This window comes from Mesorhizobium sp. M1A.F.Ca.IN.020.04.1.1, assembly GCF_003997315.1.
GTDB lineage: Bacteria > Pseudomonadota > Alphaproteobacteria > Rhizobiales > Rhizobiaceae > Mesorhizobium.
Map to the genome: position 1 here is coordinate 15,652 of NZ_RZSN01000010.1, position 48,638 is coordinate 64,289.

Below are 48,638 nucleotides of genomic sequence, written 5' to 3' on the forward strand. Positions count from 1 at the left end.
CGCTATGCTTAAAGTCAGCAATTTACCAACAAATCGCGTGACATATTGCTTAGCGACTTCGCGCCGTTCTCAGTCACTCGGACAGTCTCACTGAAGACGTAGCCGTCATCCTTCTCAAAAATACCGATGAGAACGTGGAAGGTCATGTTAGGTTCAATCACGGTGTCGTCGTCCACCTGGAAGCTGATTCCGCCGTCGACCCAACCGTGGCCGATGGAGTAGCCGCTTCTGGATTCCTTCCGCACGCCGTATGGTTTAAAGGCGCGCTGGAACGCTTGCGAAACTTCAGAGCACGCAACTCCAGGCCGTATCGTTTCGACCTGCGCGAGAAAGCCGTCCAAAGCGGCTGGATGGAGGTGCCGCGCGCGAGCGGTTGGCTCGCCCAAAAATAGCGTCCGGGACAAGGCGCAGGCATAGCGGTGTCGGAAGGCGCCAATCTCGAAGTTAGTCTGACAGCCCATCTTATAGCTCGCGTCAGACCACGAAAGATGCGGCGCATTGGCGGGAGCGCCAACCGGCATAGTTGGAAAGGCGCAAACACCGCCCGGGATTTCCGGAGTGCCCTTGACCAAAGCATTAACTATGGCGGCGCCCACGTCGCATTCGCGTGCGCCAGGAGCGATCTCGAGCCGGCCCACCTGCATGGCCCTGTCCACAATCTTTCCGGCCTGCTCCATGTAGGCAAGCTCAGCTGGTGATTTTACCGTCTTTAGTTTACCAAGCATTCCATCGGCATCGATGAACTTCGATGAATCCAAGCTGTTACCGAGGGCGGCATGGTCCTTCACTCCAAACGTCTTGGCCGTCAGTTCGACCCCGATTCGGCTAGACTTGGTGCGCTCGCGGATTAGATCGCCAATCGGCTCCCATGCCGTTAGCTGGCTCGAACCAATGTATTTCTCGGGATAACTGAGAATGCGTGATTCCGGCAGGTAGGAGGTGGGTGTTGCACACAAAGTGTCCATTTCGCGCAAAATCAGCCACGGGTCTTCATCGTCTTGACACACGAGAGCGAGCTGCGGAACGTACTCCGAGTATCCATCATAGCCGGTGAGGTAGTTCATATTATTCTCGTTCATGACAAGCAGCGCATCCATTCCGCGCGCCGCCATTTGCTTTCGCAGCCGAGCAGTGCGCTCGCGGTATTCCTGCTGACTAAATGCAGGTACGCGTTCCTGTTGCCTAGAGGTGGGCATGAGCAGCTTTCTCCTATCTTGGTAAATGTCAATTGCAATCAAGTGCAGGCCAGCAAGAACAATCTCATCAGTTCATCTAGATTATCCCGCTTACATTATTTGCGTGCGACAACCAGGAGGCGCGAGCTCTCGGATGTAAACGGTTCACCTTCCTCCCCATAAGCTTCCACAGAAACGAATCCCGCGCTTCGCAACATGCGAACATATTCAGAAAACCCATACTGCCTGTAAGAAAGGTGAGTTCGTCTAACGCGTCCATCGCGGACGACAATTCTTTCGAGGTGCTCGCGATCACTTAGCACATCGTTGTTAAATATATCGATTCGTACATCGTCGTTGCGCTGTGCAACGTCACACATAGAATACTTATGACGCAGAGACTCGATTCGATTGGGGTTATCGATTAACAGACGCCCGCCCTTTCGAAGGGACGAAGCGGCTTCACGAAGAACTCTCTCATTATCCGTGTCATCGAAATAGCCAAAGGTCGTGTACCAAAGAAAAACTGCGTCGAATCGATCTCGCCAGGGAAGTGAGCGCATGTCGCCCACAGCATACTCCACATTTACTCCGAGTTCAGCTGCATCCGCTTGGGCCTTTTTTAGCAAGATCGGTGAGATATCAAGCCCGGCTACATGCGCTCCTTTTTCCGCTAATCGGTTGGCAATTCGCCCATAGCCACATCCCAGTTCGAGAACTGCGTTTCCCTTCACGAGAGAAAGGAGATTCCAAATTAACTCCGTTTGATTGTCACTTTTTCTGGGGGGGTTTATTACGTCTCCAAAATATAGATAATCTTCACTGAAGTATAATCTGATTTCCGTCAGCGATGCGTTTCCTTTAAGATTGTCAGCCACGTATTTTTTCCTTTTACCACTGTTATCCAAAGAGCTTTTGTTCCACCATGATTATTCGCATATATTGCACCGCAGTTAAAGAGAATATTTGTGAAGGTTTTCATTGGTATGTCAATTTATTGTGACAGTAAGCTACCAAGGCGTGTTGGAGATTGTATCGTCTGCCGATAAGGGGTCTGTCGAGCCACTCTCCCGCGAGTACACATCACCCGCCACCCCTCCACAACGGCCCGTCTAGGACGGGAAATGGGAAGGCATCAGCTTCCGTCGCATTCGGACCTACCCGTAGGCACAGTCGGGGCAGGCGAGTGTCGGCCTGGTAGACCCTTTCAGTTCGACACCGTGCTCATCGCGACTCGAATTATGTCCCCAATCAGCGACTTGAACTTGTCGAGAGCCGTTGGCACGATGCGCCGCTCGCTCTTATGGGACGCTGAAGCCGAGGGAACTTCCGCTCCGCGCAATGCTACATACCGGGGCTACACCTATTTGGTCGATCTGTTCGAGTTGAAGCTGGAGAACAAGCGTGTGCTCAAACTCATCCAGCATTGCTCAAGGCCGAGTTGATGGAGGACGGCTTGGTCCGTCGGTGGACAGGAAATTTCGCAAGGGCGGTCCGCTCTCGCCCTCCTGCCCGACGACCTCGACAGGGGACTGGTCCGACGTCGGCCTCCGCTCTTGCCGCTACGCGGACGACTGCAACATCTTTGTTCGCAACCGGTGCGTTGGCGAACGGGTCATGGTCTCGGTCGGCCGATTCATGACCTAAGTTGCTGCTGAAGGTCAACAAGAGAAGCGCGCGGGTCGGCGCGGCCGTCGACAGGCGGATGCAGCAAGCCCTGCCGCAATCGAACCGGCGTTCTCCGAGCACAGCTAGGGCTTCCGCCCCGGGCGGTCCGCCAGCAAGAAGTAGCCCAAGCAGTCTAGGTGTTTAGTCCCGGCATTTGCTGGAGCGGGTTGAGCGAAAACCGTTCCGGCTGGGAAAGCCACGCCTTGCAGATGAACTCATAGGGTGTGAGGCCTTTGAGGGTCTTGAGCCTGCGGCCGAAATTGTAGGCGGTGACGAAGTCGGCGAGATGGCGACGGAGCTGGTCGTGGCTCTGGTAGTAGAAGCGCTTGACCGTCGCATCCTTGATGGTTCGGTTCATCCTCTCGACCTGGCCATTGGTCCATGGATGTTTGGCCTTGGTCGTGCGGTGCTCGATGTCGTTCGTGGCGCAGGCGTATTCGATGGCATGTGCCCGGAAGAGTTCGCCGTTTGCGATGGCTTCCCTGATCAGCGGCACGGCCGAACCGCTGGCGCCGGGCGTCGTGAACTGGATGCCGTTGTCGGTGAGTACGGTGTGGATTTTGTAAGGAACCGCCTCGATCAGACGTAGCAGGAACTCCCTCGAGACGGCGGTCGTCGCCTTCTCGTGCAGTTCGACGAAAGCGAACTTCGAGGTTCGGTCGATCGCCACGAACATGTGCAGCTTACCCTGTTCGGTGCGGACCTCTGCGATGTTGTGGAAGTAGCCGATCGGGTAGCTCTTGAACTTCCGCTTCGCCGGCTTGTCGCCCTCGACATCCGGCAATCGGCCGATGCCATGACGCTGCAGGCAGCGGTGCAGAGAGGATCGCGTCAGGTGCGGGATTGTCGGCTGCAACGCATAGAGACAATCGTCCAACGGTAGCAGCGTATAGCGTCGGAAGGCGACGATGACCGCCTCTTCCTCCACGGAAAGCACGGTCGATCTCGGCTCCTTCGGGCCAGTCGGAACGTCCGCGACCGAAGCCCGCTTCTTCCACTTTGCGACCGTCTTCTGGTTGATCCCGTAGCGCTTGGCCAGCGCCCTCAGGCTCGCTTGACTATGTTCTATCGCTCGACGGATCGCCTCTGTCGTCGTGGCGCTCCCGTGAAGAACCTGGCCCACAGCGCATCCTTTGATTCGGACGACAAGGATGCTCCATCAAAGCCTGGGATCAAACATCTAGGGGTGCTCTCCAGTTTTTCGGGACCGCTGTTCTGGCATTTTGGCCTCTCACGATGACGTTGAGAGGGGCCATGCCGAGACGGAAGCAAGCGAGACGAACGAGCGTGTGTGGGATATCCAAGCGATCTTGCGCCTGACCCATGAGCAGGGTCTTTCGGTGCCTAAGGTGTCGGAACGGCTGAAGATCAGCAAGACGACACTATCGACCTATTTGCTGCGGGCGAGGGAGGCCGGGCTGTCATGCTGGCCGCTGCCGCCGGGCCACGACGACGCTACGCTTGAGCGGCTGCTGTTCGGCCTTGCCGGTCGTCGACCGCAAGGCCCGAGCGAACCGGACTTTGCACTGATCGCCAGGGAGTTGAAGCGCAAGGGGTGACGCTGACGCTCCTGTGGCAGGAGTATCGCGCCGCCCATCCCGACGGCTACGGCTACACCTGGTTCTGCGAGCATTTCGCCGCTTTCGAGCCCCGGACGAGCGCGACATTCCGCAACCAGCGTGCGGCGGGCGCGGTGATGCAGACGGACTATGCCGGGCAGACGGTGCCGGTGATCGATCCGGCGACCGGCGCCATTTACCCGGCAGATTTTTGTCGCGGTGCTGGCCGCCTCCAACCTGGCCTTCGCCTTTTGCCAGCTCCAGCCAAAAGCTGCCGGACTGGATCGAGGGCCAGGTGCGAGCGCTCGCCTTCTTCGGCGGTGTCACCAGAGCGATCGTGTGGGACAACCTGAAGGCCGGTGTCGTCAAGGCGCTGTGGTTCGAGCCAACGTCTCGATCGCCGAGCTCAACGCGGCGATCGCGAACTGCTCGAGGATCTGAACAATCGGCCGATGCGCCATGTCGGCCAAAGCCGCCGCGAACTGTTCGAGGAGATCGAGCGGGCTGCCTTGAAGCCGCTGCCGGCGGCACCGTTCGAATACGCCGAGTGGAAGTCGGCGAAGATCCATCCTGACTACCATGTCGAGGTCGACAAGACCTTCTACTCGGTGCCGCACCGGCCGATCGGGCGCACCGTCGAGGTGCGGCTCACTCATCGAGTGGTCGAGATCTTCCACGATCACCAGCGTGTCGCCAGCCATGCGCGTCGCTCGCAGCGTTCCGGCCACGTCACCGTCAATGAACACATGCCCAAGGCGCACCAGCGCTAGGCCAACACCACGCCGGCCAGTCTGATCACAAGCGCGTCCGGCACCGGCTCGCCTCAGCCAGGCTGCGCTTTCCCGAAGCCTGTATCGAGGGGACATCGACTTTGCCGCGCCACGCGGGGCTTGACCGGCGCGGCACCATGGCGCTCGCCCAGGGCGAATGGCTGAAAGCGCATGAGAACCTGATCGTCACCGGCCAGACCGGAACCGGCAAGTCGTGGCTGGCCTGCGCCTTCGGCCGGCAAGCAGCACGGCTCGATCATTCCGTGCTCTATGCGCGCGTGCCTCGCCTGTTCGAGGATTTGGCGCTCGCCCGTCTCGATGAGCCTTGTGGTGCTGTTCGCCGGGTACGTATCGCCGTTACGCTGAATCGCTATGCTTAAAGTCAGCAATTTACCAACAAATCGCGTGACATATTGCTTAGCGACTTCGCGCCGTTCTCAGTCACTCGGACAGTCTCACTGAAGACGTAGCCGTCATCCTTCTCAAAAATACCGATGAGAACGTGGAAGGTCATGTTAGGTTCAATCACGGTGTCGTCGTCCACCTGGAAGCTGATTCCGCCGTCGACCCAACCGTGGCCGATGGAGTAGCCGCTTCTGGATTCCTTCCGCACGCCGTATGGTTTAAAGGCGCGCTGGAACGCTTGCGAAACTTCAGAGCACGCAACTCCAGGCCGTATCGTTTCGACCTGCGCGAGAAAGCCGTCCAAAGCGGCTTGATGTAGGTGCCGCGCGCGAGCGGTTGGCTCGCCCAAAAATACCGTCCGGGACAAGGCGCAGGCATAGCGGTGTCGGAAGGCGCCAATCTCGAAGTTAGTCTGACAGCCCATCTTATAGCTCGCGTCAGACCACGAAAGATGCGGCGCATTGGCGGGAGCGCCAACCGGCATAGTTGGAAAGGCGCAAACACCGCCCGGGATTTCCGGAGTGCCCTTGACCAAAGCATTAACTATGGCGCCGCCCACGTCGCATTCGCGTGCGCCAGGAGCGATCTCGAGCCGGCCCACCTGCATGGCCCTGTCCACAATCTTTCCGGCCTGCTCCATGTAGGCAAGCTCAGCTGGTGATTTTACCGTCTTTAGTTTACCAAGCATTCCATCGGCATCGATGAACTTCGATGAATCCAAGCTGTTACCGAGGGCGGCATGGTCCTTCACTCCAAACGTCTTGGCCGTCAGTTCGACCCCGATTCGGCTAGACTTGGTGCGCTCGCGGATTAGATCGCCAATCGGCTCCCATGCCGTTAGCTGGCTCGAACCAATGTATTTCTCGGGATAACTGAGAATGCGTGATTCCGGCAGGTAGGAGGTGGGTGTTGCACACAAAGTGTCCATTTCGCGCAAAATCAGCCACGGGTCTTCATCGTCTTGACACACGAGAGCGAGCTGCGGAACGTACTCCGAGTATCCATCATAGCCGGTGAGGTAGTTCATATTATTCTCGTTCATGACAAGCAGCGCATCCATTCCGCGCGCCGCCATTTGCTTTCGCAGCCGAGCAGTGCGCTCGCGGTATTCCTGCTGACTAAATGCAGGTACGCGTTCCTGTTGCCTAGAGGTGGGCATGAGCAGCTTTCTCCTATCTTGGTAAATGTCGATCGCAGGAGGCGATCAATTGGTTTTGCTTTCTTCAAGTGCGCCTTTGAATCCGATCGTACTTGGCTAAGTGGGCAGCCTAGGTCGACCCGTTCGAGGGAGTCAGGTACCGGTCCGATGCGGAGGCGTCGGCAATCCAATCCATCAGCCCCTTGCTAAGGCTGCGCGGGACAAGGAGGTCGCATTCGAACCCGCTCCTGCGCAGCAGCAGCACCGGCATATGATCGAGGCCCGTCTGGATTGCCCGTCCATCTCCCAGTGTCTCCCAATCCGCCGCGACACACCGCTCCAGCACCTGTTTGAGGCCCCTGCCAGACAGCCGGAGCCGAATCCTGCCCTCGTCGAGCGGGAGTGTGCAGCCGAATTCCGCGTCGACGTCGATCACAGGCGGCGGGCCGTCGCAAAGCAGCCAAAACCGGCGCGGCGCGATCCGAATGACGAGCCTATCGTCATGACGAGCAGTGTCGCCGACCTTGTTCGGCAAAGGCTCGCCCAGTATCCTATTCAGTACCACCTCAAATTTTGCCATTGCGCCGTCCCAACCCTCGAATTGCAGGATCGAGCAGTCATAGGCCGCCATCTCAAACCCGCCCATGTTCGAACCATCAGCCATGGAGTCGCTCACCCTTCGGGTCGAGGAAAATAGGCGAGACTATCCGGGCTCGAACCGTCTGGCCCTTCATGGGATAGGCAGCGACGATCTCAGCGCCCTCCTCCGCGGCATTTCGGGCAATCAAAGCGAGCCCAACCGAGGCGTCGAGCGTGGGGCTGTAGGTCACCGAGGTGATCCGGCCGAGACCATGGCCGTGCATCCGCTCGCCAGGCCTGAATAGAATAGCGCCTCCGCTCAACCTCTTGCCCGGCTCAAGGCAGCGTAGTCCGACCAGCCGCGGCCTCGCCGGGTCACTGAGAGCTTCACGGCGGCCAAGCACATCGCCTACATAGCCGCTGCGCTTACCCGCCATGCGGCTGAGTCCGAGGTCGTCGAGCGTCGTCCTGCCGTCGATCTCCGGCCCAGCGACATGGCCTTTCTCGACGCGCAAGGCGCCCAGAGCCTCGACCCCGTAAGGCTTTTGGCCGAAAGGCGTGCCGGCCTCGATCAACCGGCACCACATTTCCTTGCCGACGCTAGCACCGGTATAGATCTCGTAAGCCCGCTCGCCCGAAAAGCTGAGACGAATGATGCGCAGGGGCTTGTCCCTATATCGACCTTCAAGAAAACCCATATGCGGCAACGCTTCATTGGAAACGTTCAGATCGGGGAACGCGGCGGCGAGGATTTCCCGACTCGTTGGACCGGCCACGGACATCGCCGCCCATTCGTCGGTGACCGAAGTTACCGAAACACGCAGGCCCGGCCAGGCGGTATCGAGCAGGAATTCGAGCCGGGACATCACGTCCGCGGCCTTCGCGGTCGATGTCGTCATAAAAAAATGCCGCTCGCTGAGCCGCATCGTTGTGCCATCATCGAAGACGATGCCGTCGTCGCGCAGCATGATGCCGTAGCGCGCGCGGCCGATCGGCAGCTTGGCAAAACCGTTAACATAGACTCGGTCGAGGAATTCAGCCGCGTCCGGCCCCTGGACGTCGATCTTCCCTAGCGTGGAAATGTCCATCAGGCCGGCCGCCTCGCGTACCATTCGCATTTCGGCGGGATAGGCCTGGTCAACATCGCGGCCGGAAGCAAGGTAAAACGAGGGCCGCATCCAGACGCCCGTCTCCAGCATCTGCGCGCCGTTAGCGACATGCCAGTCATGCATTGGCGTGCGCCGGAACGGCTTGTAAAGATGGCGCTGGCTGCGCCCAGCCAGCGCTCCGACGGCGACTGGGGTATAGGGAGGCCGAAATGTAGTCGTGCCAACGTCCGGAACCGCCATCCCGCGCAGACCGGCCATGGCGGAAATCGCGATGACATTGCTTGTCTTGCCCTGGTCGGCGCCCATTCCGAGCGTCGTATATCGCTTCAGATGTTCGACCGACTCGTATCCCTCACGGTGCGCCAGCGCGACGTCACTGACGGTTACGTCCATCTGCAGGTCGATGAAGGCCTTGCCTTTGGTAAGTTCCGCCTTTCGGTTCCCGAACCATCTCTCACCCGATCGAGTGGGGAGAGAATCCTGCGGCCGTCTGGCAGGGCTACCGTCCTTTCCCTCCACGAAGTGGGGGAGAGGTCCCGAGCGAGGCGAGGTGACGAAATGGCTACCATTAGGTCCCGCGTTGATCTCAGCAAGATCGAGGCTGAAGGGCGGCTGGACTGATTTCGTTGCGCCGCAGAACGCAGCTGCTTCGGCCCCCGCACGATGCCCCTCCTCGATGGCACCGGCTGTGATGAAGCCTCCTGTCACGGCGCCGGCGACGAACTGCCCCGCTCCGAGCTTTCCGGGAACGAAATCCTTTATGTCCTCGCGATATACGGGCCTTACCCCAAGATGGGAGGTCAGATGCACCGTCGGCGACCAACCGCCCGAGACCACGACCAGGTCGCATTTCAAGGTAATCGTACCGCCCGGTTCGGAAAGCGTAACAGCGCGTACGGCATGACGCCCCAAAGCATTGGAGATTAGCGACTTCCTACGGACGGCAATGCCCCAGTGGCGCGACTGTTCCAATCGTTCATGTGTCGGTTCCGCGCGGCTGTCGGCTATCGTCACTTCGGCCCCGGCTGCCGCAAGATCAAAGGCTGCGGAATAGGCGCTGTCGTTGTCGGTTGCGACCATCACCCTCGTACCCGCAAGTACGGCAAAGCGGTTCAGATAGGTCCGCGCCGCGGAGGCCAGCATGATGCCGGGCCGGTCATTGTTGGCGAAGGTAAGCGGCCGCTCGATCGAGCCCGTAGCGTAGACCATCGTTTTCGCGCGCAAAAGCGCGACCATCTGGCGCGCCTCGCCTTTTGCCGGATCGGCGGTTCCTGAGCCGTGCCGCTCCACGAGCCCGAGCACATTGCTGTCATAGGCACCAAACGCGGTGGTGCGCGTCATCATCGAAACATTCGGCATGTGGGCGAGCCGTGCGAGCGTTACGGAAAGCCAAGCCCGGGCCTCGCCGTCCGCCGGCTCCGACAAAAGCGTACCGCCAGCCAAAAAATCCTGCTCTACGAGGACCACCTTGGCGCCCGCCTCGCCCGCCGCCAGTGCCGCTGAAAGCCCCGCAGGTCCGGCCCCGATCACGGCCACATCGGCGAAGAGATTGCGCACCTCGTACCGATCCGGATCTGGCTCCTCGCCCGCTCGGCCGAGCCCGGCGGCATTGCGGATGAAATGCTCATAGACCATCCATGCCCGCCGCGTCGGGCCCATGAAAGTCTTGTAGTAAAAACCGGCCGACAGAAAAGGCGCGAACAGTCCGTTCACGCTTTGGATGTCGAACTTCAACGACGGCCAGCGGTTCTGGCTCTCGGCAACCAGCCCGTCGGCCAGTTCCACCGTGGTAGCTGGTAGGTTCGGCTCGCGGCGCCCCCTCGCCCCCACCGTCACGAGCGCATTCGGCTCCTCCGGCCCTGCAGAATAGATCCCGCGGGGCCGGTGGTACTTGAAGCTGCGGCCGACCAGGCCGAATCCGTTCGCCAGTAGCGCCGAAGCGAGCGTATCGCCTCGGTACCCAGCTAAAGCCCTGCCGTCAAAGATGAATTCCATCGGTCGCGATCGGTCGATCCGGCCGCCTTCGTGAAGCCGCCTCATGCGCGTGCCTCCCGCGCGGAGCGGACTGAGGCGATCTCATGGTTGCGTGTATCGCGCCCGACCACCAACCATTGACGGCACCCTATCACGTGCTGCCAATACTCGCGATGCGGTCCGGCCGGGTTCTCGCGCACGAAGACGTATCGGTACCAAGCCTCGAAATCCGCGTCGTCGTGGACAGGACGGATGACCGACGCGTCACCGCCGTAGCGGAACTCGTCGTGGTCGCGCGGACCGCAGTAGGGACATTCGATGCGTAGCATGGTCTTGGGTCTCTCGGTTATTGCAGCCAGGCGAACGGCCCGATGCCGGCCTCGTCCATCGTGCGGCCGGTGCGGAAACGGTCCAGGCTGTAGCCGGCGCTCAGCGGATGCGCCTTTCCGGTGGCGATGGTATGCGCGAAGCACCATCCTGAGGCCGGGGTGGCCTTGAAGCCGCCATAGCACCAGCCACCGTTTAGGTAGAGCCCGTCGATTGGCGTAGGGCAGATGATAGGGCTGCCGTCCGGCGTCATGTCCATCACCCCGCCCCAGTGGCGCAGAATGCGCAGGCGGGAAATGCAGGGCATCAGCGCGACCGCTGCCTCCGCGACTTCACGTACCATGCCAAGATTGCCGCGTTGGGCATAGGAATTGTAGCCGTCCAGCCCGCCGCCGAACACCAGCCCACCCTTGTCGGATTGGCTAACGTAGAAATGCTCGGTCCCGTGGGCCACGATGTGGTGGACCAGGGGCTTGATCGGCTCTGTGACAAAAGCCTGCAAGACATGGCTCTCGATCGGCAGTTCAAGGCCCGCCTTCCGGCCGAGCAGCGAGGTGTGACCCGCCACTGCAAGCCCTACTTTCCCGGCCTGGATCCGGCCCCTCTTCGTATCAACTCCAACGATGCGCTCGCCGTCACGAACGAAACCCGTCACCTCGCAGCCCTGGATGATGTCGACTCCATGGGCGTCGGCGGCGCGCGCGTAGCCCCAGGCCACCGCGTCGTGACGTGCCGTGCCGGCGCGACCTTGGAAGATCGCGCCATGGATCGGGGCACGCGCCTTATCGGAGAAATCGAGGTAGGGGACGAGCCGCCGCACCTCATCTCGGTGGAGAATGTCGGCGTCGATGCCGTTCAGCCGCATGATGTTGGCGCGGAAGCCGAAGCTATCGAGCTGGTCGGCCGAATGGGCCGTGATGAGCATGCCTCGCTGCGAGAACATGACGTTGAAATTCAGCGCCTGCGACATGCCTTCCCAGAGCTTCATAGAGAATTCGTAAAACTGGGTGTTGCCGTCGAGCAGGTAGTTGGAGCGGATTACCGTGGTGTTTCGGCCGACATTGCCGCCGCCGACATAGCCCTTCTCCAGCACGGCGACGTTGCGGATGCCGTGGTTCTCGGCGAGATAGAAAGCGGCCGCCAAGCCGTGCCCGCCGCCGCCCACAATCACAACATCATAGGCCGGCTTCGGATTGGGTGCGCGCCAGGCGCGCCGCCAGTACCTGTCGCCGGAAAGGCCATTGCGTAGGATGGAAAAAACCGAATAGCCGGGCATACGGTTCCCTTATTTTGACGAAGAGGAGGCGGGCGAACCTGCAGAAGGCTTCCGCACCTTGCTCGAAGATACGGAAGGGTTCGGAGATTGCGATGCCGGGAAAGGGAAGCGTCGTGTGTCGTAGTTGAGGAAGGGTAGTATTGCGCGTCCATGTCTTGTGACGGCGCGATCCTGGGAGTCAGATTCGAAGAGGTTTGGCATTCCGTGCTGTCCCTTCCGGAGCTTCAAAGACAGTTCATAGAAAACGCGGATGCATGTGAACTCGGTCGTTACCAATTCACCAACATAGATGAACTTCGTCCTGAGTCAGGCCGGTCCGGATAGCAATCGGGTCGTCACAGAAAAATGCCTCAATACCAGGCGAGAGGACGTCTCTTATATGCACTACACTTCACTCTGCGTTGACGGGGCGGATGCAGCTGGAACACTGCCCCTAAGGTATGCGCCACTTGGCGTTGGATGCGCCAACATAGAGTCGCGAACGGTACCATCGCGTTTTCAGATGACAGAAGACGTGGCCCATGGGATGCGCTGGCGTTGAGTTGGCTCCTCGAAAGGTGGACCGCTATTCGACGCTTTGCCAGGCCCTAGCGCAGGCATCTTGCATGTGACCAACCCATCGCGGGCATTTAAGGACAGGGATCTGCGATGCAGGTCGCCACGAGGGTTAGATCGCCGCCAAGAGCGGTTTCACCCTACAAAACGAGGCTACCCACCTCTGACACTGAAGCCCGTGTCAAGCCGCTGGTACTGGACGCGCGCGCTGAAGGCCCAGGGTCGATCTCCACCCCGCAACGAAGAGGATCATCAAAACGACCAGGGGCAAAAGGATAAACAGCGTCGCTACTGCGGCAATGGTAGGGTCGATTTGGTGGCGAATATCTTCCCACATCTTTAGCGGCAGGGTGCGCATCGAGATCCCTCCTACCAAAGATGTAATGACGACCTCATCAAAGGAGTGAAGGAACGCGAACACAGCGCCGCCGATTATACCCGGCCGAATCAGCGGCAGCGTCACCCTCATGAAGGTCTGCAGTGGCCCAGCCCGCATGCTCATAGCTGCCTGCTCCAGCTGCGGGTCGAAATTCGCCAGCGACGCCGATACGATTACGAGGACATAGCCGATAGCGCCGATGGTATGCGCCAGGACAATGCCGGTCATCGAACCGAGCAACCCGAGTTTGAGCAGCCCGAGATAGGTCGCTATGCCGACGACGATAACCGGAAAGGTGATCGGCGTCAGCATCGCCATTGTCAGGAAGCTGCGCAGGCGCGGAAGGGCGCGGTTAAGCCCGAAGGCTGCAAGCGTGCCGATGATGGTCGACAGGATGACAACCATAAAGCCGATCTGGATGCTCATCCAGGCGGCGGCGTACCATGACGGATCGCCAAAGAAGGATTCATACCACTGCAGCGAAAAACCTGACGGAGGGAATTGCAAATACTTCCCAGCACTGAAGGACATGATGACGACAAGAACCTCTGGAAACAGTAGGTAGAACATAACGAGCGCGAGAAACATTATGCCGACTAGCTGCGGCCAGCGACCGTCGCCACCTGCGCGGTAGAGCTGTGCTATCCAGCGCTTCGCCCGATAGGAAATAAAAAACTCACCGAGACGGTGCCATGACTTCAGCGATGGTTGCGCCGTGCGGCGCGATGTACCTGAGAGATCGAGCCCGACCATCGAGAGCACGACGATGGCGACTGCCAGGAGGACAAAGGCCGAGGCAGCGACGCGTCCCATGTCGAAAGAGCTACGGACCTGCGACGCAATGAAGGTCGATAGCATGGCGTCTCCCAACCCGCCGAGTGCGGCTGGCGCGATGTAGAAGCCGAGGCAGACCACAAAAACCAACAGGCAGCCGCTGCGCACGCCCGGCATGCTGAGAGGGAAGAAAACGCGCCAGAAAGCTGTGGCCGGTCGCGCGCCCATGCTGCGAGCCGCCGCCATCAGTGATTTGTCGATGCCCATCATGGCACTGACCAGAGGCAAGATCATCATAGGCAGCATGATGTGCACCATTCCGATATAGACGGCCATGCGGTTGTAGATAAGTGGCAGCGGACTGGAAATAAGGCCGTGGTCAACCAGCAGATTGTTTATCAGACCGCCATCGCCAAGGATCACGATCCACGCATAGGTCACGACCAGTCCACTGGTCAGATAGGGCACCAGGACGAGCACAATGAGCGCCATGCGTAGCCGTTTCGAGGCGGCCACGATCAGATAGGCCGTGGGATAGCCGATAAGGAGGCAGATAGCCGTGGCTACTACACTAATCTCGATGGTCTGGAAGAGAACGCGCACATTTGCCGGCTGGCCGAAGAACGCCTTATAGTTGCCAGTCGAAAAAGCCGGTGCGTTAAAGCTGGTCAGGAAGAGTTGAACAATTGGTATGCCGAATACCACGAGAAGCACGGCAAGGGCCGGCCCAGTGAGAGCGATGGGCATTCGGCCAAATTCCCGAAGCGTCTTCATCAGAACCTCACGCCGTGACAAAGCGAACGTCGGACCGCAGCCAGTCGAGGCGTACCTCATCGCCAGGTCGGAAGATCTGTTGGCCCGCAGCCACGTGCTCGCGAACGATAAGCACACTGTCCCCGGCGCGCACTTGGTATTTCCGCAACGGGCCAGCATAAATCATGTCTTCGACAACGCCAGTGACAAATTGTCTTTGGTCCGCGTCGGCTCGCCTTTGAGCCCCCCGAGCGGCAACGCAGATACGCTCCGGCCGGAGCATCGCGACAGTGCCCAAGGGCGGCGCGGCATCGGATTCGACTTTGAACCCGCAATTCTCGAGGGCATTAGCCTCGCCCATAAAGTTCGCCACGAATTGTGTCGCGGGCCGGTCATAGAGAGCCTCCGGTGTATCGGTCTGCTCGATTTCCCCGGCGCGCATGACGACGATTCGGTCCGATAGCGTGAGCGCCTCCTCCTGGTCGTGCGTGACGCAGATGGTTGTTTTGCCAAACTCCCGGTGCAGGCTTTTAATCTCGCCTTGCATCTGCTCGCGAAGGTTGCGGTCGAGGGCCCCCAAAGGCTCGTCGAGCAGGAGAAGCGGCGGATCGGCGATCAGGGCTCGGGAAAGCGCCACGCGCTGTTGTTGCCCACCGCTCAGTTGGGATGGCACACGGCCGCCGAACTCTTTGAGGTGGACACGCTCAAGCATTCGATCGACCTGTACTGCCCGGTCGGAGGCCTTCATGCCGCGCATTTCGAGCGGAAATTCGAGGTTGCGGCGCACCGTGAGGTGCGGAAACAGCGCATAGCTCTGGAAGACGATGCCCTGGTCGCGCCGGTAAGACGGCACTGAAGCAACCGACTTACCAGCAATGAGGATGTCTCCCTTTGTAGGCGCTACGAACCCGGCGAGCAGCATCAGCACTGTGGTCTTGCCCGAACCGCTTGGACCGAGAATAGTCAAGAACTCGCCGCGACGGACTGCAAGTGACAAGTTCTTGACCGCAGCGACCGCCCCATACATCTTAGTGACGCCGCGGAACTCAATCTGCGCCGGAACCGTGTTTTTCTCCGAAACTTCATTTTCGGAAAATGGCCGGGTAATGTTTTCATGCAAGGTCACAAGTGATCCTTTAATACTGCCGGGACGTAGCTTTAAGCGAACAAGCTCCCAACCGCAAAGAAGAGCGCCGGACGAAGCGGCTCCATCGAGAGTTAAGAGGTGGGAAGGCGACGGACTCGTTCCTCGCCACCTTCACAACATACTCTGATCGGGGATCACTGAAGAATCCACTCGTTCCAACGTTGGATAATTTTGTCGTTGTTGGTCTTGCCGTCTGATCCCACCTCACTGTACCACTTGGAGTCCATTGTTATGGTGGACGCCGAGTAATCGGGATGGCTAGCGAATTTACGTGCGACAGCTTCTGGTAACAGTTTGAACGCATTTCGGTTGGTTGGGCCGTATGGCATGAGCTGTACAAAGGCTGCCTGCCTGTCAGCGCGGGTTATGAATTCAATGAATCTCTGTGCGTTCTCGGGATTCGGGCTATCCTTGGGGATTGCCCAGCTTTCCCAGGTCATCTTTTGCTGGTTTCGATTGATCTCAACCTGCGCGCCTTGGTCGATCAATGCAACGGCCCGGCCATCGTAGGACTCCGCCAAGTCGACAACCTTATCGTGCAGCATCTGTTGGATCTCGGACCCTGTAGCGAACCATTTGCGGATATGCGGTTTGATCTTGTCGAGGCTTGCGAAAGCTCGATCGATATCCAAAGGATAGAGGGCGTCAGCAGGCAAACCGTCCGCCAGAAGAGCTTCTTCCCAAGGGCCGTATTCTCCGTACTCTCCGGTTGGCAACGTGCGAACTCCGGGATACTTCACGACATCCCAAAACTCTGCCCAAGTAGCCGGCCGCGGTTTGTTAGCTGGGAATTTCTCGATGTTGTAGACCATGCATAATGCGTAAACGATCGACCCGACACTGTGCGGAGACTTGGCGAAGTCTAGCATCGCGTCCAACTCGTCTCTTTTATAGATGGAGTAATCGATTTCTTCGAGGTAGCCCTTTCGCGAAGCCTGCAAAGTTAGGCCTGGGCCTATGGGAACTACATCAACCGAAACGTTATTGTTCGACACCTCTAGCTCAAATTTGGCCATAGAAAATTCATCGGTAATCGGGGTCACTTTGATTCCCGTCTCGGCTTCGAATGGCCTTACATAGGCTTCCATACAGGCCTTTGCGTAGTCGCCACCATTGAGCATGGCTATCACTTCGCCCGCCGATTGGGCTGCGGCGCGGCGGGGTTGGTAAGACATCGCACCTGCTGCGATAGCGGATGCCCCGTGGATGAAACGTCTGCGGTTTATCGACATCATTTTTTGTTCTCCCTCATTGTCCCGCCCCTGGGCAGGATTCCTTTAGTGTTTTGCACTTCGACCTTAATCTCGGGCCGCCAGCGTAGTCTCAACCAGGCTCACCCAATAGCCGATGCTATCGGGCAGGGATTCGTCGTTGATGTCATACGCCGGGTTGTGCAATGAAATGTCGGGCCATTGCCAAGGTTAATATAAGAGCGAGGCTTCGCTTCAAGCATGTAAGCGAATTCCTCAACCCCCATGCTGCTGGGTCGTGGCCTATCGTTGACGGAATTAAATCCAACGCGACCGCATGCCGCTGCTATCGCCAGATTAGTCCCTTCCGTGTGGTTCACCATGGATTTCCTAGCCGTCGGTGCGTGAACTCAATTTCCGCGCCGTATGCTTGCGCTTAGCACCTCCATCAAAATCAATCGCCTAGCGCCTCCCGTCAAATGCAGTTTGTATATCGGCGTCATCTAGGACCGAGATGGCTGTCCGAGTAGTCACGGGGAAGATGATCATATGGGGGTCATCGCGTCCGACGCTGATGCCGCGACGCTGCTGCGATCGATGCTGCGTGACATCCTGTCTTGATGAGATCTCCGCTGAGGTCGTGACTACCCGGTGCCCATTGCGCCGTCGGATTGCATTGATGCGCAGAATTCCGCACAGGATGGACAGACGGTGCGGTCAAAGCGCGTGAGCGGCCTGATGATCTCGCCGGCTGCGGCGGTCGGAGCAAGCTTGATCGCCACCATGGGTCACCGGATGATTGCGAGTTGGTCCGGCGGCATCCATTGGCGAGACAAGCCATAGTGGCGGATGCGGTGGAAGCCGTCGCGGGCAATGCAGCGGACGCGACCGGATGAACTCGCTCGGATCGAGCAACGTCAACCAGGGCGCGTTGCCGTGATGATAATCGCGCCAGCGGAAGGTTACGCTTGTCTCGTCGGCGCCTGACTAGGCGACTGTTGCGATGGCGACCCCGTGGGTATACGGCCGAGTATAGACGAGAACCTGCTCGGGCGAGCCGAACGGCGGCTTGGTATAGAAGGTCTAGCTTTGTCACGAAGCATGAGGAATCGCGCTCATCAAGGCGTGAGCCTGACCGAGTCCATCGAGCGTGCCGGGGAAGCGCAGTCGCATGGGCCGCCTGAGGAACAGCCACAGGAACGGGCCGGAGAGGAATGGATGGGCAAGAAGAAGGGTGGCCGCCAGCTAAGGGCTTAGGAGGGGTAGCGGCTCGGCGGCGATGGAACTTGAACGCTGCGGCGACGCCGTCGCACAGAATGGCATAGACACTGCCTTATTTTGAAAGGCAATATCGGCGACTTCGGTCGGCACCGTAAATCGACTTGGAAGTACGCTAACGGCAGCAGATCGGCCGACGGCCGGTGAGCCACCGTCCGCGCGTTGCGCTCTGACACTGGGAGCCGGCAGCAGTTATAGCAGACGCGGGGATGTGCGCAGTCCTCACAGGCCTCGATGACCGCCAAGCGCCGGAGTCCGGCAGAGCTCGATCGCGGACATGACGCGGCCGAGATGGCCGCCATTAGGCAACACGAGACGAATGACATGGTACAGCAGACATGCCCACCTCCAGCTCGGTGCGCATCGCCCGGGCTTAGGCGGGCGGCGGCCACCTCCAGCGTCAGGCGGTCGAGCGGGCTCGGCGTCCTGGCGATTATTGCCACAGGGTGTAGTGCACGCCGTCTTCGAGAGGTCATTACGCGACGAAGCAGCCTTCGTCGCGCGCACAGTTGGGCTTCTTCAACGGGATGCTAATTACTCTGGAAGGCACCAGCATCTTATCTCCTTTTCCTGCTGGTGCGGTCCAGCGGGAGTTCGATGCGCATCCGACTGTCAGAGTTTGAGCGATCGCGCCACGAGCGCTACTCCTTCGTTGGCGTCGACATGCGCGCCCGATCGTATGGCGAAGACGATGGATGTTCCAGGCGCCCGGATGTCAATGGACTCAGCGGACAGCGAATCCATCGGATGCAGGATGCCTATGAGATCTCCCTCCTTCACTTCATCCAACACCGAGCAGCGAGGTTCGAAGATGCCCGGTGCAGGCGATTTCAACTCGTCGGACGGATGCGTTTCGAGCGTTTGGCCGGACTTCTGTTGACGGAACGTTGGATACTCGGCTTTACCCTCGACCAACCCGAGCGCGATGAGCGCGTTGCGTACTCCAGCCTCGTAGATGGCGAGATTATCCGCGCCGACCGTGCCGCCGCCGAATTCAGCGCACACAAAAACCTTGCCCTGCTCCTGGGCCAGGATATCGAACATTCCAGCCGTGTCGTTGTAATCCCAGACCAATGACAAGGGCAATTTAAACGCTTCCGCCATTCTCACCGTCCTGGCCATAAGATCGAGATCGGCAATGGGGTGCGTCGTGGCCGCCGGTGGAAAATCCCACGTTGGTCCGAAGCTGTGCAAATCAAATACAGTGTCGGCCATTGGCAACAATACGCGCGAAACCGCATCCGCGATTCGTTGTGTCACTGACCCGTCGGCGCGGCCCGGAAACACGCGATTGAGATTCAACCCGTCGAGCGGAGTATTGCGGCTCCATGCCTCCACGGCCAATGGATTGAGCACCGGTAGGACGATGACCCTTCCACAGGTTTGCGCTTCTGGCAGCCAGTCGATAAGCCGTCGCGCGACAAGTGGCCCCTCCAGTTCATTACCGTGATTTCCGCCGGTGACAAGAAGGCGTGGTCCCTGCCCTTTATTGAGACTGAAGACCGGGAGCGAAAGCTCTCCGCAGTCGACACCTCCAGGCACAACGAGATGCCCCCTGCTCACGCCAGGCGTATCGAGATCAAACGTAAGATGTGATGCTTCGCTCATTGTTCAGCCTGTTGGTTTTTTGGAGCATTTTTCAAGAGACGGACGCGAGCGTCAGTCGACATAGTTCCGTGATGTCGTAGATGGGCAGCCCTGTGCTACGGTGATCGCCGGCGTTACCACCGGGAACGCCGTGCATTCGAACAAGATCGCAGCGATCGCAGGATGCGCTGCACGGAGTCGAGAGATGCAGGCACTAACCTCTTTCTCGATATCCGCGACTTCGGTGGGGATTGGGGGCCGCACCAACTCGTTTCGCAGCAACTTGCCACCTTCGATGCCGCCGATAACCACCCTCCCCAGATCGGCCGGATAGTCGACCCAATCTTCGCCGCAATTGGTCGAGTCGGCAGTCACAACGGCGAGCTTAGCAGCGCCAGGCAACTCCCGGAGCAGCGTCGGCACCAGGAGCAGGCTCGATAGCGCCACATGGACCTTGATCGCCACAGCAACCGCCCCCTGGTGCCGGATAAAGAAGCCGTAGTCCGCGCTTACTACGATCGCACCCCGTTCAACTAAGCTCTTGGCAGCTGCTATGCAGGCTGGCTCAAGGGCTGGATCGCCGCGGATAACGATATCCGCCCAAGCTCCCTCTACAGTCTCCGTGATGATCGGAAACTCGTAGGTAGCCGGATTCAATATGGAGCCGGGATCAGGCATCGATGAAATAGCTCCAGGCAGGAGGCCATATTCAAGGCTTAGAATCCCCAGAGAGCGTTGGGTTAGCGATCCCACGTACTAAAGTCCTTCAAACGATGCTTCAGGCCTTGTGCCGGACCAGCCGCTCTGCTGACCGAATTCGCAATCGACGGCACGCGCTCAGCCCTGTTCCGCCCAGTCATAGGAGCCTTCGTCTTTTCCGAGTTGTTATGCGCGATAGAGCGTGGGTGGTATTTGGCTCAGTAGTTCCGCACCACGCTCTGTCACTAGGACGTGAGTGCCAGCCCCGAATAAATAGCCGTTTTCGCTGCACAATATATTTGGCATGTGCAAGGTCATGCCAGACTTCAGGATATCCTCCGCGCCCGGCTCCAAGCTCAGATCACCGCGTTCAGTCCAGTTGATGCCGGTTTGGTATCCGGTTCGTTGGCGAAAGACTCCCTTTCTCCCAGATCGCTTCAGCACCTGACGGCCGGCAGCGTCGACTGCCGCCGCGGAAGTGCCCGGCTTAACCGCGGCAACGAGGGCGTCAATGACTTCCTCGGCCAAGGTGTGTAGAGACTCAGCCTCAGGATGTCGGCCAAGCACAGCGCACCGGACCATCCCAACGGTATATCCGTGTTTTGATGCGCCGATTTCCAGAAAAGCCGGCTCGTTATTACTAATTGGATGCTGAGACGGGGGACCATGCGGCAACTTCGTCCGCTCCCCGAACAAAATGGTACCGGGAGAAAGTCCAACTTCCCCGCCAGTGTTGGCGGCCGCTCCGCTGATGGCCGCCGCCATTGCCGCTGCCATCTCCAGTTCGGTAACACCCTCCCGTAGCGAGCTTTGGAAGGTTCGCACTGCCAGGTCAGTCATGCGCATTGCCTCTCGCATGCACTCGAGTTCTAGCTCGCCCTTCACCGCCGCCACCGAAGAAACCAGCCGACTCGCATCAGAGATCTTTAAATCGGGAAGCTGCGCCTGAAGCGCACTGAGGTCGGCCGGTGCGAGGTTCCAGCAGCCCAGCTCAAAACCGATCCTCTTGCGTTGCAAGCCATACCGACGGAGGACGTCGGCACACACTTTCCCCAAATCTTGCTGGTGGGTATAGGTAACTAGCTCTTCAATACAACTATACGACCGAACCGCTTGCTCGTCATACTGTCGTACCACAAATGTTGGCGATCGACCGGGCACCATGATCAAAGGAAACGGTGCGAAGTATCCACCGCTGCCATCGTATCCACTGAGATACCGAAGATGGCCATGGGCAGTCACTACAAGTGCGTCTAGCCCGGCGTTCGCCACTGCCTCCAGCACGTTGAGCCGTCTGCGCTCGTACTCGGATCTCGGGAACGGCACACCCGTCAGAGGAATACCTGAGCACATAGGCGCCATATCTCACCTCAATGATTTGCCATGTTGTGGGTCGCTTAAGCATCGGGTGCGCCTCAGACCGATGTTCGAAGCTGTCGCTTAACGTGCTTTGGTTCAGCCAGACATTCAACCGTCCTAGCGGCTTGCGTCAAATGCAGTTTTTATATCGTCGTCATCTGGCGGCGAGATGCAGCTAAGGCACAGCGATCGATGAAGGATAATTCCTGCTCCGCCACACATTCGGTCCGCGGTGAATTGCTTGCTAACCACGACGCCAAGAATAGTAACACGAGTGAATGTTGAAACCGAACAAGGCATCCCGCGCGCGGCGGATGCGATGCAAACCGTCGGACAGTGTACGCAGGAGAAGGCGACGGATGAACTCGTGCGGGTCGAGCCTCACGATCTTCGTCTTGCCGCGATGGCGATCGTCCGGGAGCGGGACGGAACCCGATCGTCCTGACGCGCCATGTGAAAGCGTTCCTGAAGGCGCAGCCAAACAAGACGGATCGTAATGACGCACGCGGCATCGCGCAGGTGATGCGGGTCAACCTGTACCGCCCGGTGCATGTGAAGACGCTCACGAGCCAGAAGCGGCGGGCACTGTTGACTGCCCGCAAGCTTCTGCATGGGAAGGCGATTCGCCCTGGAGAACGACATCCGTGATCTTCTACGCAACTTCGGCCTCAAGGTCGGTTTTGTGAAATTGAGGAGCGTATTCTCGTCGCAGGAATGCCCGATCTCGAGATCATGGCACAATTGCTTGCCGCTCGGCGGAAGCTGCGTGAGGATTCTCTCGTTTGCACCGAAAGTACTGACGATCACCAAGGAGGATACGACCTGCAACCGCTTACAAATATCCCCGTGTCGGCCCCATCACTGCGCTGGCCTTCACCAGCGCCATCGATATTCCGGCCCGCCTCCACAAGTCCAAGGCGGCGGGGCCGGTTCTGGGACTGACGCCGGCCCTCAATGAATCGGACGAAAGTCGCCGCGTGGGGCGCGTCTCGCTATGCGGAGACGGCATGATGCGAACATTGCTTTATTAAGCCGCCCAAGTGTTGCTGACGCGCGTGACGAAATGACCATGGCTGAAAGCGTGGTCGATGAACGTCGCCAAGCGGCGTGGCTTGCGTTTCTTGGTTTGCTGCTAGACTGGCCGCGACTTACTGAAACGACTGTCCGGGACTTAGCGAATCCCTGTCCGGCTTTTGACGGGCTCGGCTTCGGCCACTCCGAAGCAAGCCCCGATCTCATCTCACGGCGCAGGTAGTCGACTGTGAACAATCTTGATCGCTAAGCGGCAAGCTGCTTCGGCCGGTTCAGGAACGCGGCGATCAAGAGCCACAAAAATTGCTTCAGCCACCTGAGCAGGAGGGAGAAGTTGTAACCGGCTGCGGCCAGGATGGCGTTGATCGCACCGCCTTGGGTGTGAGCGAGGTAAATTGCGGCCCATTCTGCGTTCGTTCTTGATGTGGCCGATCACCGGCTCGACGGCCGATCGCCGCCGCATCTGGCGCTTGATGGCCGGTGTCACGCGGCGCTTCTGACCAGCGGTGAAGACCCTGAACTTGTGGCTCTCCGGTGCGTTGTGGCCGCGAAAGCCGGCGTCGGCGAGAACGCGGCTGATCTCGTTGCCGATGGTCTTTTCCATGTCAGGGATGATCGCTGCGAGCGTGTGGCCGTCATAGGGATTGCCGGGCAGCGCTTTTGCATGCAGGGCGAACTGGCCACCATTTGAGCGCTTCAGCGTGGTGGCCACCGACACCTTCACCCCGAACTCGTAGGGCGCATGCGCCTTGCCCTTACCGATGCATTCCACCTCGTGCGCATGCAGGCTGTAGATTTTGCGGACGCGCTGGCGCTGACGCTGCTCGAGAACGGTGAAGGCCTGGTAGAGCGACCATTTGAAGAGCGCGTCCAGTTCCGCATCGCCGGCGATCTGGCGGGAGATGTCGCGGACGGTCCGGCCGAGATAGGTCTTGAGCCTGCGCAGCGCCTTACTGGCCCGCTTGAACTGCTTGGCGTGCGCATAGCGCTGGTGCTTGATCAGCGCCAGCTTGCCGACCCGCACATAGGTCTGGCGCAAATCCAGCCCCGCCCGTTTGGCCAGCCGCACCAGCCGTTCGCGGGCCCGGTGGATGAGCTTGGCGTCGGTCGGGAACATCACGTTCTTCGGCTGCACGGTCGTGTCCACGATCACTTGGCGCGTGTACTGCGACTTCATCGCCCCGCTCTTGACCGCAATACTGAGACTTTCCTGCAAAAGCGCGACGATCCGCTCCTCGCCCATGCGGCTGCGCCAGCGCGTCATCGACGAGCGGTCGAACGGCAGGTCATGGCGGAAGAACTCCTCGCCGCACAAATACTGGAAATACGAGTTCTCGATCCAGCGTGCGCACAGCGCCTCGTCCGACAGGTTGAAGGTGTGCTTGAGGATATGGAGCCCCGCCATCATCAAGGCGAGCGCGGAAAAGATCCCTGTTCTCCAGTCTCGCGCCGCTCGCGTGGTCTGCCCATCGCCTGGCTCCCGATTCACTGCGATGAAAGCAGTGAATCACGCTACGCCAGGCGGCGAAATCGCAAACTGGAATTGCAAGAAAACTATCCACAAACTGGCCTTTACCTGCAATTCGGAAGCCTAAAAAGTAGACTATTCCTATACGATATCAGCGGCTTCCGTATTCTTCCCGGCCGACCAGGGAGGCCACATTCACGCCGAGAACATACGGTCTGAGCTAACCAGCTCGTTTCCAACCGCTTAGTGGGGTGGCTCGGTCGTTGGATCCAGAATGGCCGCGACGATCTCATCGTCGAGCGGATGGGCGAAGATAGTAACGTAGAAGCGCTCCACTTCGGCCTTTAGGTCGATCGCACCAAAAACCTCCGGGTTGATCGTCCTTGCCGCCCACAGCACGGTCAGCGGCTGCTCCGCCGTGCGATTGCCCCATGTATGCGCGACTACAGGAAGCGGAAAGACGCGCCGGGTCACCACCGCGCGAACGTCCTTTAGCAGCGGGTTGCCGAAGACCTTCTCGACATTTTTCAGTTGGGGGACCAAGATTATATCGGGGTTCCAGGCCAGCACCTGCTCGATGTTGAAGGATAGCACTTCTTGGCTGCGTCCGTCGTCGGAGACGCTGACGCCGCCGGCCTGCTGGATCCACCACTCCGCGATGAGATGCGGCTGGCTGATCGTCTCCGGCTCGAAATAGAGCACGCGCGGCTTCTCGGTGGCCGCAAGGGATTGCGAAATCGCCGAGACCCGCGCCAGAGTTCGGTCGAAGTAGTCGACATAGGCGGCTGCTTCCTTCTCCTTGCCGAGAAGGCCGCCGATGAGTTCCATCGCCGCCTTCACGTCATCGGGCTCCTGCCATTCAATGACGACCGCAGGCACGCCAACGCGCGCCACCGCATCCGCCATGGCTGGATAGGTCGTCAGGATGACATCCGGCTGCAGCGCGATGATCGCCTCCAGGTCCGGTTCACGGCTCTGCGTCTCGATCAAGGGCGCGTCAACCAGTTGCGGCGCGAAGACTTTTTGAAAGGTCCAGCGCGGGTTCTGGCCGAATCGCGGCGGCAAACCGCTGACGAGTCGATCCGACGCGCCGACGGCGAACAGAAGACTGTTTAGTGGCGGCACGGAGCCCATGGTGGCGACTCGCTTGACTTGGGCCGGCACGACGACGCTGCGGCCCGACATGTCGGTAATTGTGCGGATCCCGGTCGCATCCGCCTTCGCCAAGGTGATGGGTAACGGGAGCAGCAAGAAGGCTGCAATTTTCAGGAGGGATCGACGCCTCATGTCAATTTCCTTCAGATTTGGAGCTTGCCCAATCGGGAGTTTCGGCGGACAGGAAAACATACGGTCATGGGACCGAAGCCATCGTCACTTCCGCCGACGGAGACCAGCCGCACCGGCACATCGTACAGCGCGCTCAGCGTGAGATCGTTGACCACGTGGCCTACGTCTCCCTGCGCAAGCACGAACCCGTGCTTCAGCAGAACCGCTTGCGTCGCCGCCGCCAGGGCGTGGTCGGGATCGTGCGTGGAAAATACCACCGTGCGCCCCTGCGTTGCCAAGCCCGCGATGATGTCGAGGATACGCGTTTGGTTGGCGAAATCGAGGCTGGCCGTCGGTTCGTCGAGCACGATCGTCGCCGCGTCCTGCGCGATTGCGCGGGCGATCAGCGCAAGCTGACGCTCGCCGCCGCTCGACAGATTGAACGGATGGTTGGCGAGATGCCCGATCCCAAGACGGTCTAGGCTGTCGAGGGCAATGCGCCAGTCATCGGGCGACGGCACGGTGAAGGAGCCGAGATGCGGCGTACGGCCGAGAACTGCGATGTCGGCCAGCGTATAGGGAAACACGGCCGCGCCGTGCTGCGGCACGTAAGCGATGCGACGCGCCCGCTCGCCGTCACCGAAGCTCGGCAGCGGCCGGCCGTCTATCTCGATGCCGGCGCCGCCGCCCTGGAGCCCGACGAGACAACGCAGGAGCGTCGTCTTACCCGACCCGTTTGGTCCGAGAAGGCACAGCACCGCGCCCGCTTCGGCCCGGATCGAAATCCCGCGCAGGGTCGGTGCGACGTTGCCGGCGTGAGTGAAGGAGACATCGCTGGCGACTAACGCGGCCATCAGAACCAATGCCTCCGGGCACGGCCGAGCACGATGGCGAAGAATGGCGCCCCGACAAGCGAGGTTACGACGCCGAGCGGTAGCTCCTGCGTCGCCACGCTGCGCGCCAGTGTGTCCATGGCAAGCAGGAACAGGCCGCCCGTCAGGGCGCTGACCGGCAAGAGGCGGTCGAAATTGGGACCGACCAGAAAGCGGGCGATGTGGGGGACGACCAGCCCGACCCAGCCAACGATGCCGCTTACGCTGACAGCGAGCGCGGTCAGTACGGTAGCTCCGGCGATGGCAACGCCGCTCACCAGCGGCGCGTTTACCCCGAGCGCCCGTGCCGCGTCGTTGTCGGCGCCGAGTACGTTTATGTGCCAGCGGATGGCGTAAAGCTGGGCGAGCATAAGTGCGACAGGAACGCCGATGATGCCGAGATCATCATTGCCGATGCGGTTTAGACTGCCCATCAGCCAGAAGGTGATCGACGGCAGCACGTCGAGCGGGTCGGCTATGTATTGCACCACCGCAACCAGCGCGTTGAAAACGGCGGCGACCACCAGGCCCGCCAGCACCAAGGTGATCATCGAGCCACTGCCGAGATGACGGCCGATCAGCGCGGTGGCCGACGTGGCGAGGATACCGGATGCCACAGCCATACCCATGATGCCCGACCAAGACAGGCGCAATAGCAGGGCCAGCGAGGCGCCTAAGGCCGCGCCCTGCGAAGCGCCGAGGATCGCGGGCGAAACCAGAGGATTGCGAAAGATACACTGATAAGTCGCCCCGGCCGCAGCTAGGCTGGCGCCGACCAGCAGCGCGCCGGCAATGCGCGGCAGCCTGATTTCCCAAACGACTGTCTCCACTGTCGCGGTCCAGTCGGCCTCGCCGCCGATGATGGGGTGCAGTAAGATCCGCAACGCCATCAGCGGCGGCACGGGATAGCGCCCGGTGGCGAAGGCCAACACCACCGCCGAGAGCAGCAGCATGAAAAGAACAAGATAGAGCGGCCACAACGGTTGTCGCCGCGACCCTCCCCGGCCTCGACGACCCTTATGTGAAGTGGTCATAGTTGCCGCGCCGTTTCTCCCGATGGCGAGACCAGAGTGCAACTAACCACGGAGCCAGGGGCGTCCCCGGCTCGGACCGTGGACGAAACCACCGCCTGGGCGTTGGTATCATCAAGACGTTGCGCAGCTTCGGCCGCGAACCTGTGGACGAATTCGAAGGCCAAGGCGGTTAATTCCTCAGCAGGAGGAAGTAAATGAGCCACAACAGCTTCTTCAGCTTCAATGCACGACGAGATTGAACTCCGCTCCCTTACCGCGCCTCATTGGAGTGAGCCAGAACGCGCTGAAACTCCTTCATAGCTAAACCTGAACGCTCGAACTGAATTTCGTTATCCAAGACTTGATCGAGTAATGCTTTGCTTCCAAATGGCGTTCGCGTCCGCGCGCTGGATAAGTGTGGAAATATTGAGCAATACGTACTATTAATCCGGCCACAGTAATGCACCGCCGGCTATAGGTCGGTTCAGCGACTAGGATTCCTTTCGCGATTATCATTTCCTGAACTTTTTCAACATCCTACTAGACGAAAAGGGAGCATATAACTGTAGTTGTGCGAGATCACGTATTTGAAGGTTTCCCGCATTCTAAATCAGCTTGAGCTCGGTCGCGATAGCCGCTGGCCTGCGCGAAGAGCCCAAGTGAACGCCCGGCAGGAGCCGGCCGGACGTCTTGGGAGGCGGCGAAAGCAGGTATACTCGCGCATCGATCGAGTCAGCTCTAGGCGCCATGATCTCGATCCTAGAAGATAAAGACTAGCGCCGCGCTGCGGCGCGTCGGCGGAGCCAGCGACGGGCGACCACCACGGCTCCGACGGCAACCGCGACTGCGATGTATAGTATCTCGGTTGTGCCGTCGCCCCCATCGGGGGCGACGCCGAAGATCCGCTCAATGAAATCCATGTCTCTCGCCTTTTGTGGGATGAATGCTCACTCAACCATATTGAACTTACGCCACACCTAAGGCTTGGCCGGTCCAAGTAGCTCGACGCCGGCGCTCCTGAGCGCGGCGTTGAGCGGAGTGACCTGATCCACGAGCCCCTCCAGCTTTTTGATTTGGCCGTCGACTTTCTGCATGATCTCATCTGAGACCTGCCGCGCTTGCAGCGTCGGCGCCGCGTCGGCAATTTCGACTAGGTCGATGAGGCCCATCAGCGTATCGTTTAAGCCGGCCGGGTGGCGCGCGTCCTGCGGCGTCTCCCGCTTGATGTCGACAAGCGTTCCCTCGATCACCTCGAGTTGCCCGACCAGTGCTTGCGCCCTCTCGCTAAGCGTTTCGTCATTCTCTCCAAGCCGCTTCTGCGCGTCCGCGAGCTGCCGCTTCAGGAGGCGGATGCGATTGACCGCCTGATTGAGCGCAGAGAGCATATCAAACAGCTTTTCTAAAAGCGCAAACTGCTCCGCGAATTCCTTTTCGGTCGTGGCTATCCGGGGATCCTTGACAACAGTGAAATCGACTGTCTGGACTTTGCCGCCGGCCTGGAGCTCAACTTTATAGCTGCCTGGGACCACCGTCGGGCCGCTCGGGTCGCCGCCCGGTGCAAGAGGCTCGTACTTCCTGGTCACCAGCGACTGATCGAGCTTCGCCGGTCCCGGATGCTTGAGATCCCAAACGAAACGGTTGAGCCCGACTTTCGTGCCCGGCTTCTTATGGAAGGGGGCGTCCTGGTCATCGCTCGAGAAAGCGACGATGGTCTTGCCCGCGGCGTCCTGGAAGGTGAGCTTGACAAGCTCCTCAGCATCCTTGGGCAGCCAGTAATAGACGATCGCCCCATTAGGAGGATTCTCGCCGCAGTCGAGATAAAGACTATCAAGCCATCCGTCCTCCAGCTCCACACCCTCTCTGCCGGCTGCGATGCCTTCGGTGTAGCTGATCCCTGCCTTGGCGGTGCGCGTCCCGGCCCAGTAGCTGAGCTTGGTTCGGATCGTCGGGCGCGGGCTCACCAGCTTCATGTGCTTCTGATCGACGGCCAACTCGCGCAATGGCGCCACATCGTCGAGGATCCAGAGCGAGCGCCCGTGGGTTCCAGCGACGAGGTCGCTTCCTTTGATCTTGAGGTCGTAGACCGGGACCACGGGCAGGCCGCCAGCCACGCGCGCCCAGTGTGCTCCGTCATCGAGACTGAAGAAGACCCCGGTCTCGGTGCCGACGAACAGCAGGCCTGGCCGCACCGGATCCGCGCGCACCACCCGCGTAATCTCGCCTATTGGGAAGTCTCCCACGATCGACTGCCAACTCCTGCCGCCGTCCCTGGTACGGAACAGATAGGGCTGATAGTCGGCAAGTTTGTAGCGCGTGACCGCTACATAAACGGTATCCGCGTCGTGTGATGAGATCTCGACGCAGCCAACATAGGCGAGCTCGGGCATGGCTTCGGGCGTGACGTTGATCCACTGGCCCCCGTCGTTACGCGTCACATGGACGAGTCCGTCATCGGTGGAGACCCAAATCTCGCCCTTGCGGTGCCAGGACTCGACGACTGAGGCACACGTCGCATGCACTTCAGAGCCGAAGTTTTCGTGGGTCAAGCCGCCCGAATAGTCCTGCCGAACCGGATCGTTGAGGCTGAGATCAGGAGAGATCGTGGTCCAGCTCGATCCTTCGTCGCGACTGCGGAAGATGTGGTTACCCCCGGCATAGAGCGTATTCCGATCATGCGGCGAGAAGGCAAGCGGGAAGGTCCAGGCGAAGCGGTAGCGCATGTTCTTCGGCGCCATACCAGTCGACTCTTCCGGCCAGACGTTGACGAGGCGAACCTGCCGGGTGCGGTGGTCGTAGCGTTGCAGAGCTCCTGCGCCGCCCGGGCTGTAGCCTATAGCGCCGCAATACACTACGTCTGGATCACCGGGATCAACGACGATGAAGCCACTCTCGCCGGTGCCCGGATAGGTGCAGTCGTTCAGGGTAATGACCCCCCATTCCGAGGCGCTCGGAACAGAAATTGAGGTGTTGTCCTGCTGGGTGGCGTAGATCCGATAGGGGTGCTGGCTGTCGACGTCGATGCGATAAAACTGGGCTGTGTTCTGATTGTAGATCGACGACCAAGACTTGCCGCCGTTGAAGGTGATACACGCACCACCATCGTTGCCTTCGATCATCCGCGTGGGATCGGCCGGGTCAATCCAGAGATCATGGTTATCGCCGTGGGGTGTGGACACTTGGGTAAAGCTGGCCCCGCCATCGGTCGATTTCCACATCCGTTGATTGGCTACGTAGACCGTATCCGCGTGTCCAGTGTCGGCGAAGACATGCGTATAGTACCAAGGACGGTGGATTAGATCGCGGTTCTGAGACACCTGGATCCAGCGGCCGCCGTAATTGTCGGTGCGATAGAGCCCGATCTTGTCTCCCTCCGCCTCGATGAGAGCGTAGACGCGCCCGCGCTGCACCTTCGAAACAGAGGCACCAATCTTACCGAGCACGCCGTCAGGCAGGCCGTTCCGCCCGGATAGTTCTTCCCAAGTGTCGCCGCCGTCAAACGTCCGGAAGAGGCCGCTCCCCGGCCCACCGCTACTGAGGTTCCAGAAGCTCCGCCGTGTCTGCCACATCGTAGCGAAGAGGATGCGTGGATTGTTGGGATCCATCGAGACGTCGACTGCGCCGACGTCGGCATTCCGGTAGAGGACTTTCTGCCAGGTCTTGCCGCCGTCCTTGGAGCGGAACACGCCCCGTTCCTCGTTGGCCCCAAATGCGTCGCCCAGCGCCGCGACATACACGACGTCGGGATCGTTGGGATGAATACAGATCTTGCCGATGTGGCGTGTCTCGTTCAGCCCTAAATGAGTCCAACTGCTACCGGCATCGGTCGACCTGTAGACGCCGTCGCCGTACGAAACGTCGACCCGGATCGTCGTCTCACCCATACCTGCATATATGACGTTGGAGTCGGAGCCAGCAACCGCAAGTGCGCCGACGCTCGCGCTCGTGAAGAAGCCGTCGGACACGCAGCGCCAATAAATGCCGCCGTCAATCGTCTTCCACACCCCACCCGCGCATGCGCCGAAGTAGAAGACCAACGGCTCGTTGGGGTCGCCCGCAACCGCCACAACGCGGCCCCCTCTGGCTGGTCCGATGCAGCGCCATTTGAGGGCCTGGAGGCTTTTAGGATCAGTCATAGGATCCGTGTTGCCATCGCAAGTTCTGCTTCTGATGGTGGGCATAGGTCTCTTACTGCCTCAGCTGTTCCGGTGGTATGATTTCTGGTCAAAACCTGAATCATCGCCGCAGTCGTGGATCGAGCGCATCTCTGAGACCGTCGCCGATATAGGCGACGCTGAGGACGGTTAGCGAAATCGCAATACCCGGCCACAGCACCAGTTGCGGATAGATCTGCATGTAACCAATCCCGTCAAAGAGCAGCCGCCCCCATGTTGGGAAATCTGGTGGAAAGCCCAAGCCAAGAAACGACAGCACGCTTTCCGTGATAATCGCGTCGGCGATGCCGAGAGTGGCCGAGACAATGATCGGCGACATGACGTTGGGCAGCACATGCCGAAAAATGATCCGGTGCGGCGGGGTGCCGATGCTGCGCGAAGCCATTACGAATTCGCGCTGCTTGACGGCCAACACTTCGCCGCGCACGATGCGTGCCGTGCCCATCCAGCTCATCACGCCGATGATCGACACGATGAGGATGAAACTCCCCAGATCGCGTCCGAAAACGTTTGCCACTGCATCACGGAACAGCATTACTGCGATCAATAGCAGTGGGAGAACCGGCAATGAAAGAAAGAGTTCGGTGAGCCGCATCAATGGCCCATCAAGGGATTTGAAGTAACCGGTAAGGACACCGACAAGCGTGCCAAGAAAAATAGAGATGACCATTGCCGCCAGGCCGACGGCGATCGATATGCGACCGCCCGTCATCATCCGCGCAAGTAGATCGCGACCAAGCTGGTCGGTGCCCAACGGATGGGCCCAGCTTGGTCCCGCGTTCATAGTCATGAAGTCGATATAGGTGGGGCTTACGCGCCAAACGAAGGGGCCGAAGACGACACCAACGACAATCAGGAAGAAGACGGCCGCCCCGGCGAGCGCGCCCTTGTGGGTCTTGAACTGGTCCCAGACGTCCCACCACTGATTGCGCGACGGCGCTCCGAGCAACAAGGACTCAACGCTGGCGACGGGATCGGTAGTTGGCGATCGAGAAACAAACGCCTCGGCAACTTCTTTCGGCTTGTTGTAGCTAAGCAGATCAATCATAGCGAATCCTGGGATCGAGCAAGCCGTAGAACAGATCGGCGATCAGGTTGAAGACGACGATCAGCACTGCGAAGATGAAGGCCAGTGTCTGCACCATCGGCACGTCGTTGGCGTAGATGGCAGTTATCAGGAGTTCACCGATTCCATTAACCTTGAAGATCTGCTCGGTGACGATGGCGCCGGCGAAGATGCTTGGCAGCCCGAGCGCGATAACAGTGACCACCGGGATCATCGAATTGCGCAACACATGGATCAACACGACGACATTCTCGCCCATGCCCTTGGCCCGAGCCGTGCGGACGTAGTCCTGGTTGAGATTGTCGAGCATTGACGAGCGTAGATAGCGGCTGATGGAGGCTGTAGTCTGAACCGCCAGCACCATCACTGGCATGGCCATCTGCCGAAGCTGCTCGATGAAGCTGCTCCAGCTGTTGACGATGAGATTGGTGTTATAGATAGTGGGAAGCCAATCGAGATACACAGCGAAGATCAAGATCGCCAGAACGCCCGAGAAGAAAGACGGCACGGCAAGGCCGAGCATTGAAAGGAACGTGCCGATCTGATCGAACACAGAATATTGCTTGTAGGCCGAGACAATACCGATCGGGAGGGCAATTAGCAGGCCTACGATATAGGCGAGGCCGACGACTAACAGCGTCTGCGGAAGCCGCTCGGCGATGATTCTGAAGACCGGACCGCGTGATTGCCAGGAGATGATGCGCTGCATACCGTCCGTAAAATGCGTCCCGAAAAGAACGTCGAAGCCATGCAGCGGCTCGATCACGAAGAACTGCTTCAGCCAAAGGAGATACTGCACGAACAGCGGCTCGTCGATGCCAAGAGCGGCGCGCATGTTCGCGCGTACTTCGGGCGGAAGAGAAGGGGGCAACTGCGATAGCGGATCGCCAGGCGCCATTTTGAGCAGTGAGAAGATCACGAGGCTGATCAAACACAAGGTCGGGACCGAGATAAGCAGTCGTCGGATGGCATAGTTGAGCATGCGCCGTACCTATATTGCTGCCGGCCGGGGCAATAGTGACCGCGGCCGGCGTGGGACATGGAAAGGCGGGCGCTCTTGCAAGAACGCGCAGCCAATTTCACTTGTTGCGATACCAGTCCTGAGCGTTCCACAACTCGGAATCCCAGGCGTTACTGGCAGTGCCGCCCAGCGTGTTGGAGATCCCCGAGACGCCAGCGCGCCAGACCAGCGGCATGATCGCGTAACTGTCCATTAAAATGGTATTGAGCTTTTTGACTATCTCGCCGCGCTTCTCGATATCAGCGGTCTTTCCGAGCTCTGTCACCAGCGCGTCGTAGTTCGTGTCGCAGTAGCGCGGGGTGTTGCTTCCATGCGACTGGCCACAGGTGTAGCTCTCGGCATATGCGCCGGGATCGGAACCGCTAAAGTAGTTGGCCCACATCTGGGCGTCGGCATAAAAGTTACTGTACGTTTCCGGATTGCTCGGATCGCTTCCGAAAAAGACCGAAGCGTCGATGCTCCTCAATTCTACCTCAACGCCTATATCGTGCCACCACTGCTTGATGATCGCCTGGAACTGGTTGCGCACCGGGTTGGTCGTGGTCACCAAAGTGAGCTTTAGCTTTTCGCCGTCCTTCCCCCGGATTCCATCAGGACCCTGCCTCCAGCCCGCCTCGTCAAGAAGCCTCTTGGCACCCGGGATGTCCTGCTGCAGGCAGCTCGTACTGCCGGCGGCGAAGATCGGCGGCGCCGGAACGAAGTCGCAGGTGGGCTTGCCCATGGAGCCGTAGCCGATGTCGCTCAACCTCGCGCGATCTAGAGCCATCGACAGAGCCTTGCGCACGCGAACGTCGCTGAGAATCGGGTGTGGATGTTTCGCCGTCGAACGCTCCTCCGGCGGGAGGCTGGGCGAGGGATCGGTCAGGTTCATGAAGAGGAACTCAACTGTCGTCCCAAAGGTAAAGCCAGCCTTGCCCTTGTCCCCTTTCTCCATCTCGCTCAGCACGTCCGGAGCGAGCTGCAAGTTCAGGGCGTAGTCATATTCGCCCGTCTGCAGCACGGCACGGGCCGCCCCGAGCGCATCGCCGCCGCCTTTGACGTTGACCTCGGCGAAAGCGGGCTTGTTCGCGTCGCGGTAGTTCGGGTTGGCCTTTAGCTGAATCGCGTCATTTGGCTTGAAACTGGTGACGACAAACGGCCCGGTGCCGATCGGATAGAAATTGGCTTCGGTGCAGGTCGGAGCCTTTGCGCTAAGGCAGTCGGCGAACTGGTTGGCCTGGATGATCGGAGACCACTGGCTGACAAAGAGAGTATAGGGGACGCCAGTCGGCTCCTTAAACGTCACTTTCACGGTCAGATCATCCAGCGCCTCGACCTTGTCGACACCCTGGAACCCAGCAAGTGCTGCGCAGCCAACCTTCGGGTCCATGCAGTAGTTGGCGGTGAAAACCACATCCTTCGAGGTGACCGGCGAACCGTCGGACCATTTGAGGCCCGATTTCAGCTTCCAGGTGATCGACTTGAGGTCCTCGGCGACGCCGCCGTTCTCGACGGTCGGGATCTCCGCGGCCAGCCGCGGGAAAAGCACACCATTGTCGTCGTAACCGGCTAGTGGCTCGAGCACCAACGATGCTGCAATGACCTCTTTGTCCCCTCCCGCGAGGTAAGGATTCATCATCGACGGCGCCTGCCAATTCAGGATCTTGACGATGCCGTCTGCGCCGCGTTTGGCAAACGCAGACGTTACCAGTAAGGTAGCAATGACCCCCCCGGTTAGAAGCGATTTCAATCTAAACATTCTGTGTTCTCCTCTTTTTCTAATCAGGCTCGGCTAGTCGAGCCCGTTGCCTTACGCCAGATCCGTGCTCATAGGTCGCGTACTCGCTGGCGCGAACTTCGTGCGAGGGACCTTGCCTCCCTCGCTTCACTCGGCCCTGTGGCAAGCGACCCAGCGATCTCCAGCCAGCTTTCGCCAAGCCGGTTGCTCTACCGCACACCTGTCGAACGCGACCGGGCAGCGGGTGCGAAAGCGACATCCCGAAGGAGGATCAGCCGGGCTCGGTACATCGCCCTTCAAGACGATGCGCTGGCGCGCTCGCTCGAGTCTCGGATCGGGCACAGGGACTGCAGAGAGCAAAGCCTTTGTGTAAGGATGCATTGGATTTTTGTAGATGAGATCCCGCGGGGCGAGCTCCATTACTTTGCCCAGGTACATCACCGCGACATCGTCACAGAGGTGACGGACCATCGAAAGATCGTGGCTGATAAAGAGGTATGTCAGCGAGAGCCGCTCCTGGAGGTCTTTGAGGAGATTGACCACCTGAGCTTGAATCGAGACATCCAAGGCGGAGATCGGTTCATCGCAGACAATGAATTCTGGACTCAGGGCGAGCGCCCGGGCGATGCCAATACGTTGGCGTTGGCCGCCTGAAAATTCGTGCGGGTATCGGTTAGCGAATTTTGGATTGAGGCCTACTGAATCGAGCAACTCGCAGATTCGCCTCTCCTTTTCCGTGCCTCTCAGCACACCGTGCTCATTGAGCGGTTCGGCGATGATCGAACCCACGGTCATGCGAGGATTGAGGCAGGCCTGCGGATCCTGAAAGATCATTTGCATGCGCGCGCGCATGCGGCGCAGCTTGTTGCCCCCGATGTGCGTGATGTCTTCGCCATCAAATACGATTCGACCGCCGGTCGGGTCGTAAAGGCGCAGGATAACACGCCCCGTAGTCGTCTTGCCGCAGCCGCTCTCGCCGACCAAGCCTAACGTCCGACCGCGCCTGACGTCCAAATTCACTCCGTCCACCGCTCGGATGCCGCCATCCTGCCGGCCGAAGACTCCCCGATAGGTCGGGAAATGCAAGCTCAGGTTACTAATACGGAGCAGCACGTCATCGTCGCTGACCCTTTTATCTCTCTTGAGTGTGCTGGGCTCAGAAATCATCACGCGCCCTCCCCTCGGTTACGTCCCACCAGCACGCCGCATCGTGACCTTGGCTTACAGACATCAGCGGCGGACTTTCGCTGCGACACCGGTCGAAGGCGTAGGGGCATCGTGGCGCGAACGGGCAGCTTGTCGGAAAGACGGTGAGGTGGGGCGGCTGGCCGCCAACGCTCTTCAGTCGTTCCTGACCCGACATATCGGCCCGCGGCAACGTTTCCAGAAGCGCGCGCGTGTACGGATGACTGGGATTTGCGTAGAGATCGTCGACAGCGGCAGACTCGACAACAAGTCCGCCATACATCACCATCACTCGATCCGCGATCCCCGCTACCACGCCGAGATCATGAGTGATCCAGATAATGCTCATGCCGATTTCCTGGCGCAACTTCTGGACGAGATCCAGGATCTGGGCCTGAATCGTCACGTCGAGGGCGGTCGTTGGCTCATCCGCGATAAGCACTTTCGGGTTACAGGCAAGAGCAATGGCGATCATCACCCGTTGGCGCATCCCGCCTGAGAACTGGTGCGGATAGTCGCTTATCCTGTCCTGCGGCGAGGGAATGCCTACGCGAGAGAGAAGCTCGATGGCACGCATTCGCGCCTCTCTCCGGCCGAGCCCGAAATGCTTGCGCAACGGCTCCATCAACTGGTAGCCGACTGTAAAGACCGGGTTGAGCGAGGTCATCGGGTCCTGGAAGATGAACCCAACCTCGCCACCGCGAACCTTTCGCATTTCGCTGGGGGGGAGCGACAAAAGATCCCGGTCCCCGAGACACGCCCGCCCAGATACGATTTCGGCAGGCGGCGACGGCAGAAGCTTCATGAGCGACATCATCGTGACGCTCTTGCCAGAGCCGCTTTCACCTACGACGCCAAGCAGTTCGCCGGGCCGAAGTTCGAAGCTGATGCCGTTAACCGCATGGATCGCGGTGTCGCGGGTCCTGAAAACAATCCGCAGGTCCGACACCTGCAAGACAGGCGCCTCATTTGTTCTGCGCGATATTGGCTCCGCCAAAGCCACCCCTCCTTGGTTCACCGAGCGGCCTCCACCTGAGTGCCTAATCGCTCTGTCCGTTGGGTCCCAAGCAGGAGCACGCGTGTATTCAGAACGGCGACGGAAATCATCGGCATTCCTCCCTATTTTCGGCTGTGACCCGGCACTTCTATTTTTTATTTTGGCGGAGCCGATTGATGGCCAGCGGCGACTGTCGCTGACAATCAACTGACGAGCGTCCTTGGTCAATTATAGTTTGTATATGGCATCATCTAGAATCTAGATGATTCAAGAACTTATTATATTAGCGAATTGTAAGAGACTATTGGAGAACTACGCCCCTATTGCAGTCGAGTTCGCGCGGATGTGGACTGGCTTCGCGGCTTCATCTTTGTGCGAGCACCCAGCGGCCGATTCAGCTCATCGAGCGATCCCATTGTTCCTATGTGCAACTGTTGGCACCCTGAAAGAACCAACAATTTTGCCTAGTCAGTCGAAAGCTCCTCCACTCGGCGGACGGGCGACCTCTTCATCGGTAGCGAGATATCCAGAGACGCTTGTCAGTTGCGCCCCGCTCGCAGGCTTGGATGTCGGCGTCGCCATGGGCATGCCTCTTCGAGATCGCGCGAGATACGCACCAACGTTGCCTCATCACCGAAACGGCCGACGATTTGGAGCCCGATTGGCAAGCCATCAGCGCTTTGGACCAACGGCAACGACACCGATGGATGCCCGCTAATATTGAAGACACTCATGTACCCATAGATTCCGGTCGCAGCATCCGCGTCCAGGAATTCCGCGGCGGAAACCGTCGGGTTGGTCGTGCAGTAAATGCCTCCATGAGGCGGGGCAACAATTGGCATCGTAGGCGTCAGCAAAATATCGAATTCATCGATCGCTTCGCCGACCCGATATCGGAATCTCCGGATGTCCTCGAGTAAGTCTCCCATGGAGGCGGGTGGAAAGCATCGGCCGTACTCATAAAGCTTGAGATTGACAGGTTCCAAGGTGTTCTCGTCGACCTTTCGACCTATGCCGCGCGCTGCTTCTTCAAGTGACCTTGCATTGAGAGCGCAGGCGCCGAGCGATATCCTCGTCCTCTCCCCGGGGTCATACGGTGGGTCGATCTCGGTGACCAGATGGCCCATATCCTCCAGAAGCGAGGCAATTGTATCCACTGCCTGAAGGATTTGTGGTTCAACGTCGGTCCCGCCCCATTTGGTCTGCGCGGCTCCGACCCGGAGACTACCAGTAGGTCGAGATAGCTCTTCCACATACGGGCGGCCAGGCTGGACAATGATAAATGGATCTCCAGGATGAGGGCCCGAAAGGACGTCTAATGCGGCGGCCATGTCGCGCACCGTTCGACAGAGAACAAATTCGCGAGTGCGACCAAACGATGCGTCTTGGTTGTTCGGCCCACCTGAAACACGTCCGCGGGAGGGATTGAGCCCGACAAGACCACACCAGGATGCAGGAATGCGAATTGACCCGCCCCCATCGCTGGCATGTGCAATAGGTGTAATGCCCGACGCGACCGCCGCGGCGGCGCCCGATGACGAGCCCCCTGCAGATCGTTCCAAATTCCATGGATTGGCGGTAACGCCATTGAGAATGGATTCACTCATACCTGAGGTACCCAACTCCGGGCATGTTGTTCTCCCGATTGTACGGAGCCCTGCGTGTCGCGCGCGGCGAAAATAGTGACTGTCGGTTCGGGGCCGATATCCTTTGAAGAGACGGCTGCCCTGTTCTTGAAGGCGCCCAGATTCGGTAGCGCCGATATCCTTGCGGAGGAAAGGTACTCCGCCGAAGATGCCTTCGTCCGCGACAACAACTGTCTCGGCATCGTCGTAGAATTCTATGACGGCGTTGATGCGTGGGTTGACCTCATCATGCGCCGCCCGCGCCAACTGGGTCAGCTCCAAACCCGTCACTTCGCCCGCCTTCACGAGATAGGCCAAACCGGTGGCATCGTGGTCCGCATATTCGCTCAATCTCATTCGGCAGATCCTTACTCGCCAACTGCTCTATTGAGGGCTGGCGCGGTTGTGTTCTCAACCTGCCCGGATTGCCAACGCCGAAGCCGGTATCCATGACAAATAGCGACCGGATCGAAAGCACACGTGTCTCCAGAACGAGGGAAACGCAGGTCGGCTGGTGAAATCGCCATTGTCAGTCCCCAATCGAGAACGTGGAGGTCTTGTTGAAGGAGGAGGTGCGGCCGTGAGAAGCACGGGCTTATGCCACTAAGGGATAGAGACCTCGTGTGTTGCAAATAATGCAACGCTGTTGCAATTTCATTTGGAATGTGACAGGGGTGTAAACAGTTGTCAAGTGGAGCTGAGGAGTCATCGATGGATCCTGTTAATTATCCCCCGAACGCCCGTGACCGAGCCCCTGGGGAGGTTACAACAGTTCAACGCGCGTTGAATCTGCTGAGGATCGTCGGCGCGAGTGAAAGGCCGATCGGAGTGAATGAGATCGCGCGGCGGCTAGAACAGCATGCGAGCGCGGTTTCGAGGACACTGTCGACGCTTGAGCACAACGGATTCGTCGAACGTGACGAAGAAACGGGACGGTTTGTGCTCGGGGTTGAGCTGATCGCGCTGGCGAGCAGGCTTCTTGCTGAACTTGACGTGGTCCGTGTGGCGCGACCCCATCTGGAGGAACTTGCCGAAAGCACGAGGGAAACGGCCTCACTCAGTCTTTGGAACAAGACGGAGGCTATCAACATCGAGCACGTACTTGGTCCCGGGTCGATCAAGCATGTCGCTGCACCAGGGCGCCGCAACCCGGCGCATTGCACAGCTACTGGAAAAGTCATGCTGTCGCAGATGCCTGCGTCAACCCTGGAAGAAGTTCTGGCTCTCGGCCTAGAACGTCATACGGACCGCACGATCACCGAGAGGAGTGCTCTTGAACGCGAGCTGCATTGCGTGCGCGAACGAGGATACGCGCTGAACGTCGGCGAGTTCATTCCTGAGACCGCCGCCATCGCAGCCGTCATCCACGACCGGAGAGGGAGAGTTGTGGCGGCAATTGCCGTTACGATGCCGGTTTTTCATTTCACTCAGCAAAGTGAACTTCAGCTGGCGCCTGTTGTCATGAATGCGGCCGCGAGTATCTCGCGGAGGCTAGGATATCAAGGCGCTCGCACGATATGAAGTAGACGCCCTAAACGCGTCGTGGGGGTGCGGGCCCTGGGCGCGAGGTGACGCAAACTGTGTCCTGTTCGATGACGACGTGGCCGGTCATGTTATTTTCGTTCCAGCCGCTTCGCCGCTGTTTCCAGCGCGTGCCAGAGCGATGCGGCGGATGACCGCGCCCCCAGAACGGCGACATGAGCTTCGCTGCGGCGGATGACGAAACAGCTCATATGCTCAATGCCGGTACGCCTCGCGCGACCTGGGCCAAAGTCCGCGAGATCGATGTTGACAAGCTTCGAAAGCAATGCCTCGAGAGGCCTTGACCCGGCCCGCAATACAATCTCGAAAGCGACCCAGCCATCGGTCTGCTCGGTCACCGAGCAGCCGGCGGCGAATTGCTTGAGCTCGGCGGCAAAACCCAGATCGGCGCGGCCTTCATACTCGATCATCCACTGATCCGGCCCGGTCCACAGCGCGGCAACCCCCTGCCCCGCAATCCAGCGGCCTGGTCCTGGCAGAGTGAGCCCGAAGGGCCTAGGCCCAATGGTCCCGCGGCGCAGCGCCAGAGAGGCAAGCGCCAGACCAACGTTCTCCCGAATCTCCAACGCCCCGAACGAAGCGAGGCGTGGTAGTGCGGCACCGAGCGCCGTGATGGGTATCAGCTCACTCACGAAGACGTTCTCCCTCGGGGTCGACGAAACAGGCAGGCACGACCAGCAGGCGCGCGCTTTCACCTTCGAGCGGGTTCGCAGCCACGATTACCTCGCCCAGCCGTTCATCGCCCTTTTCTAGGAATCCGAGCCCGATCATCGAGCGGACATGCGGGCTGTAGCAGGCCGAGGTGACCCAGCCCTGATCGGTATCGCATTTCCGCGGTGCGCCTTCCGCAAAAAGATGCGAGCCGCTGACCACCTTCCCGGCCGGATCGACGGGCCGCAGCCCCACCAGGCGTCGCCTGTCGCCCGCAAGGCCCCCGCGCCGCGACATCACAGCGCCGACGGAATCCTTCTTCTGCGACACCATACTGCCAAGTCCGACCATGGCGGCCGTCGTCTGTCCGCTCAATTCGGGGCCGGCGGCGTGGCCCTTCTCGATCCGCAGCACGCCCAGAGCCTCGGTGCCATAGGGCGTCGCTCCAAGATCGGCTCCCAGTTCCATCAGCCGCTCTATCAATGCGTGGCCGAAGCGTGCGGGAACCGCAACTTCATAGGCGAGTTCGCCCGAGAAGGAGATCCGGAAGAGCCGCGCGCGAAGGCCGTCGCAGACGGTGAGTTCCGCGCAGGCCATGAAGGGGAAGGCCTCGTTCGACAGGTCGAACCCGTCAACGATGCGGGCGAGCAGAGCGCGCGACTTCGGCCCGGCGACCGCGATCTGTGCCCACGCATCGGTCGTGGAGATGAGCTGGACGTCGAGGTCCGACCACAGACATTGCCGCGCGAATTCCATGTTGCGATAGACCAGACCGGCGTTGGCAGTCGTCGTGGTGACCACATAATGATCCTCGGCCAGCCGCGCGCAGGTGCCGTCGTCATAGGCAAATCCGTCTTCGCGCAGCATAAGCCCGTAGCGGACACGGCCGACTTTCAGCGTGGCCATGATGTTGCAGTAAAGGCGGTTGAGAAACTCGCCCGCGTCCGCGCCCTGGACATCAATCTTGCCGAGCGTGGTCACGTCACACAGGCCCACCGCGCTGCGCACGGCCCCGGCCTCGCGGTCCACGCTCTGGCGCCAATGCGTTTCGCCCGCTCGCGGGAAATATTGCGCGCGCATCCACTGGCCGACCTCGACGAACACGGCGCCCTGCCCCTCGGCCCAGTGATTGGTGGGTGTGAGGCGGCGTGGTCTATAATGCCGCCCTATATCGCCGCCGCCCAGGACCGAGAGCGTCACTGGAATGTAAGGCGGGCGGAAAATCGTTGTTCCAGTTTCCGGGATCGTTCTCCCGGTCAGCTCCGCCATCACGGCAAGACCGGTCACATTTGCGGTTTTGCCTTGGTCCGTCGCCATGCCCAGAGTCGTGTAGCGTTTCAGATGCTCTACCGGCCGCATGTTCTCGGCATGGGCGAGCTTGATGTCCTTCACCGTCACGTCATTCTGGAAATCGACCCAGGCGCGCTTCTTGCCGGGTACATTGAACACGGGCGCAACCTTGTAGTCTGCCTCCTCCGCGCGCGGCAAATCGGGCGACGATGCGGCGATTCCAAGTTCGTCCATCGCACGCTTTGCGGCTTGCGCGCCGGAACGCAAGGCGTCGGCGGTGGAAAAATTGGCCGCCGCCGCACCTGCCGGAATTAATCCTGGAGGACCATCCTCCCCAGGCAGGAACGCCTGCAGCGATTCATTCCAAATAGGCCGACCGCGATGATGCGAAAAGAGATGCACATTCGGGTTCCAGCCGCCAGAGACCCCGAGCGCGCCGCACTCAATCCATTCGGACCTGCCGTTTGCCTGAACCTCGATCGACTTCAGGCCAAGCCGGCCGCGTGAGCCAGTCACCATGCCCCCCGCGATCAGTCGGTAGTCACCGCGAGCCTTCGCCTCGGGGCGCGCGTCGATGACGGCGGCGATCTGGACATCCTTGGCGGCCAGATCGCGCGCGGTGCGATGACCGTCATCGTTATTGGTGAAGACGGCGACCGTCTCGGACGGGCATGCCGCCCAGCGATTGGCGTAAGTTCGCATCGCGCCGGCCAACATGATCCCGGGACGGTCATTGTCGGCAAAGGCGATGGGCCGCTCTGTCGCGCCCGCCGCCAGTACCGCGCGCTTCGCCGTGATACGCCAGAGTGTCTGGCGCACACGCCCGCTCGCCTCTGGGAGATGATCGGACACGCTTTCCACCGCGCCATAGATGCCGTGGTCATAGACCCCGAAAACCGTGGTGCGACGCATCACGCGAATATTCGGCAGGCTCTCGAATTCAGCCTCCAACGCTGAGACCCAGTCGGTGGCTTGCCCTCCGTCCAGCGTTCCCGTCTCGGACAGAAGCCGCCCGCCCAGGCGGAAATCCTCGTCGGCCAAAATCACACGTGCGCCCGCGCGTGCCGCCGTCAGCGCCGCAGCAAGCCCGGCCGCCCCCCCGCCGATGACCAAAAAGTCGCAATGCAGGAAACCCTTGTCGTATGTATCCGGGTCGGCCTGCATTGAAAGGCGCCCGAGGCCTGCCGCCCTGCGGATCGCCGGCTCGTAAAGCTTTTCCCAGAAGCCCTTCGGCCACATGAAAGTCTTGTAGTAGAAGCCGGCCGTCAAGAAGGGCGACAACAAGTCATTTATCGCCAGTGCGTCGAATCCGAGCGAAGGCCAGCGGTTCTGGCTTCGCGCCTCCAGCCCTTCGAACAGCTCCACCACCGCGGCTCGCGTGTTCGGCTCCTGCCGTGCCCCCGTTCGCAGTTCGACGAGAGCGTTCGGTTCTTCCGAACCGGCCGAGAGAACCCCGCGCGGGCGGTGATACTTGAAGCTGCGGCCCATCAGACGAACGCCATTGGCCAGCAGCGCCGAGGCGAGCGTGTCGCCGGGATGGCCCTGGTAGCGCTTGCCGTCGAAACTGAAGTTCAAGGTCTGCGAGCGGTCGATCAGCCCTCCGGTTAGCCGTGTCATTTGCCGCACCTCGTCCGCGAAAGGGCGACATTGCGGGCCAGCTCCGCACCGAGGACTTCATGGGTGACCGTGTCGCGCGTGACCACCAGCCATGACCGGTCGCCCTGCTCGTGGAACCACAGTTCGCGGTGCACGCCCGCCGGGTTGTCGCGCAGGAAGACGTAATCGCAAAAAGCGGCCTCGGCATCGGGCGCGGAGGGGTCTGGACGGTCGATGAGCCGCGCGTCGCCCAGATAGGTGAATTCCTGCGCATCGCGCGGGCCCAGAAGTGGATGTGGGATCAGCATTGGACCGCCTCAGTGGAGATTGGGCTGGGCACCGGCGCCGCGCTCGTCAACCACATGGCCGCGTGCGAAACGGTCGATGCGGTAGGCGCGCGCGGTCTCGTGGGGTGCGCCGGTGGCAAGAAGATGGGCGAAGGCATAGCCGCTGGCAGGCGTCGCTTTGAAGCCGCCATAGCACCAGCCGCCGTTGAAATAGAGGCCATCAATTTGCGTGCGGTCGATGATCGGCGAACCGTCCATCGACATGTCCACCACCCCCCCCCACATGCGCAGCAGCCTCGCCCGCCCGATCATCGGCATCAGCGCCATACCGCCTTCGGCGACGTCCTCTACCACCGGCAGGTTTCCGCGTTGGGCAAAGGAATTGTAGCCGTCGATATCGCCGCCGAAGACAAGTCCGCCCTTGTCGGACTGGCTGATGTAGAAATGGCCTGCCCCGAACGTGATCACACCGGGAATGGTGGGTTTGAGCCCCTCCGTGACGAAGGCCTGCAAGACATGGCTTTCGATCGGAAGCCGCATTCCAGCCATTGCCATAACGCGGCCCGAGGACCCCGCCACCGCCACCCCGACCTTGTCGGCGTCGATATAGCCGCGCGATGTCTCCACGCCACGCACCTTGCCGCGATCGAGCCGGAAACCGGTCACCTCGCAATTCTGGATCAGGTCCACGCCGTGGCTGTCGGCCCCGCGCGCATAGCCCCAGGCCACGCCGTCGTGCCGCGCGGTGCCGGCACGCGGCTGCATCAGGCCACCTTTGATCGGGAAGCGCGCGTTCTCGTAGTTCAGGAACGGAACCATGGCGCGCAGTTCCTCTCGACCTAGCAGCCGGGCGCCCGCACCTGCTAGCATCATGGAGTTGCCGCGGCGGCGGAAGGCATCACGCTGTGCATCCGTATGAAACAGGTTGATGATGCCGCGCTGGGAAACCATAGCGTTGAAGTTGAGTTCCTGCTCCAGTCCTTCCCAGAGCTTCATCGAGAACTCATAGAAGGGCTCGTTGCCAGCAAGCAGGTAGTTCGACCGGATGATCGTCGTGTTTCGCCCGACATTCCCGGATCCGAGCCAACCCTTCTCCAGCACGGCGATACGGGATCGCCCGAAACTCTTGGCCAAATAATACGCTGTCGCCAAGCCGTGACCGCCCCCGCCGATGATCACGTAGTCATAGGCGGGCTTGGGCTCAGGGTTGCGCCAGAGCGGCCGCCACCCGGTGTGACCCTTGAGCGCTTCAGCAAAGATGCGGAATCCGGAAAACTTCATATCAAGTACTCCTTGGACCGCCGAGACTATGTCACGGCAAGGGCAGTGAGGTGTTTTCAAAATTGACTCATGTGTGCTTTTGCCGGACATGGGCGAACGATGTGGATGATAGGATTTTCAACGGGATGATTGACGGGAATCTCGGCAGCCCGCGGCGATACGGTTTCCTGCTGATCGAAGGCTATGCCCTGATGTCCGCAGCCTCCGCGGTCGAGCCGCTGCGCGCCGCCAACCTGCTTAGCGGGCGGATTGTTTACGATCTGAACTTCATGTCGGCCAAGGGCGGGTGGATGCGCAGTTCCGTCTCGGGCGCGTTCGAGACCGAACCTGTTTCACAAGCAGGCACTGATTTCGATATTCTCTTCGTCGTCGCCGGCGGCAACCCGCTCACCTATCGAGACGACAGGATCCTCGCTTGGCTGCGCCGTCTCGCCCGGTCGGGTGTGCCTTTGGGCGGAATCTCAGGCGGAGCGGCAATCCTGGCGGCAGCGGGTGTGATGTCGTCACGCCGGTTCACAATTCACTGGCAGCACATTGATGCAATGCGGGAGATGTATCCCGACGCACTCATCGAACGGCGGCTGTTCGTCATCGATCGTGACCGCTTCACCTGCGCGGGCGGCATGGCCCCCCTAGACATGACCCATGCGCTGATCGCTTCAGATCACGGTGTGGAATTGGCCCGTGCGGTCAGCGATTGGTTCATCCATACCGGCATCCGGCAGGCCGAGGCCCCTCAGCAATTGGACCCAATACGCAGGTACGATCTGCGCCATCCCGCTCTGGTCGCCATGGTGCAATTGATGACAAGCCACATTGCGGACCCGCTGAAGCTGGACGATCTGGTACACTTGAGTGGTATTGGGATGCGGCAATTAGAGCGGTTGGCAACGGAACAGTTAGGACAGAGCGTGATGCAGTTCTATCGGTCTTTACGGTTGGAGAAGGCCGACGAGATTCTCCAACAGTCAAACCTGCCGCTCGTCGAAGTCGCGCTGGCCACAGGCTTTTCCAACCGCAGTCATTTCTCACGGGCCTTTCAGGCCCATTTCGGCGTGGGTCCCGCAACCCACCGCAAACAGCGCCGCCATAGCGAAAATTATCACGCCAGGACGCATTTTGGGGGGCGGTCAAGTGTAGACTAGGAAAGGTCTCCACAACCTCGAGCTTCTCGTCGGCCAGACGAAAACTTTTTACGCAATTCCTCGAGCCGAGATGTTCTCGCAAGAGGATGGCCTGAGCGCCTACTTGGCAATCTGGTCGCCGAATAAAGCGAAGCTGTCCTCGTCTTCATCCAGACGGCATCGACAATCTTCGACATATCGTCGACGAGAGCAGGGCTACATGACACTCCCCCAACCCGCCTCAGGAAAATCTTCCGAGACCATAGCGGCCTTGGCCGTTTGGATACCAGGTATGTGCTTGCCCGTCCGTCTCGACGAATCACTGGAACGCTTCGGAAGATCGGGCCAGTTCACGCGCGGCGTCTTCTTCGGCATATCGCCTGCCCCGTCGAGAGAGGGCATCCAGAAGGGGCCCAAGGCCTGCCGTTTCGAGGTTGCCTATTGCCGAGAGGATCTCGTCCTGCCACCGCGGGTGAACGTTCTCTCTGCTGAGGCCCTTGAATTTCTCCCAGATCTGATCGGTCGATAAAGGGCGTAGGACATCTCCAAGGGGGTGTCGTACAATCATTTCTTCCTGCCCTTTTCCTTGATCCATGACAACGCGGGCTGGCGTTTCGGCTGGAAACGCCGAAGCGAAATCGGAGGACGCTTCAAGCTCAATACGTCCGGCCAACTCAATGACGCGTACGTCAGTGAGACGTTCAGGTTGAACAGGCTGTAGGGCTTCCCGCCCGTACAAAGCGGCCAGTGCGCAACTAAAATAGAAGCTGTATTGAGCCCCCTCCAAGGTGCTGGGGGCGCGCTCGTTTGCAAGGCGCATCGCTTGTGGGAAAGTTTCGATCCGCAGCTTGCGGATATCTTGCCCATCGCGACGCATCGCAAGTATCGCATCGATAGCTGCGTGGATGTAGCGGCAGCATGCATATGGCTTAAGATAGCATTTTTCAACTTCCCACGACGACCCAAGATTGCTTGTCAGGACATGGCGGGTGAAACGGTCGTCGTCATCGAGAAGGTCAAGAGGTCCGGTTGCGGCTGCCCGTGCGCGATAGGCGGCGGTGATACCTGCAACCACGGCAGGGGGAATCCCTTCCTTGATCGTGCTGCCCTCGAATTTGGAGTTTGCGGTTAAGAAGACGATTGGTCCTTCGGATCCGGCAATACCTAACGCATGAGCGGTTTCCGTGGCACTCAAACCCAAGAGACGGCTAGCTGCAGCCGCAGCCCCGTAGCCGACCCAGCGTCCAGTCGCATACGTATCGATTGCCGCAACCGGACGAGAGCTCGCGATTCGCAGACCGATTTCGTATCCGAGCGCAATTGCAACCATCGTCTCGGCCACAGACGAATCAACAGCCTGAGCCACTGCCAAGGCGGCGGGAATAACGCCGGCACCAGCGTGGCCTGCTGCGCCGCGATGACCGTCATCGATGTCCAGCGCGCTTGCCGCAGCGCTGTTGGCCATCGCGGCGCCGACCACACTAGAAGGATTTTCAGTCAACCAAATGCTGATCGGGCCTTCGCCATAGGCTTCCAGTGCCGATTTTCTGGCAGCATCAGCTAATGGCGATCGCAGGCCCGCAGCCGTGGCACCGATAAGGTCTAATATGAGCAACGAGATTGTACGCCGTGTCGCCGCAGGCAGTGCACTTCCTGGGTAGCTGCTAACGAACTCGGCGAGTTCAGATATGGCCCGCACTGAGATACTCCAATATATCCGCTTGTTTCGCGA

Annotated in this window: 32 protein-coding genes and 5 pseudogenes; 5 read left to right on the top strand and 32 right to left on the bottom strand. The window is 59.7% G+C overall.

Translation table 11 applies throughout. The features are described from left to right. Positions 1 to 14: 14 nt before the first annotated feature. The 3 genes from EOA49_RS04170 to EOA49_RS04180 all read right to left on the bottom strand — a co-directional run bounded on the left by EOA49_RS04170 (position 15) and on the right by EOA49_RS04180 (position 3,966). Complete coding sequence (locus tag EOA49_RS04170; RefSeq protein ID WP_127243067.1) at positions 15 to 1,196, bottom strand: Xaa-Pro peptidase family protein; 1,182 nt, start codon at positions 1,194 to 1,196, stop codon at positions 15 to 17. A 95-nt stretch (positions 1,197 to 1,291) separates the two neighbouring features. Next, entirely contained in the window at positions 1,292 to 2,053 is a 762-nt protein-coding gene (locus tag EOA49_RS04175; RefSeq protein ID WP_164746625.1) for a class I SAM-dependent methyltransferase, read from the bottom strand. Positions 2,054 to 2,976: 923 nt separating this feature from the next. After that, positions 2,977 to 3,966 carry an IS481 family transposase gene (locus tag EOA49_RS04180; RefSeq protein ID WP_127239351.1) on the bottom strand — a complete coding sequence of 330 codons (990 nt, stop codon included), beginning with the start codon at positions 3,964 to 3,966 and terminating at the stop codon, positions 2,977 to 2,979. A gap of 131 nt (positions 3,967 to 4,097) precedes the next feature. Between EOA49_RS04180 and EOA49_RS04185 the strand changes: the two are divergent. Both EOA49_RS04185 and EOA49_RS04190 read left to right on the top strand, forming a co-directional pair. Then, positions 4,098 to 5,169, top strand: a pseudogene (locus EOA49_RS04185) (IS21 family transposase); the annotation flags it as partial. 32 nt (positions 5,170 to 5,201) lie between these two features. Beyond that, positions 5,202 to 5,552: pseudogene (locus EOA49_RS04190) on the top strand (ATP-binding protein); the annotation flags it as partial. Positions 5,553 to 5,554: 2 nt separating this feature from the next. Here the strand turns inward: EOA49_RS04190 and EOA49_RS04195 are convergent. From EOA49_RS04195 to EOA49_RS33320, 12 genes and pseudogenes are all read right to left on the bottom strand, one after another. Then, entirely contained in the window at positions 5,555 to 6,736 is a 1,182-nt protein-coding gene (locus EOA49_RS04195; protein ID WP_127243068.1) for a Xaa-Pro peptidase family protein, read from the bottom strand. Between the two features lie 109 nt (positions 6,737 to 6,845). Beyond that, positions 6,846 to 7,379: a sarcosine oxidase subunit gamma gene (locus tag EOA49_RS04200; protein WP_127239354.1), complete on the bottom strand. Its 534-nt coding sequence runs from the start codon at positions 7,377 to 7,379 to the stop codon at positions 6,846 to 6,848. Beyond that, on the bottom strand, positions 7,372 to 10,443 hold the full coding sequence (locus tag EOA49_RS04205; protein ID WP_127239355.1) for a sarcosine oxidase subunit alpha family protein: 3,072 nt from the start codon (positions 10,441 to 10,443) through the stop codon (positions 7,372 to 7,374). Before EOA49_RS04205 ends, EOA49_RS04200 begins: the two co-directional genes overlap by 8 nt. Then, positions 10,440 to 10,706: a sarcosine oxidase subunit delta gene (locus tag EOA49_RS04210; RefSeq protein ID WP_127239356.1), complete on the bottom strand. Its 267-nt coding sequence runs from the start codon at positions 10,704 to 10,706 to the stop codon at positions 10,440 to 10,442. The genes EOA49_RS04205 and EOA49_RS04210 overlap by 4 nt, the downstream gene beginning before the upstream one ends. Positions 10,707 to 10,723: 17 nt before the next feature. After that, positions 10,724 to 11,980, bottom strand: a complete 1,257-nt coding sequence (locus tag EOA49_RS04215) for a sarcosine oxidase subunit beta family protein (protein WP_127239357.1) — start codon at positions 11,978 to 11,980, stop codon at positions 10,724 to 10,726. Positions 11,981 to 12,716: 736 nt separating this feature from the next. Continuing rightward, positions 12,717 to 14,462, bottom strand: coding sequence for an ABC transporter permease subunit (locus EOA49_RS04220; RefSeq protein ID WP_127239358.1), 1,746 nt, complete (start codon positions 14,460 to 14,462; stop codon positions 12,717 to 12,719). A gap of 7 nt (positions 14,463 to 14,469) precedes the next feature. Next, positions 14,470 to 15,468, bottom strand: coding sequence for an ABC transporter ATP-binding protein (locus EOA49_RS04225; RefSeq protein ID WP_189523705.1), 999 nt, complete (start codon positions 15,466 to 15,468; stop codon positions 14,470 to 14,472). 254 nt (positions 15,469 to 15,722) lie between these two features. Further along, the gene (locus EOA49_RS04230; RefSeq protein ID WP_348626856.1) at positions 15,723 to 16,823 is read right to left on the bottom strand and encodes an ABC transporter substrate-binding protein; all 1,101 of its coding nucleotides are present in this window, start codon (positions 16,821 to 16,823) and stop codon (positions 15,723 to 15,725) included. A 1,845-nt stretch (positions 16,824 to 18,668) separates the two neighbouring features. Then, positions 18,669 to 19,664 (bottom strand): succinylglutamate desuccinylase/aspartoacylase family protein, encoded by a 996-nt coding sequence (locus EOA49_RS04235; protein ID WP_127239359.1) that lies wholly within the window; start codon positions 19,662 to 19,664, stop codon positions 18,669 to 18,671. Positions 19,665 to 19,715: 51 nt separating this feature from the next. Further along, positions 19,716 to 20,321 carry a hypothetical protein gene (locus EOA49_RS33015; RefSeq protein ID WP_245460517.1) on the bottom strand — a complete coding sequence of 202 codons (606 nt, stop codon included), beginning with the start codon at positions 20,319 to 20,321 and terminating at the stop codon, positions 19,716 to 19,718. Between the two features lie 207 nt (positions 20,322 to 20,528). After that, positions 20,529 to 21,704 (bottom strand): Xaa-Pro peptidase family protein, encoded by a 1,176-nt coding sequence (locus EOA49_RS04245; RefSeq protein ID WP_127239360.1) that lies wholly within the window; start codon positions 21,702 to 21,704, stop codon positions 20,529 to 20,531. Positions 21,705 to 22,011: 307 nt separating this feature from the next. Beyond that, a pseudogene (locus EOA49_RS33320) lies at positions 22,012 to 22,116 on the bottom strand (transposase); the annotation flags it as partial. A gap of 29 nt (positions 22,117 to 22,145) precedes the next feature. On the opposite strand from EOA49_RS33320, the pseudogene EOA49_RS04250 reads away from it, so the two are divergent. Further along, a pseudogene (locus EOA49_RS04250) lies at positions 22,146 to 22,765 on the top strand (transposase); the annotation flags it as partial. 214 nt (positions 22,766 to 22,979) lie between these two features. On the opposite strand, the pseudogene EOA49_RS04255 reads toward EOA49_RS04250, so the two are convergent. The 12 genes and pseudogenes from EOA49_RS04255 to EOA49_RS04305 all read right to left on the bottom strand — a co-directional run bounded on the left by EOA49_RS04255 (position 22,980) and on the right by EOA49_RS04305 (position 39,492). After that, positions 22,980 to 24,203: pseudogene (locus EOA49_RS04255) on the bottom strand (IS5 family transposase). 241 nt (positions 24,204 to 24,444) lie between these two features. Further along, positions 24,445 to 25,548, bottom strand: coding sequence for an ABC transporter substrate-binding protein (locus EOA49_RS04260; protein WP_127239361.1), 1,104 nt, complete (start codon positions 25,546 to 25,548; stop codon positions 24,445 to 24,447). After that, on the bottom strand, positions 25,500 to 26,321 hold the full coding sequence (locus tag EOA49_RS04265) for an ABC transporter ATP-binding protein (protein ID WP_127239362.1): 822 nt from the start codon (positions 26,319 to 26,321) through the stop codon (positions 25,500 to 25,502). Before EOA49_RS04265 ends, EOA49_RS04260 begins: the two co-directional genes overlap by 49 nt. Next, positions 26,321 to 27,292: an iron ABC transporter permease gene (locus EOA49_RS04270; RefSeq protein ID WP_206520141.1), complete on the bottom strand. Its 972-nt coding sequence runs from the start codon at positions 27,290 to 27,292 to the stop codon at positions 26,321 to 26,323. Before EOA49_RS04270 ends, EOA49_RS04265 begins: the two co-directional genes overlap by 1 nt. A gap of 833 nt (positions 27,293 to 28,125) precedes the next feature. After that, the gene (locus EOA49_RS32530) at positions 28,126 to 28,272 is read right to left on the bottom strand and encodes a hypothetical protein (protein WP_164746627.1); all 147 of its coding nucleotides are present in this window, start codon (positions 28,270 to 28,272) and stop codon (positions 28,126 to 28,128) included. A gap of 57 nt (positions 28,273 to 28,329) precedes the next feature. Then, positions 28,330 to 31,416 carry a hypothetical protein gene (locus EOA49_RS04275; protein WP_206520143.1) on the bottom strand — a complete coding sequence of 1,029 codons (3,087 nt, stop codon included), beginning with the start codon at positions 31,414 to 31,416 and terminating at the stop codon, positions 28,330 to 28,332. 169 nt (positions 31,417 to 31,585) lie between these two features. Further along, on the bottom strand, positions 31,586 to 32,572 hold the full coding sequence (locus EOA49_RS04280; RefSeq protein WP_127239365.1) for an ABC transporter permease: 987 nt from the start codon (positions 32,570 to 32,572) through the stop codon (positions 31,586 to 31,588). Continuing rightward, positions 32,565 to 33,572, bottom strand: coding sequence for an ABC transporter permease (locus EOA49_RS04285; RefSeq protein ID WP_127239366.1), 1,008 nt, complete (start codon positions 33,570 to 33,572; stop codon positions 32,565 to 32,567). The genes EOA49_RS04280 and EOA49_RS04285 overlap by 8 nt, the downstream gene beginning before the upstream one ends. 97 nt (positions 33,573 to 33,669) lie before the next feature. Beyond that, positions 33,670 to 35,349: a peptide ABC transporter substrate-binding protein gene (locus EOA49_RS04290; RefSeq protein ID WP_127239367.1), complete on the bottom strand. Its 1,680-nt coding sequence runs from the start codon at positions 35,347 to 35,349 to the stop codon at positions 33,670 to 33,672. Between the two features lie 126 nt (positions 35,350 to 35,475). Continuing rightward, the gene (locus EOA49_RS04295) at positions 35,476 to 36,495 is read right to left on the bottom strand and encodes an ABC transporter ATP-binding protein (RefSeq protein ID WP_127239368.1); all 1,020 of its coding nucleotides are present in this window, start codon (positions 36,493 to 36,495) and stop codon (positions 35,476 to 35,478) included. After that, positions 36,485 to 37,462, bottom strand: coding sequence for an ABC transporter ATP-binding protein (locus EOA49_RS04300; RefSeq protein WP_348626858.1), 978 nt, complete (start codon positions 37,460 to 37,462; stop codon positions 36,485 to 36,487). The genes EOA49_RS04295 and EOA49_RS04300 overlap by 11 nt, the downstream gene beginning before the upstream one ends. A 587-nt stretch (positions 37,463 to 38,049) precedes the next feature. Next, positions 38,050 to 39,492, bottom strand: coding sequence for an amidase (locus tag EOA49_RS04305; protein ID WP_127239369.1), 1,443 nt, complete (start codon positions 39,490 to 39,492; stop codon positions 38,050 to 38,052). A 354-nt stretch (positions 39,493 to 39,846) separates the two neighbouring features. Here EOA49_RS04305 and EOA49_RS04310 point away from each other — a divergent pair, with 354 nt between their 5' ends. Beyond that, on the top strand, positions 39,847 to 40,656 hold the full coding sequence (locus EOA49_RS04310) for an IclR family transcriptional regulator (protein ID WP_127239370.1): 810 nt from the start codon (positions 39,847 to 39,849) through the stop codon (positions 40,654 to 40,656). A gap of 92 nt (positions 40,657 to 40,748) precedes the next feature. Here the strand turns inward: EOA49_RS04310 and EOA49_RS04315 are convergent, their stop codons facing one another. Genes EOA49_RS04315 through EOA49_RS04330 form a run of 4 tightly spaced genes read right to left on the bottom strand, consistent with a single transcriptional unit; the run spans position 40,749 to position 45,782 of the window. Continuing rightward, on the bottom strand, positions 40,749 to 41,372 hold the full coding sequence (locus EOA49_RS04315; RefSeq protein WP_245460519.1) for a sarcosine oxidase subunit gamma: 624 nt from the start codon (positions 41,370 to 41,372) through the stop codon (positions 40,749 to 40,751). Next, complete coding sequence (locus tag EOA49_RS04320; RefSeq protein ID WP_127239371.1) at positions 41,302 to 44,235, bottom strand: sarcosine oxidase subunit alpha family protein; 2,934 nt, start codon at positions 44,233 to 44,235, stop codon at positions 41,302 to 41,304. Before EOA49_RS04320 ends, EOA49_RS04315 begins: the two co-directional genes overlap by 71 nt. Continuing rightward, positions 44,232 to 44,522, bottom strand: a complete 291-nt coding sequence (locus tag EOA49_RS04325) for a sarcosine oxidase subunit delta (RefSeq protein ID WP_127239372.1) — start codon at positions 44,520 to 44,522, stop codon at positions 44,232 to 44,234. The genes EOA49_RS04320 and EOA49_RS04325 overlap by 4 nt, the downstream gene beginning before the upstream one ends. Before the next feature lie 9 nt (positions 44,523 to 44,531). After that, positions 44,532 to 45,782, bottom strand: coding sequence for a sarcosine oxidase subunit beta family protein (locus tag EOA49_RS04330; RefSeq protein ID WP_127243071.1), 1,251 nt, complete (start codon positions 45,780 to 45,782; stop codon positions 44,532 to 44,534). Between the two features lie 125 nt (positions 45,783 to 45,907). Between EOA49_RS04330 and EOA49_RS04335 the strand changes: the two genes are divergently transcribed. Continuing rightward, entirely contained in the window at positions 45,908 to 46,927 is a 1,020-nt protein-coding gene (locus tag EOA49_RS04335) for a GlxA family transcriptional regulator (RefSeq protein WP_206519992.1), read from the top strand. A gap of 298 nt (positions 46,928 to 47,225) precedes the next feature. Here EOA49_RS04335 and EOA49_RS04340 read toward each other — a convergent pair. Continuing rightward, positions 47,226 to 48,638, bottom strand: a 1,413-nt coding sequence (locus EOA49_RS04340; RefSeq protein WP_348626857.1) for an MmgE/PrpD family protein, incomplete at its 5' end; no start/stop codon positions are given.

Coding starts and splice junctions, on each gene's coding strand:
- EOA49_RS04215 (WP_127239357.1), bottom strand. CDS start 11,980: ATGCCCGGCTATTCGGTTTTTTCCATCCTACGCAATGGCCTTTCCGGC.
- EOA49_RS33015 (WP_245460517.1), bottom strand. CDS start 20,321: ATGCCTGATCCCGGCTCCATATTGAATCCGGCTACCTACGAGTTTCCG.
- EOA49_RS04210 (WP_127239356.1), bottom strand. CDS start 10,706: ATGCTACGCATCGAATGTCCCTACTGCGGTCCGCGCGACCACGACGAG.
- EOA49_RS04310 (WP_127239370.1), top strand. CDS start 39,847: ATGGATCCTGTTAATTATCCCCCGAACGCCCGTGACCGAGCCCCTGGG.
- EOA49_RS04325 (WP_127239372.1), bottom strand. CDS start 44,522: ATGCTGATCCCACATCCACTTCTGGGCCCGCGCGATGCGCAGGAATTC.
- EOA49_RS04265 (WP_127239362.1), bottom strand. CDS start 26,321: ATGGCCGCGTTAGTCGCCAGCGATGTCTCCTTCACTCACGCCGGCAAC.
- EOA49_RS04220 (WP_127239358.1), bottom strand. CDS start 14,462: ATGAAGACGCTTCGGGAATTTGGCCGAATGCCCATCGCTCTCACTGGG.
- EOA49_RS04260 (WP_127239361.1), bottom strand. CDS start 25,548: ATGTTTTCCTGTCCGCCGAAACTCCCGATTGGGCAAGCTCCAAATCTG.
- EOA49_RS04205 (WP_127239355.1), bottom strand. CDS start 10,443: ATGAGGCGGCTTCACGAAGGCGGCCGGATCGACCGATCGCGACCGATG.
- EOA49_RS04280 (WP_127239365.1), bottom strand. CDS start 32,572: ATGATTGATCTGCTTAGCTACAACAAGCCGAAAGAAGTTGCCGAGGCG.
- EOA49_RS04290 (WP_127239367.1), bottom strand. CDS start 35,349: ATGTTTAGATTGAAATCGCTTCTAACCGGGGGGGTCATTGCTACCTTA.
- EOA49_RS04285 (WP_127239366.1), bottom strand. CDS start 33,572: ATGCTCAACTATGCCATCCGACGACTGCTTATCTCGGTCCCGACCTTG.
- EOA49_RS04230 (WP_348626856.1), bottom strand. CDS start 16,823: ATGATGTCGATAAACCGCAGACGTTTCATCCACGGGGCATCCGCTATC.
- EOA49_RS04245 (WP_127239360.1), bottom strand. CDS start 21,704: ATGGCGCCTATGTGCTCAGGTATTCCTCTGACGGGTGTGCCGTTCCCG.
- EOA49_RS04305 (WP_127239369.1), bottom strand. CDS start 39,492: ATGAGATTGAGCGAATATGCGGACCACGATGCCACCGGTTTGGCCTAT.
- EOA49_RS04200 (WP_127239354.1), bottom strand. CDS start 7,379: ATGGCTGATGGTTCGAACATGGGCGGGTTTGAGATGGCGGCCTATGAC.
- EOA49_RS04170 (WP_127243067.1), bottom strand. CDS start 1,196: ATGCCCACCTCTAGGCAACAGGAACGCGTACCTGCATTTAGTCAGCAG.
- EOA49_RS04335 (WP_206519992.1), top strand. CDS start 45,908: ATGATTGACGGGAATCTCGGCAGCCCGCGGCGATACGGTTTCCTGCTG.
- EOA49_RS04320 (WP_127239371.1), bottom strand. CDS start 44,235: ATGACACGGCTAACCGGAGGGCTGATCGACCGCTCGCAGACCTTGAAC.
- EOA49_RS04225 (WP_189523705.1), bottom strand. CDS start 15,468: ATGTATGGGGCGGTCGCTGCGGTCAAGAACTTGTCACTTGCAGTCCGT.
- EOA49_RS04195 (WP_127243068.1), bottom strand. CDS start 6,736: ATGCCCACCTCTAGGCAACAGGAACGCGTACCTGCATTTAGTCAGCAG.
- EOA49_RS04270 (WP_206520141.1), bottom strand. CDS start 27,292: ATGCTGCTGCTCTCGGCGGTGGTGTTGGCCTTCGCCACCGGGCGCTAT.
- EOA49_RS04295 (WP_127239368.1), bottom strand. CDS start 36,495: ATGATTTCTGAGCCCAGCACACTCAAGAGAGATAAAAGGGTCAGCGAC.
- EOA49_RS32530 (WP_164746627.1), bottom strand. CDS start 28,272: ATGGATTTCATTGAGCGGATCTTCGGCGTCGCCCCCGATGGGGGCGAC.
- EOA49_RS04235 (WP_127239359.1), bottom strand. CDS start 19,664: ATGAGCGAAGCATCACATCTTACGTTTGATCTCGATACGCCTGGCGTG.
- EOA49_RS04330 (WP_127243071.1), bottom strand. CDS start 45,782: ATGAAGTTTTCCGGATTCCGCATCTTTGCTGAAGCGCTCAAGGGTCAC.